General features: G+C 42.0%; 59 protein-coding genes and 1 pseudogene (2 of these 60 cut by a window edge). 37 read left to right on the top strand and 23 right to left on the bottom strand.

What is annotated here, in order from left to right; genetic code table 11:
- On the bottom strand, positions 1–839 hold the 5' portion of the coding sequence (locus tag FTV41_RS06560) for a methyltransferase (RefSeq protein ID WP_179996301.1). 199 nt of this gene lie to the left of the window's left edge; 839 of the gene's 1,038 nt are visible here — the first part of the coding sequence; it begins with the start codon at positions 837–839; its stop codon lies off the left edge, out of view.
- A 65-nt stretch (positions 840–904) separates the two neighbouring features.
- The gene (locus FTV41_RS06555) at positions 905–2,275 is read right to left on the bottom strand and encodes a uracil-xanthine permease family protein (protein ID WP_179996300.1); all 1,371 of its coding nucleotides are present in this window, start codon (positions 2,273–2,275) and stop codon (positions 905–907) included.
- Between the two features lie 171 nt (positions 2,276–2,446).
- Between FTV41_RS06555 and typA the strand changes: the two genes are divergently transcribed.
- Together typA and mscL are read left to right on the top strand one after the other, a co-directional pair.
- Complete coding sequence (gene typA, locus FTV41_RS06550; RefSeq protein ID WP_004972424.1) at positions 2,447–4,285, top strand: translational GTPase TypA; 1,839 nt, start codon at positions 2,447–2,449, stop codon at positions 4,283–4,285.
- A 200-nt stretch (positions 4,286–4,485) separates the two neighbouring features.
- The gene (gene mscL / locus FTV41_RS06545) at positions 4,486–4,920 is read left to right on the top strand and encodes a large conductance mechanosensitive channel protein MscL (RefSeq protein WP_004972423.1); all 435 of its coding nucleotides are present in this window, start codon (positions 4,486–4,488) and stop codon (positions 4,918–4,920) included.
- Positions 4,921–5,011: 91 nt separating this feature from the next.
- Here mscL and FTV41_RS06540 read toward each other — a convergent pair whose 3' ends face one another.
- Together FTV41_RS06540 and mutM are read right to left on the bottom strand one after the other, a co-directional pair.
- A complete protein-coding gene (locus FTV41_RS06540; RefSeq protein WP_004972420.1) occupies positions 5,012–5,290 on the bottom strand; it encodes a peptidylprolyl isomerase in 279 nt (92 codons plus the stop codon).
- On the bottom strand, positions 5,287–6,147 hold the full coding sequence (gene mutM / locus FTV41_RS06535) for a bifunctional DNA-formamidopyrimidine glycosylase/DNA-(apurinic or apyrimidinic site) lyase (RefSeq protein WP_004972419.1): 861 nt from the start codon (positions 6,145–6,147) through the stop codon (positions 5,287–5,289). The genes FTV41_RS06540 and mutM overlap by 4 nt, the downstream gene beginning before the upstream one ends.
- Positions 6,148–6,435: 288 nt before the next feature.
- Here mutM and FTV41_RS06530 point away from each other — a divergent pair, with 288 nt between their 5' ends.
- A complete protein-coding gene (locus FTV41_RS06530) occupies positions 6,436–7,572 on the top strand; it encodes an NADH:flavin oxidoreductase/NADH oxidase (RefSeq protein WP_167845804.1) in 1,137 nt (378 codons plus the stop codon).
- A gap of 124 nt (positions 7,573–7,696) precedes the next feature.
- Positions 7,697–8,629: an AEC family transporter gene (locus FTV41_RS06525; protein WP_167845805.1), complete on the top strand. Its 933-nt coding sequence runs from the start codon at positions 7,697–7,699 to the stop codon at positions 8,627–8,629.
- 55 nt (positions 8,630–8,684) lie between these two features.
- On the opposite strand, the gene FTV41_RS06520 is transcribed toward FTV41_RS06525, so the two are convergent.
- Positions 8,685–9,992 (bottom strand): RNA-guided endonuclease TnpB family protein, encoded by a 1,308-nt coding sequence (locus FTV41_RS06520; RefSeq protein ID WP_131260640.1) that lies wholly within the window; start codon positions 9,990–9,992, stop codon positions 8,685–8,687.
- Between the two features lie 58 nt (positions 9,993–10,050).
- On the opposite strand from FTV41_RS06520, the gene tnpA reads away from it, so the two are divergent.
- A complete protein-coding gene (tnpA, locus tag FTV41_RS06515; protein ID WP_004970281.1) occupies positions 10,051–10,449 on the top strand; it encodes an IS200/IS605 family transposase in 399 nt (132 codons plus the stop codon).
- Between the two features lie 162 nt (positions 10,450–10,611).
- Here the strand turns inward: tnpA and FTV41_RS06510 are convergent, their stop codons facing one another.
- Together FTV41_RS06510 and FTV41_RS06505 are read right to left on the bottom strand one after the other, a co-directional pair.
- A complete protein-coding gene (locus FTV41_RS06510) occupies positions 10,612–11,418 on the bottom strand; it encodes a tetratricopeptide repeat protein (RefSeq protein ID WP_179996313.1) in 807 nt (268 codons plus the stop codon).
- A 189-nt stretch (positions 11,419–11,607) separates the two neighbouring features.
- Positions 11,608–12,330: a folate-binding protein YgfZ gene (locus tag FTV41_RS06505; RefSeq protein ID WP_004972410.1), complete on the bottom strand. Its 723-nt coding sequence runs from the start codon at positions 12,328–12,330 to the stop codon at positions 11,608–11,610.
- A 256-nt stretch (positions 12,331–12,586) separates the two neighbouring features.
- Between FTV41_RS06505 and acnD the strand changes: the two genes are divergently transcribed.
- The 14 genes from acnD to FTV41_RS06435 all read left to right on the top strand — a co-directional run bounded on the left by acnD (position 12,587) and on the right by FTV41_RS06435 (position 24,087).
- Entirely contained in the window at positions 12,587–15,193 is a 2,607-nt protein-coding gene (gene acnD, locus FTV41_RS06500) for a Fe/S-dependent 2-methylisocitrate dehydratase AcnD (protein WP_096901558.1), read from the top strand.
- A gap of 297 nt (positions 15,194–15,490) precedes the next feature.
- On the top strand, positions 15,491–15,721 hold the full coding sequence (locus FTV41_RS06495) for an antitoxin (protein WP_004972406.1): 231 nt from the start codon (positions 15,491–15,493) through the stop codon (positions 15,719–15,721).
- Entirely contained in the window at positions 15,721–16,140 is a 420-nt protein-coding gene (locus FTV41_RS06490; protein ID WP_136144745.1) for a type II toxin-antitoxin system VapC family toxin, read from the top strand. The genes FTV41_RS06495 and FTV41_RS06490 overlap by 1 nt, the downstream gene beginning before the upstream one ends.
- Before the next feature lie 130 nt (positions 16,141–16,270).
- On the top strand, positions 16,271–16,414 hold the full coding sequence (locus tag FTV41_RS06485) for a zinc ribbon-containing protein (RefSeq protein ID WP_004972403.1): 144 nt from the start codon (positions 16,271–16,273) through the stop codon (positions 16,412–16,414).
- A 106-nt stretch (positions 16,415–16,520) separates the two neighbouring features.
- Positions 16,521–17,093, top strand: coding sequence for a DUF4126 domain-containing protein (locus FTV41_RS06480; RefSeq protein ID WP_179990541.1), 573 nt, complete (start codon positions 16,521–16,523; stop codon positions 17,091–17,093).
- A gap of 562 nt (positions 17,094–17,655) precedes the next feature.
- Positions 17,656–17,907: a DUF6868 family protein gene (locus FTV41_RS06475; protein ID WP_179990539.1), complete on the top strand. Its 252-nt coding sequence runs from the start codon at positions 17,656–17,658 to the stop codon at positions 17,905–17,907.
- Between the two features lie 119 nt (positions 17,908–18,026).
- Positions 18,027–18,740 (top strand): SIMPL domain-containing protein, encoded by a 714-nt coding sequence (locus FTV41_RS06470; protein ID WP_004972399.1) that lies wholly within the window; start codon positions 18,027–18,029, stop codon positions 18,738–18,740.
- A gap of 193 nt (positions 18,741–18,933) precedes the next feature.
- The gene (locus FTV41_RS06465; protein ID WP_179990538.1) at positions 18,934–19,599 is read left to right on the top strand and encodes an RluA family pseudouridine synthase; all 666 of its coding nucleotides are present in this window, start codon (positions 18,934–18,936) and stop codon (positions 19,597–19,599) included.
- A 250-nt stretch (positions 19,600–19,849) separates the two neighbouring features.
- Positions 19,850–20,812, top strand: coding sequence for a DUF5660 family protein (locus FTV41_RS06460; RefSeq protein WP_179996299.1), 963 nt, complete (start codon positions 19,850–19,852; stop codon positions 20,810–20,812).
- 185 nt (positions 20,813–20,997) lie between these two features.
- Positions 20,998–21,375 (top strand): ribonuclease E inhibitor RraB, encoded by a 378-nt coding sequence (locus FTV41_RS06455; RefSeq protein ID WP_004972392.1) that lies wholly within the window; start codon positions 20,998–21,000, stop codon positions 21,373–21,375.
- A 115-nt stretch (positions 21,376–21,490) separates the two neighbouring features.
- Positions 21,491–21,856 carry a DUF488 domain-containing protein gene (locus FTV41_RS06450; protein ID WP_004972391.1) on the top strand — a complete coding sequence of 122 codons (366 nt, stop codon included), beginning with the start codon at positions 21,491–21,493 and terminating at the stop codon, positions 21,854–21,856.
- A gap of 93 nt (positions 21,857–21,949) precedes the next feature.
- The gene (locus tag FTV41_RS06445) at positions 21,950–22,291 is read left to right on the top strand and encodes a zinc ribbon domain-containing protein YjdM (RefSeq protein ID WP_004972388.1); all 342 of its coding nucleotides are present in this window, start codon (positions 21,950–21,952) and stop codon (positions 22,289–22,291) included.
- A 240-nt stretch (positions 22,292–22,531) separates the two neighbouring features.
- Entirely contained in the window at positions 22,532–22,873 is a 342-nt protein-coding gene (locus FTV41_RS06440) for a YegP family protein (RefSeq protein ID WP_004972386.1), read from the top strand.
- A 146-nt stretch (positions 22,874–23,019) separates the two neighbouring features.
- Positions 23,020–24,087 carry a DUF1176 domain-containing protein gene (locus FTV41_RS06435; RefSeq protein ID WP_154321003.1) on the top strand — a complete coding sequence of 356 codons (1,068 nt, stop codon included), beginning with the start codon at positions 23,020–23,022 and terminating at the stop codon, positions 24,085–24,087.
- A gap of 331 nt (positions 24,088–24,418) precedes the next feature.
- On the opposite strand, the gene FTV41_RS06430 is transcribed toward FTV41_RS06435, so the two are convergent.
- Positions 24,419–25,354 carry a tRNA-dihydrouridine synthase gene (locus FTV41_RS06430; RefSeq protein WP_026438289.1) on the bottom strand — a complete coding sequence of 312 codons (936 nt, stop codon included), beginning with the start codon at positions 25,352–25,354 and terminating at the stop codon, positions 24,419–24,421.
- Positions 25,355–25,670: 316 nt separating this feature from the next.
- On the bottom strand, positions 25,671–26,480 hold the full coding sequence (locus FTV41_RS06425) for an inner membrane protein YpjD (RefSeq protein ID WP_004972376.1): 810 nt from the start codon (positions 26,478–26,480) through the stop codon (positions 25,671–25,673).
- 139 nt (positions 26,481–26,619) lie between these two features.
- Here FTV41_RS06425 and ffh point away from each other — a divergent pair, with 139 nt between their 5' ends.
- Complete coding sequence (gene ffh, locus FTV41_RS06420; protein WP_179996298.1) at positions 26,620–28,029, top strand: signal recognition particle protein; 1,410 nt, start codon at positions 26,620–26,622, stop codon at positions 28,027–28,029.
- Between the two features lie 136 nt (positions 28,030–28,165).
- On the opposite strand, the gene FTV41_RS06415 is transcribed toward ffh, so the two are convergent.
- Together FTV41_RS06415 and FTV41_RS06410 are read right to left on the bottom strand one after the other, a co-directional pair.
- Positions 28,166–28,906, bottom strand: a complete 741-nt coding sequence (locus FTV41_RS06415) for a type III pantothenate kinase (RefSeq protein WP_179996297.1) — start codon at positions 28,904–28,906, stop codon at positions 28,166–28,168.
- Positions 28,903–29,670, bottom strand: a complete 768-nt coding sequence (locus FTV41_RS06410) for a biotin--[acetyl-CoA-carboxylase] ligase (RefSeq protein ID WP_004972369.1) — start codon at positions 29,668–29,670, stop codon at positions 28,903–28,905. The genes FTV41_RS06415 and FTV41_RS06410 overlap by 4 nt, the downstream gene beginning before the upstream one ends.
- A gap of 28 nt (positions 29,671–29,698) precedes the next feature.
- Here FTV41_RS06410 and FTV41_RS06405 point away from each other — a divergent pair, with 28 nt between their 5' ends.
- From FTV41_RS06405 to ligA, 5 genes are all read left to right on the top strand, one after another.
- Entirely contained in the window at positions 29,699–30,508 is an 810-nt protein-coding gene (locus FTV41_RS06405; protein ID WP_004972366.1) for a sulfite exporter TauE/SafE family protein, read from the top strand.
- A gap of 219 nt (positions 30,509–30,727) precedes the next feature.
- Positions 30,728–31,423 (top strand): GntR family transcriptional regulator, encoded by a 696-nt coding sequence (locus FTV41_RS06400; RefSeq protein WP_004972365.1) that lies wholly within the window; start codon positions 30,728–30,730, stop codon positions 31,421–31,423.
- A gap of 10 nt (positions 31,424–31,433) precedes the next feature.
- Complete coding sequence (smc, locus tag FTV41_RS06395; protein WP_179996296.1) at positions 31,434–34,898, top strand: chromosome segregation protein SMC; 3,465 nt, start codon at positions 31,434–31,436, stop codon at positions 34,896–34,898.
- A gap of 1 nt (position 34,899) precedes the next feature.
- Entirely contained in the window at positions 34,900–35,949 is a 1,050-nt protein-coding gene (locus FTV41_RS06390; protein WP_178319270.1) for a cell division protein ZipA C-terminal FtsZ-binding domain-containing protein, read from the top strand.
- Positions 35,950–36,133: 184 nt separating this feature from the next.
- Positions 36,134–38,170 carry an NAD-dependent DNA ligase LigA gene (ligA, locus tag FTV41_RS06385; protein ID WP_004972359.1) on the top strand — a complete coding sequence of 679 codons (2,037 nt, stop codon included), beginning with the start codon at positions 36,134–36,136 and terminating at the stop codon, positions 38,168–38,170.
- 86 nt (positions 38,171–38,256) lie between these two features.
- Here the strand turns inward: ligA and FTV41_RS06380 are convergent, their stop codons facing one another.
- Positions 38,257–39,318, bottom strand: a complete 1,062-nt coding sequence (locus FTV41_RS06380) for an aldehyde reductase (protein ID WP_179991161.1) — start codon at positions 39,316–39,318, stop codon at positions 38,257–38,259.
- A 324-nt stretch (positions 39,319–39,642) separates the two neighbouring features.
- Here FTV41_RS06380 and bfr point away from each other — a divergent pair, with 324 nt between their 5' ends.
- The 6 genes from bfr to bioD all read left to right on the top strand — a co-directional run bounded on the left by bfr (position 39,643) and on the right by bioD (position 45,028).
- Positions 39,643–40,107: a bacterioferritin gene (gene bfr / locus FTV41_RS06375; protein WP_004972356.1), complete on the top strand. Its 465-nt coding sequence runs from the start codon at positions 39,643–39,645 to the stop codon at positions 40,105–40,107.
- Between the two features lie 188 nt (positions 40,108–40,295).
- Positions 40,296–41,027, top strand: coding sequence for a hydrolase (locus FTV41_RS06370; RefSeq protein ID WP_179996295.1), 732 nt, complete (start codon positions 40,296–40,298; stop codon positions 41,025–41,027).
- Between the two features lie 98 nt (positions 41,028–41,125).
- Positions 41,126–42,409 carry an adenosylmethionine--8-amino-7-oxononanoate transaminase gene (gene bioA, locus FTV41_RS06365; protein ID WP_179996312.1) on the top strand — a complete coding sequence of 428 codons (1,284 nt, stop codon included), beginning with the start codon at positions 41,126–41,128 and terminating at the stop codon, positions 42,407–42,409.
- Complete coding sequence (locus tag FTV41_RS06360) at positions 42,406–43,563, top strand: 8-amino-7-oxononanoate synthase (protein WP_179996294.1); 1,158 nt, start codon at positions 42,406–42,408, stop codon at positions 43,561–43,563. The genes bioA and FTV41_RS06360 overlap by 4 nt, the downstream gene beginning before the upstream one ends.
- A gap of 8 nt (positions 43,564–43,571) precedes the next feature.
- On the top strand, positions 43,572–44,381 hold the full coding sequence (bioC, locus tag FTV41_RS06355) for a malonyl-ACP O-methyltransferase BioC (RefSeq protein ID WP_136144801.1): 810 nt from the start codon (positions 43,572–43,574) through the stop codon (positions 44,379–44,381).
- Entirely contained in the window at positions 44,378–45,028 is a 651-nt protein-coding gene (gene bioD / locus FTV41_RS06350; protein ID WP_136144800.1) for a dethiobiotin synthase, read from the top strand. The genes bioC and bioD overlap by 4 nt, the downstream gene beginning before the upstream one ends.
- Positions 45,029–45,408: 380 nt before the next feature.
- Here the strand turns inward: bioD and rluB are convergent.
- From rluB to FTV41_RS06320, 6 genes and pseudogenes are all read right to left on the bottom strand, one after another.
- Positions 45,409–46,281: pseudogene (gene rluB / locus FTV41_RS06345) on the bottom strand (23S rRNA pseudouridine(2605) synthase RluB); the annotation flags it as partial.
- Positions 46,282–46,322: 41 nt separating this feature from the next.
- The gene (scpB, locus tag FTV41_RS06340) at positions 46,323–46,916 is read right to left on the bottom strand and encodes an SMC-Scp complex subunit ScpB (protein WP_004972340.1); all 594 of its coding nucleotides are present in this window, start codon (positions 46,914–46,916) and stop codon (positions 46,323–46,325) included.
- The gene (locus FTV41_RS06335; protein WP_179996292.1) at positions 46,913–47,707 is read right to left on the bottom strand and encodes a ScpA family protein; all 795 of its coding nucleotides are present in this window, start codon (positions 47,705–47,707) and stop codon (positions 46,913–46,915) included. Before FTV41_RS06335 ends, scpB begins: the two co-directional genes overlap by 4 nt.
- Before the next feature lie 219 nt (positions 47,708–47,926).
- Positions 47,927–48,208, bottom strand: a complete 282-nt coding sequence (locus FTV41_RS06330) for a hypothetical protein (protein WP_179996291.1) — start codon at positions 48,206–48,208, stop codon at positions 47,927–47,929.
- A gap of 68 nt (positions 48,209–48,276) precedes the next feature.
- Entirely contained in the window at positions 48,277–48,894 is a 618-nt protein-coding gene (locus FTV41_RS06325) for an L-threonylcarbamoyladenylate synthase (RefSeq protein WP_004972336.1), read from the bottom strand.
- 91 nt (positions 48,895–48,985) lie between these two features.
- Complete coding sequence (locus FTV41_RS06320; protein ID WP_004972334.1) at positions 48,986–49,648, bottom strand: elongation factor P hydroxylase; 663 nt, start codon at positions 49,646–49,648, stop codon at positions 48,986–48,988.
- 98 nt (positions 49,649–49,746) lie between these two features.
- Between FTV41_RS06320 and FTV41_RS06315 the strand changes: the two genes are divergently transcribed.
- The 6 genes from FTV41_RS06315 (at position 49,747) to lysM (ending at position 53,525) form a co-directional block, all read left to right on the top strand.
- On the top strand, positions 49,747–50,304 hold the full coding sequence (locus FTV41_RS06315; RefSeq protein WP_131260705.1) for a DUF177 domain-containing protein: 558 nt from the start codon (positions 49,747–49,749) through the stop codon (positions 50,302–50,304).
- Positions 50,305–50,380: 76 nt separating this feature from the next.
- Positions 50,381–50,563, top strand: a complete 183-nt coding sequence (gene rpmF, locus FTV41_RS06310; protein WP_004972331.1) for a 50S ribosomal protein L32 — start codon at positions 50,381–50,383, stop codon at positions 50,561–50,563.
- Positions 50,564–50,767: 204 nt separating this feature from the next.
- The gene (fabD, locus tag FTV41_RS06305; RefSeq protein WP_178319279.1) at positions 50,768–51,754 is read left to right on the top strand and encodes an ACP S-malonyltransferase; all 987 of its coding nucleotides are present in this window, start codon (positions 50,768–50,770) and stop codon (positions 51,752–51,754) included.
- Positions 51,751–52,485 (top strand): 3-oxoacyl-ACP reductase FabG, encoded by a 735-nt coding sequence (gene fabG, locus FTV41_RS06300; protein ID WP_019837736.1) that lies wholly within the window; start codon positions 51,751–51,753, stop codon positions 52,483–52,485. Before fabD ends, fabG begins: the two co-directional genes overlap by 4 nt.
- An 83-nt stretch (positions 52,486–52,568) precedes the next feature.
- Complete coding sequence (gene acpP, locus FTV41_RS06295; RefSeq protein WP_001279871.1) at positions 52,569–52,805, top strand: acyl carrier protein; 237 nt, start codon at positions 52,569–52,571, stop codon at positions 52,803–52,805.
- Between the two features lie 246 nt (positions 52,806–53,051).
- On the top strand, positions 53,052–53,525 hold the full coding sequence (gene lysM, locus FTV41_RS06290) for a peptidoglycan-binding protein LysM (RefSeq protein WP_168418821.1): 474 nt from the start codon (positions 53,052–53,054) through the stop codon (positions 53,523–53,525).
- 557 nt (positions 53,526–54,082) lie between these two features.
- Here the strand turns inward: lysM and FTV41_RS06285 are convergent.
- The 5 genes from FTV41_RS06285 to FTV41_RS06270 form a co-directional block, all read right to left on the bottom strand.
- Positions 54,083–54,574: a pyridoxamine 5'-phosphate oxidase family protein gene (locus FTV41_RS06285; protein ID WP_104853115.1), complete on the bottom strand. Its 492-nt coding sequence runs from the start codon at positions 54,572–54,574 to the stop codon at positions 54,083–54,085.
- Between the two features lie 286 nt (positions 54,575–54,860).
- Positions 54,861–56,144 carry a ribonucleotide-diphosphate reductase subunit beta gene (locus FTV41_RS06280; RefSeq protein WP_154320991.1) on the bottom strand — a complete coding sequence of 428 codons (1,284 nt, stop codon included), beginning with the start codon at positions 56,142–56,144 and terminating at the stop codon, positions 54,861–54,863.
- 139 nt (positions 56,145–56,283) lie between these two features.
- Positions 56,284–56,418, bottom strand: a complete 135-nt coding sequence (locus tag FTV41_RS15340; protein WP_004972322.1) for a hypothetical protein — start codon at positions 56,416–56,418, stop codon at positions 56,284–56,286.
- Positions 56,419–56,480: 62 nt separating this feature from the next.
- The gene (locus FTV41_RS06275) at positions 56,481–56,639 is read right to left on the bottom strand and encodes a hypothetical protein (protein WP_179989218.1); all 159 of its coding nucleotides are present in this window, start codon (positions 56,637–56,639) and stop codon (positions 56,481–56,483) included.
- A 124-nt stretch (positions 56,640–56,763) separates the two neighbouring features.
- Positions 56,764–57,671, bottom strand: the final stretch of a protein-coding gene (locus tag FTV41_RS06270) for a ribonucleoside-diphosphate reductase subunit alpha (RefSeq protein WP_179993619.1). Its footprint extends 1,915 nt past the window's final position; 908 of the gene's 2,823 nt are visible here — the last part of the coding sequence; the start codon falls outside the window, past its right edge — the gene reads right to left on this strand; the stop codon is at positions 56,764–56,766.

Genomic DNA, 57,671 nt, shown 5'->3' with positions numbered 1-57,671 from the left:
TAATGTGTGTGAATGCCTTGGTGGAACGGGGGGTTACTCACGATGGCATGCAAAAATAGCGGTGCATCTTCAATGCCTGTCACGGCTTTAATTTCAAGCTGTTGTGGATTGAGCTGATTTTTTTCAAACGTCATTTGCGTTGACGCTAAAGCAAAGGCATCGACATCTAAAGCAAAAATACGATTTTCAGGGTTAAGTTTGGCTAAGTAAGCACTGATCACACCCGCGCCACAGCCAAAATCTGCAATTTTTCCAGCAGTAACCTGATTCAAATAAGGCAATAATACAGCCGTGCCAACATCCAAGTGTTTTTGGCTAAATACACCCGGCAAGGCACAAATCTGTAAATCGCCTTTAGGTGTAGCAACTGTATAGTTTTGCGCCCAATCTGCTAAGGCTTTAGTTTGAACCTTGCAGTCTAAAATCAGCTGCCATAGTTGGCAGTGGCGGGCGCTATCTAGTTTGAGTGTTTTGCCATAAGGTTGTAATTGCTTTGCAGCCCGTTCAATTCCTGCTTTCTTTTCACCGACTAAAAATACGCTGCTGCCTTGTGGGAGTTGTGCGGCAATGGTGTGAATCAGGTAATTGAGCAGTTCCTTGGATTTCGGCACAAAAATAACAGCCTGATCAAATTCACCTGCAGGCGATTCTGCACCAAAATGCACTTGCGCCTGTTGATTTTGAAAGTATTGATAGTCGTTAAAATTCCATGTCCAAACAGAAGCTTGGATTGAGTCACCCAATTCTGCGAGGAGTTGATCGGTCGGGGCATTGATCAGTAGAACGCGACCAGACAAATAGTCATATTGTCTGAGTAAAACTTCGCTTTGGGGGTTCATGGTTCTCTCTCCAATAGAAAAACACTGCCCAAGTTCAGCTCAGACAGTGTTTTTTGGACATGCAATTACTTTTTAGTTTCAGGAAGCACAATATTTAAAATGAGTGCTGCAATACCGCCTGTTGCAACGCCTGAACTGAAAATATTACGGAATAATTCAGGTAAGTGTTCCAGAATTTGTGGCACTTGTGCAACACCTAAGCCTAAGCCCAATGAAATTGCAATAATCAGTAAGGCACGACGATCTAAAGCGACACCTGAAAGAATATTGATTCCCGAAGCGGCAACGGCACCAAACATCACCATCACAGCACCACCTAGTACGGCTTGAGGCACAGCCTGAATCACACCCGCGACTGTAGGAAGTAAACCTAAAATGATGAGCAGGGCAGCAATCCAGATACCGACATAACGGCTAGCAACACCTGTAAGTTGAATCACGCCATTGTTTTGGGCAAATACCGAACTTGGGAATGTGTTGAAAATCCCTGCCAAGAATGAGTTAGCGCCATTTACCAATACACCGCCTTTAATGCGTTGCATCCATTGTGGGCCATCGACAGGTTGATTGGAGAGTTTAGAGGTCGCGGTAATATCACCAATGGCTTCTAATGACGTCACCAAATAAATAAATGCCAATGGAATGAATAAGCTCCAAGAGAAATCCAGTCCAAAATGCATCGGAGTCGGCACTTGTACCAGAGGGGCATCTTTCAGACCTGAAAAGTCGAGATGACCCATCATGCCTGCCATTGCATAACCAATCACCAAGGCAATTAAAATGGCAGAGCTTTTAATCCACGTGATATTGATGCGGTTCAAAATAATAATAATTGCCAAGACGGTACACGACATAATCAGGTTGTCGGTATTGGCAAAGGTATTATTGCTCATGGCTTGGTAGCCACCGCCCATACTGATTAAACCTTCTTTAATTAAGGTCAAACCAATGAGAAGTACCACAATACCAGTGACCAATGGGGTAATCAGCTTTTTGACCCACGGTAAAATTTGCGATACGCCCATTTCAATAAACGAACCTGCAATGACCACGCCAAAAATTGCCGCCATGACCGATTCAACAGGTGTGCCTGCGGCGACCATAGCAGAGCCAATACCAATGATTGGGCCAATAAAGTTAAAACTGGTGCCTTGCACAATGAGCAAACCTGCACCAAAAGGGCCGACTTTTTTACATTGTAAAAAGGTTGCAATGCCTGAAATGACCAAAGACATTGACAAGATCATGTTGGTATCTTGTTTGGAAACACCTAAAGCCAAGCAAATTAAGAGACCTGGTGTGACAATTGGAACAATAATTGCCAGTAAATGCTGAAAAGCTGCTAAAAAAGCGATGAATGGTTTTGGACGGTCATTCAGACCATAGACCAAATCGAGCTGGTCTTTTGGGTGGGGAGAGTGGTTTAAATCAGACATGAGTCATAAAAAATTGCAAAAGTGGCGCTATTCTAATCGAGTTACACAGCTTTACAAAACCCAAAGCACGCCACTCATCAAAAAAATTGTGTGTGTCAATAAAGTGTCACTATAAAACTTTAGTATTTTTCTGTATAATTTGCCCTCAAATTTATAGCGTATTGAATTTAAATGTCTGATATTAAAACTCTCCGCAACATCGCAATTATTGCGCACGTTGACCACGGAAAAACAACTCTTGTGGATAAACTTTTACAACAATCGGGCGCACTCGGTGAACGAGCGGGCGAGATTGAGCGTGTCATGGATTCAGGCGCTATTGAAAGTGAACGTGGTATTACCATTCTTGCAAAAAACACTGCAATCAAATGGTTAGACAAACGTACTGATACTGAATACCGCATTAACATTGTGGACACCCCGGGACACGCCGACTTCGGTGGCGAAGTTGAACGTGTAATGTCGATGGTGGATTGCGTACTTCTTTTGGTTGACTCACAAGAAGGCCCAATGCCACAAACACGTTTCGTAACGCAAAAAGCGTTCGCACGTGGTTTGAAGCCAATCGTGATCATCAACAAAGTAGACAAGCCAAACGCGCGTCCAGACTGGGTTATTGATCAAGTATTTGACTTGTTTGATAACTTGGGTGCAACCGATGACCAATTAGACTTCCCAATCGTATATGCATCAGGCTTACGTGGTGTTGCTGGTCCTGCGCCAGACGAATTAGCGGAAGATATGACGCCGTTATTCCAAACAATTGTAGATATCGTCGAGCCACCAGCAGTTGATGTTGATGGTCCATTCCAAATGCAAGTCTCTTCACTTGACTATAATAGTTTCGTGGGTGTGATTGGTGTGGGTCGTATTCAACGTGGTTCTGTGAAATTGAATACACCTGTAACCGTGATTGACCAAGAAGGCAAAACACGTAACGGTCGTATCTTAAAAATCATGGGTTACCACGGTTTAGAGCGTATCGACATCGAATCTGCATCTGCAGGTGACATCGTTTGTGTAACAGGCATGGACGAATTACATATTTCTGACACGATTTGTGATCCGAAAAATGTAGAAGCTTTACCGCCGCTTTCTGTAGACGAACCAACCGTATCGATGACATTCCAAGTCAACAACTCACCTTTTGCGGGTAAAGAAGGTAAGTTCGTGACTTCACGTAACATTCGTGAACGTCTAGACCGCGAATTAATTCACAACGTTGCACTTCGTGTAGAAGATACTGACAGTCCAGACCGTTTCAAAGTATCTGGTCGTGGTGAGCTTCACCTTTCTGTATTGATTGAAAACATGCGCCGTGAAGGCTTCGAAATGGGTGTATCTCGTCCGCAAGTCATCTTGAAAGAGATTGATGGCGAAATGCAAGAACCATACGAAAACGTGACTTTTGACGTAGAAGAACAGCACCAAGGCGCTGTGATGGAACAAATGGGTAACCGTAAAGGTGAGATGACCAATATGGAAGTAGACGGTAAAGGTCGTATCCGTATTGAAGCCACTGTGCCTTCACGTGGTTTAATTGGTTTCCGTTCTGAATTCATGACCATGACTTCTGGTACGGGTATCATGACGTCAAGCTTCTCACACTATGGCCCAATGAAAGCAGGTCAAGTTGCGAAACGTCAAAACGGTGTGTTGATTTCTATGGTTCAAGGTACTTGCCTTGGCTATGCATTGTTCACATTGCAGGACCGTGGTCGTCTATTTGCTAAACCTCAGTTAGAAGTTTACGAAGGTATGATCGTAGGGATTAACTCTCGTTCAGACGACATGACAGTTAACCCAACTAAAGCGAAACAGTTAACTAACGTACGTGCTTCTGGTACTGATGATGCGTTGACATTGGTACCTGCAATTGAATTCACGCTTGAACAAGCGCTTGAATTTATTGAAGATGATGAATTAGTTGAAGTAACACCTAAGTCAATCCGTATCCGTAAACGCTGGTTGACTGAAAACGAACGTAAACGTAACCGTTCTGGTAAATAAGTTTTAAAAATGATGTTGTCCTCATGCGGGGCAGCAAAATTTAAAAATGCCATCAATTTATTGATGGCATTTTTTTGTTTAAATTAGCAAACCAATATATAAAAGCAGATGATTTCCAAGTAAATTACGTGGAAATGAAGCTATAAAGTTAATGTATACTTCGTCACATAAATTAAAGTCAAAAAAAACTGGAGATTTAAATGAGTATTATTCAAGAGTTCCGCGAATTTGCGGTAAAAGGCAATATGATCGACTTGGCTGTCGGTGTGATTATTGGTGGGGCATTTGGTAAAATTGTTGACTCATTAGTGAAAGATATCATCATGCCATTGATTACTGTGATCACTGGCGGTGGTGTGGATTTCACACAAAAGTTCTTTGTTTTGGGCGATAACCCAAACAATTTACAGTCTTTAGATGAGTTAACCAAAGCAGGTGTAAATGTCCTGACCTATGGTAACTTCCTTACGATTTTAATTAACTTCATCATTTTGGCATGGGTGGTGTTCTTAATGGTGAAAATGATTAATCGTATGCGCCGTAAACAAGAAGAAGCAGCGCCAGAACCAGCAGCAACGCCAGAAGATATCGCGTTGCTACGTGAAATTCGTGATGAATTGAAAAAACGTCAATAATTTTTAATACGCAATCAAAACAAACGGCGCTTTATGCGCCGTTTGTTTGCACCCTATTCTCTAGGATGGAGAGGCGCTGAAGGCATAAAAATTACATCCGAAACTTTACTTCTACCAAATGAAAACCAAACTGACTTTTTACAGGGCCGTGTAGTACGCGTTCTGCTGCGGTAAACACTAATTTATCAATCACGGGTACCAATTGTCCTTTTTTGACCTCACCCAATTCCCCACCTTTTTTTCCTGAAGGGCAGGTCGAAAATTGTTTGGCAATTTTGGCAAAATCAGCACCTGATTGAATCCGCTTTTTCAGTTGTTCACAGGTTTCTTTATCTTTCACTAAAATATGACGCACAATAGCGGTTCTCATACTTTTTTACCTCGTTTGCTTGTTGCAGCTTTAGTCGAAGTGAGTACTTTTTTCAAAGGCTGACATTCAGGACAAAATACCGAGGCACGTTGGCCCAGTTTTAAATTTTCTAGTGTGGTTTCACAGTTCACACACATTTCACCTGCACGTCCATACGCCAACAAGGTTTGTTGGAAATAGCCATTTTCGCCCATCGCATTGCTGTAATCACGTAAGGTCGAACCGCCTAAATCAATCGCTTGTTTTAAAATGCGTTTGATTTCGAGCACTAGTTTTTCAATCTGTTTCAAACTGAGTGATGATGCAGGTTGTGCAGGGTGAATACCTAAATTAAACAGACTTTCCGTGGCATAAATATTGCCCACACCCACCACGACATGGTTATCCATAATTGCAACTTTGATGCCAACATTTTTGTTTTTGAGCTTCTGTGCAAGATAGTCGGGGTTAAAGGCATCACTCAACGGCTCAGGGCCAAGTGGATCTATCAGTTTGCGTTGAGAGCTTTCATTTAGCCATAAAATACAGCCAAAGCGACGTGGGTCGTGGTAGCGCAATTGTATATCTTCAAACTGAATAATCAAATGGTCGTGTTTGCGTAAATCTTCCTGCGCATCGCAAAGACGAAAACTGCCCGACATGCCTAAATGCCACAACATGCTGTCCTGTTCAAATTGCGCCAGAATGTATTTGGATCTGCGGGTCAATTGCAGTAATTTTTGTCCTGTGAGTTTATGTAGGTTTTCTGGAATGGGCCAGCGTAAATTGGCTTGACGTACTTCTACATTCAGGACTTTTTGATCAAGTAGCGGCAATAGACTAGTTTTGGTAGTTTCAACTTCTGGTAATTCTGGCATGGTACAAATTCAATCCGCTTTTAGAAATTAAGCAGGCAAGGACATACAGTAATGCGCTTAATATTGGGCATTATCCATAGAATACAAGCCATAGTGTGCTGTCGCAAAATTATTCTGTGTAAAACAAAAGCAGGCTTTGCAAAAACCATACAACACGTTATAAATAAATCATTTTTAAACATCTATTATAGAAAAACCATCTAAAACAGATGGCAGATTCTGAGTGATTACTTCTTTTTTATTTAATGATTCGCTTTTGGTGAATCGCACTGTATGAGGGCTTGCAGCGTGACATTACTTTTTCAGCCGATTCAATTTGGATCACTGCAACTTGCCAACAAAATTGTTATCGCCCCGATGTGTCAATATTCTGCCAATGAACAAGGTGAATTGAGCTATTGGCATGAGCAGCAATGGGCCAATTATGCCTTGTCGGGCGCAGGGATGTGTATTGTAGAAGCCACGGCAGTGCAGGCAGCAGGACGTATTAGTTATGCAGATTTAGGCTTATGGAATGACATGCAGCGTGCGCAGATGAAAGCACTATTGCATAAAGTCAAAAGTATATCGCCTATGCCATTTGCTGTGCAGTTGGCACATGCGGGTCGTAAAGCTTCAACCGATAAACCGTGGCAGGGCATAGGACAGTTTGCACCGAATGAAGAACATGGTTGGCAGACGGTATCGGCCAGTGAGTTGCCATTTCAATCGCACGAACATCCACCGCATGCTTTAACGCAAGATGAAATTCAACAGGTCATTGCAGACTTTGCCAGCGCCGCAGTACGAGCGGTGGATGCAGGTTTTGACTTAATCGAAATTCATGCCGCACATGGCTATTTATTGCATCAATTTATGTCGCCATTGTCTAATCACCGCCAAGATGAATATGGCGGCAGTTTGGAAAATCGGATTCGCCTTACATTGGAAGTATTTCAAGCGATTCAAAATGCTGTTCCACAAGGCTATCCAATTGGGGTGCGAATTTCTGCAACAGACTGGATGGATGATGCAGAGGGTTGGAATGTGGAATCTTCAGTAGGTTTGGCAAAAGCACTGGAGCATTTAGGTGCGGCTTATATTCACGTGTCGAGCGGTGGTTTGCATGTCGATCAAAAAATTGATTTACATGCGGGTTATCAAACACCATTTGCACATGCCATTAAGCAAGCTGTAAAAATTCCTGTAATTGCGGTGGGTTTGATTACCGAAGCGATGCAGGCAGAAGGTATTTTGCAATATGAACAGGCCGATGCGATTGCGATCGCACGTGCGATTTTATATGACCCTCGTTGGCCATGGCATGCTGCGGCAGAATTGGGTGAAAAAATTGAGATTGCCCCGCAATATTTGCGCTGTCAGCCGCATGGGTTTCGTACTTTATTTGCGCCGTTTAAATCCACAGATACGGAAGTGGAATCCTAATATTTTATCTGCTTAAAATAAGTGAAACTTAAACTATTTTGCCGTGCTTTATAGGGAGATTCGGTGTAAGGTAAATCAGTAAAAACCATGTCGATCATGGGCAACACTGAAAAAGGATGTCAGGGTGTTACTGAGTATTTTATTTCCCATTTGTACCGTAGTACTGTTGGGATATTTTGCCGTCAGAAGCCAATTTATTGAGACCAGTGCGATTCAGTTTCTAGGTCAATTTGTCATGAAAGTGGCGTTGCCTGCATTTCTATTGCAGGCATTGGCCAGTAAAAGTTTGTCAGAAATCTGGCATCCCGCTTATTTTTTAGGTTACGGTGGCGGTTCTATTCTGCTGTTTATCTTTGCCTTTTTACTGTATCGGCATTATTTTAATTCAAACTTAACCCATGCCAGTGTCTTGGCAATGGGTGCATCAATGTCAAATACAGGGTTTATTGGCACTGCTATTTTGACTTTGTTGATTGGCAGTCAATCGGCAATTTATTTGTCTTTAACTTTAATTGTCGAAAATTTAATTATTGTGGCATTGATGCTGATTTTGGCAGAACGAGGGCTACAATCTTCAGCGAAATCAGGTTGGCAGGTGTATGCCGAAACTGTGCAGCGCTTACTGAAAAATCCAGTAATTTTATCTATTTTATTGGGTATGCTGTGCGTATTGTTGAATTTCAAACTGCCGCAAGCTATTGCACAAGTGCTGGAAATGTTGGGCAAAACTGCTTCACCTTTGGCTTTATTTGTGATTGGTGGAAGTTTGGTCGGCATGCAAATCAAGTCGGTGAATTTGCAAAGTATTGTTTTGGTTGCATTCAAAGTATTGCTGATGCCACTCACGATTTTTGGAATTTTATGGGCATTAGATGTGAACCGAGAAATGCTATTTGTCGGGACTTTGCTTGCGGCTTTACCAATGCCAATTGCCTTTGGTATTTTCGGGCAGCACTATGGTTTACATGAAAAAGCCTTAGCCCCCTTGGTGTTGAGTACAGTTTTTGGTTTTGTGATGGTGGCGATTTTATTGACACAATCGGGTAAGTATTTTTGACATACTCCCACCACTTTCGTTTTCACTCAAGTGGGGGATTCTAAAAGCAAAGCTCTTAGGCGACTTCCTCACGGATTTCGCTTGCTTTCTGCTTCTTAGGGCGACCTTTACCGCATCCACCCTCCACAGACAAAACGGCATGTCCTGCCGACAATATATTACGAGATGCGTTTAAATCCGCATTCGCAACATAACCGCATCCGACACACTCAAATTTAGCTTGAGTTTGTCGGTTTTCTTTTGCTACATGACCACATTCACAGCAGGTTTGACTTGTGTACTTCGGATCAACTTTTACAAGTAATCCACCTCGCCATTGTTGCTTATATTCCAACATACTAACGAGCATGCCCCAACCTTGATCTAGGATTGATTTGTTTAAGCCTGACTTAGCTTTTACATTCTTTCCTTGATTTTCGATTGTGCCACTTGCCGACTTCGACATATTTGCTACTTTTAAATCCTCAACAGCAATCATTGCGTGGTTTTTGCTGAGCGTTGTAGTGATTTTTTGCAAGTAGTCATGACGAATATTGGCAATGTGATGATGTAGTTTATTGATTTTAAAATTCAGTTTTTTCCAATTTTGACTAAATTTAACTTTCTTTCTCTGCTTCCGTTGAAGTCTAGCTAATTTAATCTGATTGGTTTTAAAGCTATTGATCGGGTCAAAGACCTGACCATTTGAGGTAGTGATTAATTTCTTAACACCAAGATCAACACCAATCGCTGATTTTGATGGGTGGATCGGCATTTCAGTAAGTTCTGTTTCAGTACAGAATGAAACGTACCAACGTCCTGACACCTTACTGATCGTCACATTTTTTATTGTGCCTAGAATCTCTTGCGACTTCCTGAATTTAATAACACCTACGCCATTAGGGAGTTTGAGTTTATTTCCTTTAACCCAACAGTATTTATCGAATTGTACAAGGCGAATGGAATCATAACCGTCTGATTTTTTCTTAAATCTAGGCATAAGTGGGCGCAACTGAACCTCAGTACCATCAGCCAATTTAAAAAATTTAGGTTTCTTAGGTTTGCGCTTTTTTTCTTTTAGTCGAGCATGTTCTTTAGGGTTGAAAAACTTCCCCCATGCTGATGCAAGATCACGAACTTTTTGTTGAAGTGACACAGCATTTGAATTTCCATCTAAAAAGCTAAACTGAGGATTCTTTTTCAGTGCTGTTATCTTTTTTACTAGATTCACCGCATTAATGTGTTTATTTTGAGCAAACATTTCAAATGAAATTGCTAATATTTGATTCCAAACAAAGCGTGCAGAGCCAACGAGATTATTTAAAATAACCTCTTGCTCGACATTAGGCTCAAGCCTAAATTTATACGCTTTGTTGATTTTAATTAATGAGTGTGTATCTGTTAATATGGTGCTGATTCTAACATTTTAGGTATATTTTTCAATGAGTGAGATATATAAAAACCGACATTCAGCCTTTAATCTTCATGTTCATTTAGTTTTTATAACGAAATATCGAAAAAAAATACTAGGTGAGTTGCATCATAAATATTTCAATGAGTGTGCAACTGAAATATGTAAAGATTTTGATGCTGAATTAAAGGAATGTAATGGTGAATCCGACCATGTTCACATGCTTATTCAGTATCCACCAACGGTACAGTTAAGCAAATTGGTTAATAATTTAAAGTCTGTAACAAGTAGAAGAATGCGAAATGAGTTTTTAGACTTGAGAGGGAATTATACAAAACCTGTTTTATGGTCAAGATCATATTTTGCAGGGTCTTGTGGTGGTGCGCCTTTGGAAATAATCAAACAATATATTCAGAATCAACAAGGTTGAAATTTGTGAAATTCACCTCCACCCTGACTGACGGGTGGAGTCCTCTTTCACTTGGAGATAGCAACGGTATCGAAGTGCTCAAATCATAAAAAAGTCTGTACCATGCTGATACAGACTTTTTTTAAAATTTCTCTGATTAATAGCCTTTATAAAGAAACTATCTTAACTTTTCTTAGCGGTTGCCTTGTTGGAAGCTTTGGCTTGATCTGCCATCATTTTTTCAACCACAGCCAATGATTCTTTGGCTTGCGCTACATTTTCCTGTGCCAGTGAGGCAAAAATCTTTTTCGCTTCAGGCAAGTTTTGCGGCACGATATTGCCATTCACAAACATATTGCCCACTGCCATGAGTGCAGGAATATAACCCTTTTGCGCCAAGTTTTGAATGCTTTGCAGCCCTTGCTTAATTGGTGCTTCATCTTTGTTTTTAAAGCCTGTGCTAATTTCGTACAAGGCTTTTGCATGTATGGCTTGATAATGATCTTTGGCAATTAAAGGTTGTAATAGTTTTAAACCTTTTTGGTCAGATGTTGCCGTATTTTCCGAGAAATATAAAACGGCTAAATCGACTGTGGCATCATTAAAACCCTGATTGGATGCCGTCTGTAAATATTGTTTGGCTTTAGCAGCATCCTGTTTTAAACCCAGTGCGCCAGTAAGATAGTTTTTGCCTAAAACATAACTCGCAACTGGGTAGCCTTTTTGGGCAGATTGCTCATACAACTGAATGGCTTTCTTTTCATTTTTTGCTGTGCCTTGTCCAGTTTGTGTCAAATAGCCTAAGTTATACATGGCTTGCGCATTGCCTGTTTTGGCAAGCTTTTCTAATTCCTGATAGGCATCTTTAACCTTGTTGGCTTGCATTAATTGTTCAATTTTGGCAAAAGCAGGATCGGTTGGAATGTTGCTATTTGCCATACTGATGCTGCTAGATAGGGCGATTGCACCCGCAATGAGTAGTTTTTTCATCATTTGAGTTGTACCTTGTTCTCTTTTACACATCATTCCGTTGATGTGCGTTTTGTTTTTACAGTGGTGCATTCATCATAAGTTGAAAAGTGTGAATGTAAATATAAAAAATGTGTACGAATGCTTTTTTTTCATTGTCATTTGAAGGGAATCTTGCGACTCCCTTAACCTGAGCGGGTGGAATCTATTTTATTGCGGACGTGCAACATCGCCATTCAAATGTTCAGGCAAAGCCAATACTTGTACAGCTAACTCTTCCAAAGCACTTGGTTTGGCAACCACCAACGCTTTAAAACCTTCTGCAGTCGCTATGCTATTCACCACTTCCACATCATTATTCAGTTTGGCGGCAGGTGCAGGGGCTTCGCCTGAACCCTGAATTAAATGCAACCAATGTTTTGGTTTGGCTTTAAACCATAAACGTGCCACGACTTCCTGACCCAAATAACAGCCTTTGTCATAATGCACGCCATCTCGTTGATGCAAACGCAATTCCTGCGGTTGAAACACTTCTGCTGTTGAGGCTTGAATCCATGCCTGACCTGTTTCAATCGCTTGTAGTTGCCATGCGTTTAAATCAGTCACTTCAGCTGAAAATTCAGTTTGATTGCCCTGAATGGTTGGGTAAACCGTACCGATGGTTTCAAGCTGCATTTTTGAAAATGCACCAAACTTTTTAATGTGTTTGGCTAAATCTTCGGCTTGGTCGGCTGTGCTGATGATTTCAAAACATTCGGACGAGATTTTTTTAAGCCAGAAGCCAAACTGAACGCGTCCTTTTAAACTGCAAATTGCGGTATAACAGGTTGTATTTTCAGCTAATGTTTCGACATTGACTGTTACCTGACCTTGCAGGAATTTTTGTGCATCGACACCGTTTAAACTTAAAGCACTGAAAGCTAAATCGCGCATGAATAACCTTTCACATTGAAATCTAAGACTAAAGAATGAGGTCAATTTTGCGCTATTTTTCAAAAAAAAGCATTTTTAGGGCAAGAATTTTACTCAAAATGTAATTAAATGTTTCAAAAACCCCTGTTTTTATATTTAAGTGTATGAAATATATAGGATTTGGGAAATGGGTTTTTGGCAGCGTACAATGCTTTCGACGGGTGGAAACAATCATCCCATAAGATGTTGAGAACAATAGAGTAAGGGCGAATACCAGATGAATAACAACTACCGCAAACCACTGCAAGGCACTCAGCTCGATTTTTATGACGTGCGACAAGCCGTTGAAGATATCCAGCCAGGCGCTTATGCCAAACTTCCTTATACCTCAAAAGTACTTGCAGAACAGTTAGTGCGCCGTTGTGATCCTGCAATTTTAGAACAATCTTTAAAACAATTGATTGAGCGTAAACAAGAGCATGATTTTCCGTGGTATCCAGCGCGTGTGGTATGTCACGACATCTTGGGGCAAACTGCGCTCGTTGACTTAGCAGGTTTACGTGATGCGATTGCCGATCAGGGCGGCGATCCTTCTAAAGTGAATCCTGTCGTACCTACCCAGTTAATTGTCGATCACTCTTTAGCTGTGGAATATGGCGGTTTTGACCCAGATGCTTTCCGTAAAAACCGTGAAGTGGAAGATCGTCGTAATGAAGACCGTTTCCACTTTATTGAATGGACGAAAACTGCATTTGAAAATGTTGATGTGATTCCTGCAGGCAACGGCATCATGCACCAGATTAATCTGGAAAAAATGTCACCAGTCATTCAAAACCGTGAAGGCATTGCATTCCCAGATACTTGTGTGGGTACAGACTCACACACACCACATACCGATGCTTTGGGTGTCATTTCTGTAGGTGTAGGCGGTCTTGAAGCTGAAAACGTGATGTTGGGTCGTGCTTCTTGGATGCGTCTGCCAGACATTATTGGTGTGGAGTTGGTCGGTCAGCGTCAGGCTGGTATTACGGCAACGGACATCGTATTGGCTTTAACCGAGTTTTTGCGTAAAGAACGTGTGGTCGGTGCATATTTAGAATTCTTTGGTGAAGGTGCAGATAGCATGTCGGTGGGGGATCGTGCCACGATTTCCAACATGACACCTGAATATGGTGCAACTGCCGCTATGTTCTACATCGATCAAAACACCATCGACTATTTAACCTTAACAGGTCGTGAAGCAGATCAGGTCAAACTGGTTGAAACTTATGCTAAAGAAATTGGTCTTTGGGCATCTGAAATGACACAGGCAGAGTATCCACGTGTATTACGTTTTGACCTTTCAACAGTAACTCGTAACATTGCAGGCCCATCGAATCCGCATGCGCGTGTTTCAACTGCAGACTTAAAAGAAAAAGGCATTGCAGGTGTGGTTGAAAACCGTACTGATGGTTTAATGCCAGATGGTGCCATCATCATTGCTGCGATTACCTCTTGTACTAATACCTCAAACCCGCGTAATACTGTAGCAGCAGGTTTGTTGGCACGTAAAGCCAATGAGTTAGGTTTAGTGCGTAAGCCTTGGGTGAAATCATCATTTGCACCAGGTTCTAAAGCGGCTGCATTGTATTTGGAAGAAGCAGGCGTACTGAAAGACTTAGAAAAACTTGGTTTTGGTATTGTCGCTTATGCATGTACTACTTGTAACGGTATGTCTGGTGCATTAGACCCAGCGATTCAACAAGAAATTATTGACCGTGACTTGTATGCGACTGCTGTGCTGTCGGGTAACCGTAACTTTGATGGTCGTATCCATCCGTATGCGAAACAAGCATTTTTGGCATCGCCACCGTTGGTTGTGGCTTATGCGATTGCAGGAACGATTCGTTTTGACATCGAAAAAGATGCTTTGGGCACAGATCAAAATGGTAACCCGATTTATCTGAAAGATATTTGGCCATCTGATGCTGAAATTGATGCTTTGGTGAAAGAATCGGTTAAACCTGAACAATTCCGCCAAGTGTACATTCCAATGTTCGATTTGGGAGAGTCGGAAAAATCTGAAAGTCCACTCTACGACTGGCGTCCACAAAGTACTTATATCCGCCGTCCACCATATTGGGAAGGTGCATTGGCTGCGCCACGTACTTTAGCCAATATGCGTCCGTTGGCAATTTTGGGCGATAACATCACCACAGACCATTTATCTCCATCGAATGCGATTATTTTAGACTCGGCAGCAGGGGAATATTTGGCAAAAATGGGCTTGCCAGAAGAAGATTTCAACTCTTATGCAACGCATCGCGGTGATCATTTGACTGCACAGCGTGCAACTTTGGCGAATCCGAAATTGTTTAATGAAATGGTGGTACGTTCAGACGGCACAATTAAGCAAGGTTCTAAAGCGCGTGTTGAGCCAGAAGGCGAAGTAATGCGTATGTGGGAAGCGATTGAAACTTATATGAACCGTAAGCAGCCGTTAATTATTATTGCGGGTGCAGATTATGGTCAGGGTTCAAGCCGTGACTGGGCTGCAAAAGGCGTGCGTCTTGCGGGTGTGGAAGCGATTGTGGCTGAAGGTTTTGAGCGTATTCACCGTACCAACTTGGTGGGTATGGGCGTATTGCCACTTGAGTTTAAAGCGGGTGTTAACCGTAAAACTTTAGGTTTGGATGGTACGGAACTTTATAGCGTGATTGGTAATATTGCGCCACGTTCGACTTTGACTTTGGTGATTGAGCGTTCAACGGATGATGGTAAAAACCAAACAATTGAAGTGCCAGTAACTTGTCGTTTAGATACCGAAGAAGAAGTATCTGTGTATGAGGCGGGCGGTGTATTGCAACGCTTTGCGCAGGATTTCTTGGAAGGGAATGTGGCTTGATGATGTTTTAAGAATCTTCTTTAATTTTTCTTCTTTAAAGAAATGTTAGAGAATGATTATTGTTGAGAAAAGACCTCATTGTTAAGTGAGGTCTTTTTTTTTTTGGAAGATGAATATATTGTGAATTAAACAGCAAACTCCTTGTAAACCTAACTTAATTTTCTAAAAAGTATCTTTCATTCAAAAAATCAGCAGTTATCAAAAACAATAAAATTTAAAAGTAGAAGTTTATTTGGTTGAAAAACACCCAATAAATACCTATCATAAGATATGTATCAAAAACGATGGAGTAGCCCAATGACTACCGCAAAAGTTTTTATGACAGGACGAAGTCAAGCCATTCGATTGCCTAAAGAATTTCGCTTTGAAGGCAAAGAAGTTGAAATCTTTCGTCGTGGTGATGAAGTGATTCTTCGTGAAAAACCAGTCACGGTAGATCGGTTATTTAAAGCGTTATCCCAAATGCCAAATGACTTTTATGCAGATGAAAGAGAAGATCTGCCGCCTCAAGAACGGGAAATGTTCTAATGCAAGTACAATATTTATTAGATACAAATATTTGTATTTACATTATTAAATACCAACCTGAAATTGTGCGTCAGTATTTTGAAAAACATCTTCCGCATCGAAATATATTAATTTCTGTCATTACGTTGGGTGAATTACGTTTTGGTGCAGAAAAAAGTCAACATAAAGAAAAGGCTTTAAAAGTCATAGATGAATTAACATCAATGATTCAAGTGGTTGAATTGGATGAAAATGTTGCACACCATTATGCAGAAATACGCCAGAACTTTGCATCTAAGGGGCAGATCATTGGCGCAAATGACTTATGGTTAGCAGCACATGCACGTGCAAATCATTGGGTCATGGTCACCAATAACGAAAAAGAATTTACTCGTGTCGATGGATTAAAAGTCGAAAACTGGGTATCTAATCCTTTGTAATTGAGTTAGATTTTTTATAAAAATCATCCTTCGCCCAACTGCCCTCATCACCCGTCAAAATGGACAATAGACAATCATCACAGAATAGATATACTGGATTGACCATTTCTAAACCACACGGAGAACAAAGATGGTAACTGCAGGTGATAAACCAGGAACAGGCTTCTATTTTTGTGTCCAATGCGGGCATCGCGTTTACTTAGAAATTGGTACAGACCGTCTACCACCGTGTACCAAATGCCATGGCACCCAATATAACAACAAGGTTGCCTAAGCTACACGACATAAAACAGCAGATCCTGTTTTAATCTAAAGCCCTATCACCCGATGGGGCTTTTTGCTATTTTAGCCATAGAAAACCCAAGGCAATGAGGTACAACATGGAAACAATACTCGGTTTATGTGTCGGCATTGGGCTAAGTGCTGCCAGTGGTTTTCGGGTTTTTGTGCCTTTGATGGTCATGAGTGTTGCGGCGCTCATGGGTTGGTTTGAACCCTTGAAAGGTTTTGAATGGTTGGCGATGCCTGCTGTTTGTCTAGCTTTGACCGTGGCAACAATCAGTGAAATTGCTGCGTATTATGTGCCGTGGGTCGATAATTTGCTCGACACTGTTGCAACGCCTGCCGCCATGATTGCAGGTACACTCACCACAATGGCTGTAAGCAGTGGCGAAATGTCGCAATTTGCCAGTTGGGCTTCGGCCATTATTGTCGGTGGCGGTACAGCGGGTGTGGTGCAAATGAGTACAGTTGCGGCACGTGGCGTATCAACCGCAACCACAGGCGGTGTTGCTAATCCTGTAATTTCAACAGGAGAGTGGATTGGGGCTGCCGTACTTTCAGTGTTGTCTTTCATTGTGCCTATATTGGTGGTTTTTGTAGTGCTACTGACCTTAATTTGGGCAATTCGCTGGATTCGAGGCAAAAAGAAAGTTGTTGAATCCTCCACATAGATTTTTGGTCAGTTTGAAAACATTTGAAAATAATCATGGTAATAAATTCAATATTTAAGCTTTATTTGATGATTTAAATGCATAAAAAATTTCTATTTGGGAAATTTTTTAAAATATGACTTAAAAAGTGATAAAAATTTTAAAAATTAATCAAAATAAAATCATTTCGGGGAAACAATCCCATCCTCAAATCACTACTATATATCTCAAGGGTGTGATGGGGATCGAAAAGAGTAGATTGCTACCAGTTGCGTACAACGTGCGTGTAGTACTTACCCAAAAGGTCTCGATTCGGCTTAGGACGCTATAAACCAGAAGTTTATAGGCTATAAGATCATGGCTTATCCAGCATGATAGTTGAAGTAAACCACAGTTGTTTTCCCTAACACCCTAAAGAATATTGTTAAAAATATAAAAAACAAAACAAGATCAAGAAATAAAATTATCAAAAAATAAAGACTTAAATGAATTTTAAACCATCTTTCCGCTACAAAACTCCCATCAAGTTTTTCGTTTAAATCTGTTAATTTGTAATGATCATCCACATCTAATTAGGTGGGATATGAGTGTTGATTACGATTTTTGGTGTCGTTTATTACTGACCTGCGCACTGATTAACTATACCATTTTAATGCTGTGGCTTGTGGTGGTGATTTTCGCGCATGACTGGCTTCGACAGTTACATGGCAGATGGTTTAAACTGTCAGATGCAAGTTTTGATGCCATTCATTATGGCGGCATGGCAGTCTATAAAATTGGGGTATTGCTATTGAATATCGCGCCACTTATCGCGCTGTACATGATGCGATCTTGATTTAGAACTCTATAAACAAGCATCGAAAAGCATGGAAACAACCGCTTTAAACAGTACATTAAAAACACACGGTCATCGAAATAGAGGCGAAAAGCCCGCAATTTAAGGAGTTGGTAAACATGAATCAATTTAAACCTGCACTGATTTTAGGCGGTCTAATTTGTTTGGGGATGGTGCTGGCGGGTTGGATTTTAGGCAATAGCGCACTTAAAATTAAACAATATGAGCGTGTAGTTTCAGTCAAAGGTTTGTCTGAACGTGAAGTAAAAGCCAATGTGGCGGTGTGGCCAATTCGTTTTAGTACTGCCAGTCAAGACTTGGCAGCATTATATGACACCATGCAAAGCCAAACCTCCCAAATTCAAAACTTTTTAAAAAATGAAGGTTTTAGTCCTGAAGAAATCACCATTGCTGCACCTGTAATTACCGATAAATACGCCCAACAATATGGTGGCGATGGCAATGTCGCTTTACGTTATACCGCACATCAAACCATTACGGTCTATACCAAAAATATTGATAAAGTGCGCAGCGCACAAAGTCGCTTGGTCGATTTAGGCAAAAATGGAATAGCCTTTGGTGGTGAAGATTATGGGCAACGCACTGAATATTTATATACCCAACTCAATGACATTAAACCTGCCATGATTGAGCAAGCCACACAAAATGCCCGCAGTGTTGCAGAAAAATTTGCTGCAGATTCTGACAGTCGTTTAGGCAAAATTAAATCGGCCAATCAGGGCGTATTTAGTATTGAAGACCGTGACAGCAACACGCCATATTTGAAAAAAGTACGTGTGGTGTCTACGGTGGAATACTATTTAGCAGACTAAGTTTGGCAGACTAAGTTTGGCAGACTAAGTTTGGCAGACTAAGTTTGGCAGATTTAGCTTGGCAGATTTAGCTTGGCAGACTCAGCCAATTCAAAATCTAAATCTTTACATTAAAAAGCACATCGCCCGACTGAATTGACAGTTCGGGCTGTGCTTGATATTTTGCCGGCACCGCTTTGTATGCTGTATGTTCATGGCTTTAAACGACAACTTTATTTATGCACCTCCACAAGAGCCTTTAAAAATTGTCTATGAAGATGACGATTTACTGGTGATTGATAAGCCCGCAGGTTTATTGTCTGTGCCTGGGCGTTTGCCTGAACATCAGGACAGTGCATATTTAAGAGTGCTCACAAATTATCCTCAGGCAAAAATTGCCCATCGTTTAGATATGGCGACATCGGGTATTCTCATGTTTGCCAAGCACCGTGATGCAGAAGTCGCGTTGAGCAAAATGTTTCAGGCGCGAACAGTTGAAAAAAACTATATTGCGTTAATTCAAGGCAAGCTTGAAGGTGAGGGCAGTGTCGATGTGCCTATAATTACTGACTGGGAAAACCGTCCACGCCAAATTGTGCATTTCGATTTAGGCAAGCCTGCGCAAACGCTGTATCAGGCTTTGGAATATTGTGCGGTTGAAGATGTTACCCGTGTGTTGCTCACCCCGATCACAGGGCGCTCGCATCAGTTACGAGTACACATGCAATATATTGGACATCCCATTACAGGTGATAAGTTATATCATCCTGAACCTCAAAAAAGCACGTTAGGTCGGATGGCGCTGCATGCCAGTTATTTGGCTTTCACGCAACCGTTAAGCCAAGTTCCTGTTGCAATTCGAGCACAGCTTCCTTTTTAGAGATTTTGGGATTTAATTTTTCTAACAGGCGCACATTTTTCAATTTTTTTGTGAAAATACTCAAAAATTGGGATAATCTTCGTGCCGCTAACTCGCTAACGTATCCTTAGAGCTGTCGTTATTCATTTGCCTTGGCATAAATGAAGGAAATGAATAACTCGCTGTTTTAAAATTTTGTGTTTTTGAGTGTGGTGGGCTGTCAAAGCGGGTTAGAAAGCGTCTTTAAAAACTGAAGATGGTTTTTCAAAATATGGCAGACCAATGCGGGTGGGAGAAGTTATATGCTGTATATTTGGGTGCAATCATTATTGTTTTGGTGGTGATTATTTTTTGGCAATCTCAGCGCCGCCGTGAGTTGTCTGCCAGCATTCAATCTTTACAAAGCAATTTAGACCGCACTCGCTCCAATTTGGCGTCCGATGAGTTAGAAAGTAATGAATTAGAGCATCAGCTCACCATGCTACGCATCGAAATAGGCAGTTTAAAAGGTCGTTTAGAAACCTTGCAGCACTATCAACATATTTTAGACGTTGAGCAATATGTATTAGAACGTCGTCAACAAGTAGAAATGTTTGTAGAAATGATTAAATCCGAAGCGGAAAATACGCGGGAGCAGTGCAAGCAACAAGTTGAAAAAGTCCGAGATTTTTTAGCCGAGCATGAGCAAAAAACCAAAGCCAAAACGCTTAAAACAGCACAAGATCAATTGGGTGCTTTTTATAACTTGGTTGAAGAACGTCAGCAACTCGAACAGATTATGACCGCGCTGTATCATAAAATTGAACATCATACGCCTGCTTTTCAGTTGCCTGCACAGCAGCTATTGGATGATCTGATTGAAGGTTATGGCTATAGTGATGTAGCACAACACCTGCAGCAAGTACGACACAAGATTCAAGATGCGGTCAAAAATCAAGAAGTTGCGCATTGTGCTTTTGTCGATGAGCAACGCCGTCTAGCGGCAGTGACTTTGCTGGCTCAAGCATTTAATAGTAAAGCAGATTTATATTTGGCGCAGCTGACTGAACATAATCTGGCTGAATCGCTTCAAGCTTTGCAGGATGATTTTACTTTGCTGAATCATTATGCGGCTGCATTTGGACACGCAAAAATTCTAGACTCTTACTTAACACTTCGACAAGAAGAATTAAAGTTTGCTGCTTTACTGTTGGCATTTAAACAGGAAAGCATCTTGTCAGATGCCACAAATTAAACTGGCTGCAAATGCTTAAAGCAATTGTAGTGTCATGTAAAAGCAAGCTTCTGGGTAATTCAGACTAAAGTCAGTGTAAAACGAGATGAAAATTGAGTCCTTCGGGCAAATTTGTGCTATGTTGAATTCACTATTTTGTCACTTGCCAGATATATATTGGCTAAAAAGATAACAAGGATATTCGCATGACACGTGACTATGAACAATTCCCTGATGATGATAATGGCAATGTACTTTGGCAAATGCATGAAGATGGGGATGACCTGACAGAGCCACATGAGATTGAGTACTCCATCGCTTTTACCACACAAGAACAAGCTGAAAAATGTGCTTTGTATTTGTTGGCCGAAGAACAAAAAATTTCATTATTCCAAGATGAAGAATCTGACGCAGTTGAATGGATCATTACCATTTATGTTTACATGGAACCAGAGTATTCAGACATTGTCGATTTAGAGCAATGGTTCAGCAAAATTGCTGAAGAACATGGCGGTGAATACGATGGCTGGGGCTGTATGGCTTACGTCTACGATGATGAAGACGAAGACGATTACGAAGATTAAATCGGGTATCTGAAAAGCATGTGTTGATCACATGCTTTTTTATTTGTGATACATAATCTGCTGCCTAAAACTTTGGCGCTGATGACGTCATCATAAAAGATGCATAGGTGCAAATATGGATATTGCAATGAAACGCGCTTATCTTGAAGCGACTCAGGCAGATGGAACACGGGTGTTGGTTGATCGTTTATGGCCGCGTGGTGTGAGTAAAGAACGCGCTCGTATTGACTTATGGCCCAAAGAAATTACGCCTTCGACTGGGCTGCGTAAATGGTATCATCAAAACCCTGAACAACATTGGGATGAGTTTCAGCAGCGTTATATAGCTGAATTAGCAGAGCAAGAAGAGGCTTTACAGGCGTTGTGTGAACTGGCACAGCAGCAAAAAATCACTCTGGTCACAGCAGCTAAAGATGAGCAGCACAATCATGTAGTGGTATTAAAACGCGTGATGCTGCAACGCTTAGCACAGTCCAATTAAAGAGTTTTATTTGATTATCCTTGTGCTTTATAAGGATTTTAAGTTTATGAAAATTCAGTAAAAAATGCTATAATATAGTTTTTGAGGTTTTTTATGTCTTTGCCAAATTGCCCAAAATGCCAATCAGAATACACTTACCAAGATGGCGACCTACTGATTTGTCCTGAATGCTCACATGAGTGGAAAGAAGGGGAACAGCTAGAAGAAACTGCTGCTGTGATTAAAGATGCAAACGGCAACGTGTTGGCAGATGGCGACACGGTGACTGTGATTAAAGACCTGAAGATTAAAGGTTCTTCGGCTGCTGTAAAAGTGGGAACGAAAGTGAAAAATATTCGCTTAATTCCAGATGCAGCAGATGGTCATGACATTGATTGTAAGATTGATGGCATGGGGGCTATGAAATTAAAATCTGAATATGTGAAAAAAGCTTAAGTTTAAGCAGATTTCAACAGCGCAGGCGACTTGAGTTGCCTGCGCTTTTTTATGGAGTTTATAAAAGTATTTTAGTATTCAAATTGAGCAACAATAACTTTAAGAGTGTACAAAATTAATACTGTTTTCTTGTGCCTAAGTCCTTTATATTTTAAGTGAAAAGAATAATTTTTAGGCAGTTTAAAGCCTAGCATCATTCAACAACACACTTCACCACTCACAAGAAAACTGGGGGCAAGTATGTCAGGATGGTTTGAGATTTCACAAGCAAGCAATGGTCAGTACCGCTTTGTACTTAAAGCTGGGAATGGCGAAATTATCTTAACCAGTGAACAGTATAAGGCGAAAGCATCGGCAAAAAATGGCATCGCTTCGGTACAAAAGAACAGTCAGGATGATGGGCGTTATGATCGACTGACATCTAAGAATGATAAGCCGTATTTTAATTTAAAAGCTGCCAACCATCAGATTATTGGTACGAGTCAGCTCTATACTTCTGAACAATCACGTGACAAAGGAATTGAGTCAGTGAAAACCAATGGCGCAAGCACCACGGTCAAGGATTTAACACAGGAATCGTAATTTTTTACATTAAATCTTGATGTTCAATTGCATTAGAAAAGCATGCTCTGGCGTGCTTTTTTATTGAGCTGAGTAGGCAAGGTGCTAAATTTAGCTTTGATTGAGCCGTTGAATCACAGATGACAATTTCAGGAGTTGCGAAGATTATGAATTTCAAATGCAATCTAAAAATATTACTGGCGATCAGTGGTTTATTCGGTAGTGTTGGTATTTTTGCAGCACCGATCACTGCTGAAAAAACGATTGCTTCAAGCCAGCCGACTGCTTTGCAAGGACTGTATTTTCAGCATCAAGATTGGGAGTTGGCCTGTGATAATACAGGAACCTGCCGTGCCGCAGGCTACCAAAGCGATGATGATTTTGAACAACCGATCAGTATGTTATTGACCCGTCAAGCAGGTGCAAAGAGTGCTGTACAAGGGCAATTGCAAATTCAAGAAGATATTGCTCAAGCGACTTTATTTTTAAATGGACGCACTTTGCAACAATTAAACTTTCATGAAAGTATCGCCAATTTATCTGCTGCCAGTGTGCAAAAGCTGTTGGCGCAGGCGCGTCAGCATGTCGTGATCGAGTTAAAACATGGTCAACAACGCTGGAAATTGTCTGATGCAGGCATGAGTGCAGTGTTGCTAAAAATGGATGAATTTCAAAAACGTGTGGGTACAGACTCCGCAATATTGGCAAAAGGCAATCAAGCATCCACGCAGGTCTTAAAAGCGCAAGCGATGCCTAAAATTAACATTCTCATGCAGCCTCAACACCGAACCGCCAAAGCACAGGTGCTTACCGCGGCCAGTGCAGAAAAGTTATATCCAATTTTACAAAAAACCGTAGATCGTGAAGATTGTTATATGCTGTTTGAACCTGAACAAGCAGAACAGCAGATTCATACTTATCCCTTAAATCAAGATAGCGTGTTGGTTGAGGCAAGTTGTTGGCGAGGGGCTTATAATTGGGGTGTGGCTTATTGGGTTATGGATAAAAAACTGCAAAAGATACAGCAATTTGTAACTGATTCTGCTTCAGAATTTAGCAATGGACAGATTTTTGCCTATCAAAAAGGGCGTGGAATTGGCGATTGTTTCAGTCAAATTGAGTGGGCGTGGAATGGTCAGCAGTTTGTCAAAAGCTATCAATTCGATGCAGGACAATGCAAAGGTTTTGCAGGCAGTGCATGGGAAATGCCAAGCTTTGTCAGCAAGGTTGAATAGCCGATATTCACTAGGGGCTTTTGACATTTCATAAATGGCTTGCGCTGTAGGCTAAAACTGAGCAGATCAGGCATGAAACGCAAGTAATAGCGAGACTATTGCTAAGTTTCATAACACAATCTGAGAAAGTTTTAGCCACAGCCTTTCAGGGCGAGCATATTTTTTGCTGCTATTGCGTTATGTGCCAGTCATTTAGAATGACTAAATTTCCTGTCCCATGCCTTATATCAGCTAAAAAATATGCATCGCCGCAAACATAGACGAATTGTCAGCAGACCCTAATAAAAGCTGAAATTTTTTAGATGAAGCTTGAGTTTGATGGATTCAATGTTTAAGTCGTGTGCGCGACTAATTTTTCAATGATTTCATCCAGCTTTTTCAGACGCTTGATTTCATCCCACAAAGCTTTGGCTTCGGGATAATGTTTCGACATCATGCCGAGCCATTGTTTATAACGTCCCAGCATCCCAATTTCTGTTTTGGCAGGGCCGTGAATAAAGCGAATTTGTAGTTGCAGCAAATCTTGCCAACTCAGCAAAGGCAGGTCTGAATTTTGACGAATACATTGGGTCAAATCTGGGGTGGTGACCGCACCACGACCAATCATCAAATCTTCACAGCCCGATTCTAACTGGCATTGTTTGGCATCGGCATTGTTCCAAATTTCACCATTGGCGATGACGTTAATCTTCAAGGCTTCACGAATAGGACGTAGCTGATCCCAAAATGCGGGAGGCGTATAGCCATCGGCTTTGGTACGTGCATGTACTGTAACCCATGCTGCGCCTGCATCTTCAATGGCGTGCGCATTTTCTAGCATGAAGTTCCGATCCATATAGCCTAGACGCATTTTGGCGGAAACTGGAATATGAGCAGGAACGGCATCGCGAACCGCTTTAACCAGTTCATATACTACTTCGGGTTCATCGAGTAAAACTGAACCGCCACGATGCCGATTGACTGTTTTGGCAGGGCAGCCAAAGTTCATATCAATTGCAGGTGCACCCATAGCCGCAACTTTGGCTGCATTGGCGGCTAACATTTCAGGATTATTCCCCAAAAACTGAACATGCACAGGCGTACCTGCCGCAGTTTTGCCATTGGTGAGTAGTTCTGGGCAATAGGTGTGGTAGATATGGTCTGGCAAAATGCTGTCTGTGACCCGAATAAACTCTGTTACACACCAGTCAAAACTGCCTACAGACGTGATTACATCACGCATGATGGGGTCGGTTAAGCCTTCCATGGGTGCAAGAATCAGTTTCACAAGATGCTGCCAGTTCAAACAAAAGTGGAGTTATACGTTTTTTTCTGTGGGTTGTCTAGGAAAAGGGTTTTGAATTGAAGTGGTTGTAGCTAAGGTTCTGGTATTTAAGCTGTTTTATTTGACACAGTGATCTGTATCTCAAGTTTTATCTAGTCCATGCAGTTGATGTGCATCCTAGACTAGATCTTTTAATTGAGTTCTTACATCGTTAGAAATCATTTAAATGATTGGCTTAATTTAAACAGCCCATTCCCCCTCGACTATGCAATTAAATAATTGATCATCCTACACTTTGAATGAGCAAAATAAAAACACCTTACTTACTCAAAATCATTTCCAACACAAATTTAGAACCAATAAAACCGAGCGCCAATAAAAAGAAGCCAATAATGGTAAAGCGAATCGCTTTTTGTCCACGCCAGCCAAACTTATAACGCCCAAGTAACAACGACCCATAGACAAACCAAGAAATAATACTAAAGGCAGTTTTATGTGCTAAATGCTGTGCAAAGAAATGTTCTACCGTAAAGAAACCAAAACCTAGTGCGACTGTGAGTAAGGCAAAACCTGCAATCAACATATCAAACAGCAAAGATTCCATATCTTGCAAAGACGGCAGCAAATTTACCCAAACCCGACGTTTTTGTTTGTTTTTCAGTTCGCGGTTTTGAAACCACATGAGCACGGCATGAATGGTCGCCATCAACAATACGGCATAAGCAGACAGCGATAAAATAATATGAATATCTAAACCAATCGAGTTTTGGTTAATAAATAAATTATGTTGGCTGAATGAAAAACCTGCAATTAAACCCACTGCTGCTACAGGAATACCAATCAAATTTAGCGCAATTACAGGTCGGTAACTGCTGAACAGCAAGCTCAATAACAACATTAAACCCGCAGTAAATGACATTAGGTTAAACACGTTGTAGTTGACACCCATCGGCGTCCACATATCGTTATACAACACGGCAGCATGCAGCAATAAGCCCAAACTGAGCAGAGAACGAATAAACCAGTGATTTGGCGCACGTTTAGACATTAAATGTGAAAATAAATACCAAAAAGAACTGGTATAAGCGATTAATGCTAAAATCGTATAAACCAAGGGGAGACTGATCATGTCAAACCTTTTTCAGGATGATGAATATTCATTTATATAAATTCGATGCGAACTACAGTATCCTATAGCATCTTGTGCATAAATTTTCTATTTTAAAGAAACATTTTTTTGCTAATGGCTATTTTAAGCGGAATTTGCAATGTTTGATACCTTAACAGAACGACTCACGCAGAGTTTAAGAAATGTTACTGGCTCAGGGCAGCTAACCGAAGACAATATTAAAGATACGTTACGTGAAGTACGTATGGCACTTCTTGAAGCCGATGTGGCGTTACCTGTAACTCGTGAATTCATCGCGAAAGTTAAGGAAGAGGCATTGGGTCAGGAAGTGATGACTCAGTTATCCCCTGGTCAGGCGTTCGTCAAAATTGTCTATGACGAACTCACAAAAATGATGGGCGAGGCCAATGAAAGCCTTGACATTGCTGCCAAGCCACCGGTTGTGGTGTTATTGGCAGGTTTGCAGGGTGCGGGTAAAACCACCACTGCAGCAAAATTGGCACGTTTCTTACAAGAACGTCAAAAGAAAAAAGTGGCGATGGTGTCTGCCGACGTTTACCGTCCTGCGGCAATTAAACAGCTACAAACGGTTGCAGGCGAAGTTGGCGCAATTTTCTTTGACTCAAATGCCAATGAAAACCCTGTCGATATTGCCAACCGTGCCATCGAACAGGCAAAAATTCAGTTTGCTGATGTGTTAATTGTCGATACTGCAGGTCGTTTGCACGTCGATGATGACATGATGGATGAAATCAAGGCATTACATTCAGCGATTAAACCGACTGAAACCTTGTTCGTGGTCGATGCCATGACGGGTCAGGATGCGGCAAATACAGCCAAAGCCTTTAATGATGCCTTGCCATTAACAGGTGTAATCCTTACTAAAACTGATGGTGATGCGCGCGGTGGTGCAGCACTTTCAGTTCGTGCGATTACGGGTAAACCAATTAAATTCTTGGGGATGGGTGAAAAACTCGATGCCCTAGAGCCATTCCACCCAGAACGTGTTGCACAACGTATTTTGGGCATGGGTGACGTGCTGTCTTTGGTCGAAGAAGTTGAACGTAAAATCGACAAAGAAAAAGCCGAAAAAATGGCGAAAAAACTGCAAAAAGGCGGCAGCTTCAACTTTGAAGATATGCTGATGCAGTTTGAACAAATGAATAAAATGGGCGGCATGATGGGCTTCTTAGACAAGTTGCCTGGCATGAGCAACTCAGGTATTCAAGATGCAATTGCGCAAGCCAATCCTGAAAAGCAAGTGAAAAAGATGGAAGCGATTATCCAGTCGATGACCATCAAAGAGCGTCGTAACCCAGACCTGATGAATCCAAGCCGTAAAAAACGTATTGCTGCGGGTTGTGGTATGGATGTGTCAGAAGTGAATAAGTTGATCAAGCAACATGCACAAATGGCAAAAATGATGAAAAAATTTGCCAATCCATCGGGCATGGCAAAAATGATGCGTTCACTGGGCGGTTTACAAAAGCAATTCAGTGGCGGCGGTATGGGCCCATTGTTTGGTGGCAACGACCCAACCAAGAAATAATTGTTAAAAACATCTTAGAATCAAAGTGTTAAAAAAGAAGGCGCATAAAAATGCGCCTGCTTTTTTGTTGTTCTTTATTCGTAGATGACAGCTACACCGAAAGATTTATCAGCGTAGATGGAGCAATGTTTGGTTTTTAGTGCACTTCATGGGTTGCATATTGAATATAACGCTGCAAACCTTTGAGCAATAAATCTTGCTCGACTTGCGGTTGATATTGCTGCAAGAATTTGGCAAACAGCGGTGCATCGCCACCCGTTAAAATCAGTTTACGTGGTGACTGTCGAATTACATGCTCAATGGTGCTGAGCAAGCCGAGTAAAATACCATGATGAACAGCATCAATGGTGCTGCGTCCTGGGGTGAGTTCATCAAATGCAGCATCGGGAATTTTAATGCCTTTGGTGTTTTGAATCAGTGCATCACGTTGCAAATATAAGTTCGGTAAAATATAGCCGCCTAAATGCGTCAGTCCATCCGCCAAATCAATAGTCAGCGCCGTACCACAACTAATGACACAATAATTTTCTTGTGGGTCATTTGCCACGGCAAGCACTTGCAACCAGCGGTCTATCCCCAATTGTTGAATATCATATTCACAATGCAAACCTGCATAATCTGCATGCACTTTGGCATAAATCACAGGCACATTCAGGGTTTTTAAAACCAAGTGAATGCGTTGATTATTCTTCTGATCTTGTACCGATGACACGCCTACTTTATGCACATTCAGACTTTTAAAGTGTTGAATCAAACCCAGCAACAAATCGGCAGGAGATTGCAAATGCAATTCTGCTTCATGTTCGATGATGCGGTCTTGTTCTGTGACCCAATATTTCAGGCGGGTGTTACCAATATCTAGCCATAAATTTTTCATGAAGATGACTCGGCATGATCGATAGGGCGTAAACGTCCCTGATAAAAAACTTCAAGCCCTTGTGCCGTTTCAATTTGCACTGCGCCATCATCCTGAATGCCTAAAAAAGTACCCTGACAAGTACCTTTAAAATGTTCAAATTCAACTTGTTGTTGCATAAATGCGGCATGATGATTGAAGCGAGATGCCAAATTATAGCAATCGTGATTAAACCAGTCGCAGGCTTGTTGAATGGCAAGATAAAGCTCTGCGATCAGGCGCACACGATCAATAGATACCAAACCCAGTTCGGTTAAAGATGTGGTTTTTTGATCAATAACTGCTGAGCTGACAGGTGCAAGATTAAGCCCAACCCCAACAATGACTTGCTGTGCAGAAATTGGCTCAATTAAGATGCCGCCCCATTTGCCTTGCGGGCTGTATAAGTCATTTGGCCATTTTACTTGTAGATTCAGCGCCTGTAGACTCGGCATTTGCAAGATATTTAACGCAATTTCTAAAGCCAAACGCCCATTTACAGGTGTTCGTAAATTTAGCAATGTGCTTAAATAGATGTTCCCTTCGGGTGATACCCATTGCCGTTGACGTTGTCCTCGACCATGCGTTTGTCTGGTACTGCATACCAAGACACTCTGCACACCTTTTTGTGCAATTTCCCGTACATCATCATTGGTGGAAGTGGTAATCGGCTTCAGGATGAGTACTTCTGGAAGCTGTCCTGCTTCTGTGAGTTGTTGTTGCAGTTGTCGGGTTTCTACATCCATACGAATTTACAAATAGTGGAATATATTTATGGAGTTAATCATATATTTATTGATTGGTGCAATTGCTGGATTTGCAGCAGGGCTGTTTGGCGTGGGCGGCGGCTTAATTATTGTGCCAATTTTATATATTGTGTTCACTCAACTCAATTATGACCCATCGGTGTTAATGCACATGGCGGTGGGGACATCATTGGCAACCATTATTGTAACTTCGATCAGCTCAGTTACGGCACACCATAAAAAAGGTGCGGTGATGTGGCCTGTATTTCGTAATCTTGCGCCTGGTTTAATTGTGGGTGCATTTGTTGGTGCAGGTATTGCCGATTTCCTTTCGGGGCAAGGCTTACAATTATTAATTGGCGGTTTTGCACTGTGGGTGGCTTTTAAGATGTTTAGAGGCGCAAATATTGCGGTTGATCCTTCACATCATTTGCCTTCAACTGCAAAGCAAGTCATGGCGGGCGGTGGGATTGGCATTGCCTCTGCAATTTTTGGGATTGGCGGTGGCAGTTTAACAGTGCCGTACTTAAACCGTTACGGCGTGGTCATGCAAAAAGCGGTAGCAACCTCAGCCGCTTGTGGTTTGCCAATTGCGGTGGCGGGCGCATTAGGCTTTATGTGGTTTGGTAAGCAAGCCGAAGTTGCAGTACCCAATACCATTGGTTATATCCACATTTATGCATTTATAGGCATTAGTGTGATGAGCTTTATTACTGCCAAAGTTGGTGCGAAAGTGGCACATTTGTTATCGCCAGCGATGTTGAAAAAATGTTTTGCCTGCTTGTTGACCACCGTTGGCTGTTATTTTGTATATCAGGGTATGCGAGTATTTTTCTAAGTTGAGTCGCTATTTTCTTTGTTTTAAGCCATGTAAAATTGGCTCTAGCGCCATGAAATTGTCGGACAATGTCATGGCGTTGTGATCTGTTTCGCAGTAAAAAGAAAGATGCTTGTATCGGAGCTATGCTTGCAGTCGAAGGATGATCCTGAGATGTCTTAAATGAGAGTAGCTCCGAATTTTCATCACTGCATCTTATAAAAACAAGATAGGAACAGTATGCAACAACAAGAATCAGAAAGTTTATCGGAACAAATTGCCCGACACATCGCAGAACAGATTATTAGCGGTGATTTGGTTGAAGGTGAGCGTATTCAGGAATTGCGCATCGCCAAAGAACTGGACGTGAGTCGTGGTTCGGTACGTGAAGCGCTGTTGTTATTGCAACGTACTCATCTGATTGAAATTTTTCCACGTCGTGGTGCAATTGTGTCGGAAATGTCGGCACAGCAAGTCCGAGCTTTGTTTGACAGCAGCAGTTTGTTATTGGGTTATATTGTGCAGCGTATTGCGGACACGTGGCGAATGCATGAAGCCGAAGCCTTACAACAACTTTTGCTGCAACTGGCAGAGCAATGTCGCTTGGGCAATACTGAAAAGTTTTATGATTTAATTTTTCAATATCTGGCACGGCAGCCTGATATGGTGGGAAATTTATATTTAATGAAGTTCTATCAAGAGTTATTGCCATCGTTAAGACGCAGTTACTTTTTGACCTTAAATACTTCGCGTCGGGAGTTACAAGAATCTTTTGAATTATTTAAACTGGTGAGTGATGCAATTTTAAGCAGAAAATCACAACAAGCCACTTTATTTATGGAAGATTTTTGCCGACACTTGCGCAACTTGGTGTTGGAATCTCTGACCCGTATGAAACAGATCGAGCTTGCATGGGCAAGACGTTCACGCCGTTAATTGGGACATTATGCGTTTAAGCAGTTTAAAACTTTCTGGCTTCAAATCTTTTGCCGACAGTACGACCTTACATTTTAAAGCCAACCGTACCGCTGTGGTGGGGCCGAATGGTTGTGGTAAATCCAATGTGATTGACGCCATTCGTTGGGTGATGGGCGAATCTAGTGCGCGCCAGTTGCGTGGCGGCAGTATGCAGGATGTAATTTTCACAGGAACTGCCAAACGCAAACCTGTAGGTGTAGCCAGTGTGGAACTGCGTTTTGACAATACCTATGGCAAATTGGGCGGTGCTTATAACGCCTATAATGAACTGTCGGTACGTCGGCAGGTCAACCGTGATGGTAAGTCTGAATATTTTTTAAATGGAACCAAGTGTCGTCGTCGTGACATCACCGATATTTTTCTGGGTACAGGTTTAGGCCCGCGTTCTTATGCAATTATTGAACAGGGCATGATTAATCGTTTGGTTGATGCTAAACCTGAAGAAATGCGGGTGTTTATTGAAGAAGCGGCAGGCGTGTCACGTTATCAGGCGCGTCGTCGTGAAACCATGCTGCATTTGGATCACACCACGCAGAACTTGGCGCGTTTGGAAGATATTGCTTCAGAACTAAAATCGCAATTAAAAACCTTAAAACGTCAGTCAGAAACAGCAATTCAATACAAAGCGCTTGAGAGCGAAATTCGCACCATTAAAGTCGAAGTGTTGTCTTTTCAGTGTGAACAAAGTGCACGTTTACAGCAAGAATATACCCTGAGTATGAATGAGTTAGGGGAAAGTTTTAAATTGGTGCGCTCTGAGCTGACCACTTTGGAACATGACTTAACTGCGACCAGTGAGTTGTTTCAGCGTTTGATTCAGCAATCGACACCGCTACAGCAAGAATGGCAACAGGCAGAAAAGAAACTGGCTGAACTGAAAATGACTTTGGAACAAAAACAAAGTTTGTTTCAGCAAAATACCGCGACTTTATCGCAGCTTGAACAACAAAAAGCACAAACCAAAGAGCGTTTGCAGTTGATTGAATTGCAGCTAGAGAGTTTGGTCGATCAGCAAGAAAACCAACAGGCAAATCTACAGCAGCAAGATCATTTGGCGCAGCAGCAGAGCCAGCAATTTCAGGATTTAAAAGCACAGCAACAAACCCAAGCTGCACAATATGCCCAAGTCAAAGCGCAAGTAGAACAGCAACAACAAAAGCATGTGCACATGCAGGCGCAAAGTGAGCAGTTAGCCAAAAATATCAGCCGTATTGAACAGCAAAAACAAACCCTGACACAGCAGTTTGCACAAATTCAGCCGCAAGATCAGCAAGAGGGAATGCAACAACTGCAAGACGAAAAGACCCGCTTGCAGGCTGAAATGCTAACACTAGAACAGAATATTCAAGACAGCACTCAGCAACTCGCCACGTTGCAGACCAACTATAATGAGCACAAAGCACAGTGTGCGACCTTAAAATCTGAGATTCAGATTTTGCAGTCAGAACAGAAAAACCTCAATCAATTGCTCATTAAGCAAAGTCCAAAAGCCCAAACCGATGTGGTGCAGTTGATGCAAGTATTACAACTTGCAGATGTGGCGAAACCACATGCCAATTTAATTGAAAAGTTCTTGGCTAAATGGTTATCTGCGCAGGTGGTAGAAGCAGATATTGAATTTCAGGACAGCCGCGCACGTCAGCTAAAAATTCATTTGGCTGTAGATTCAAAAACATCAAAAATACAGCTTTCGGGGTGTGAGTCGCTCAGTGACTGGATTGCTTCACCGCAAAGTAGCTTGTGGCAAAGTGTCGCAATTACAGAAAGTTTATCGCAGGCTTTGGCATTGCAAGTGCAATTACAAGCAGGGCAGTCTATCCTTAGTTTAGATGGTTATCATGTGGGAGCAGACTGGGTAATCGGGCTGTTTTATGATGAAGCGGCACAGGCAGGGCAAGGGGCATTAAGCCATCGGATTCGCTTGGATGAAATTGAACAGGCGTTGGCGTTGCAACTGCCACAATATGAGCAAGCAGAACAGCAACTGCCTGAATTGCAGCAACAGGTAAAACAGTTGCAGCAGCAATTGCAGCAACAACAGCAACAGCTCAAACAGCAACAGCAAGCCTTGCAAACGCTAGATGTGCAAATGGCGAAAGCCGAAAGTGCGGCACAGGCTTTTGCAGTACAGCAACAGCAATTACAGCATCAATTGGCACAATTAGATGAGCAGCTTGAAGAAGATGCCATGCAAAAAGATGATCTGGAAATTGATTTGCATGCTTTGGCTTTTAAACTTGAGCAAGCCTTACCGCAGTATAAAATCTTGCAATTTCAGGTCGAGCAGCTGAATGAGCAGCTGGATAGTTCACAGCAACAGTTTCAGCAGCAGCAACAAGAAGTGGATCTGTTACGTCGTCAAGCGGTACAAACTCAGCAGCAAATTGAACTGTTAGAAAAAGATGCCACTTTCTTAAAAGCACAATATCAACAAATTGTGGCGCAAATGGAACAAGCCAAAAAGTTTGTCGATCCTGTTCAGTTGGAATTGCCTGACTTGGAAACTCAGTTTTCAGAGCAGCAGCAGCAGACTGAAAAGCTGCAAAAAACTTGGCAGGAATGGCAAGTGGAATTGAACAGTGTGCAGTCCAAACAGCAGCAACTGACCGAGCAACGGCAGCAGCAACAGCAGCAAGATGAACAATTACGTGCCAAACTCGAAGAAAAGCGCTTGGCATGGCAATCGGCAAAGTCGGACTATCAGCATTATTCTGAACAGTTAAAAGATTTAAACAGCGAGATCATCACAGGTTTGCAGATTGATGTCGCTGCGCATCAACAAAAACTGGCGAAAGCGCAGCAACAGTTTGATAAATTGGGTGCGGTCAATTTGGCGGCTTCGGAAGAATATGAAGAAGTATCTGCCCGTTTTGCAGAATTAAGCCATCAAATTGAAGACTTGGAAAATACCGTTTCGCAGTTACAGGCGGCAATGAAAAGTATTGATCAGGAAACTCGTAAACTGTTTATGAATACTTTTGATCAGGTGAATACCGAATTGCAGGAGTTGTTTCCTAAAGTCTTTAATGGCGGTGAAGCGAGTCTGAGCTTGGAAGATGACTGGCAATCTGGGGTGAAATTGATGGCGCGTCCACCAGGTAAGCGCAACAGTTCTTTGGCCTTACTTTCAGGGGGTGAAAAAGCACTGACAGCTTTGGCTTTGGTTTTTGCAATCTTCCGTTTAAACCCAGCGCCATTTTGCGTACTCGATGAAGTTGATGCACCGTTAGATGATGCTAACGTGGGGCGCTTTTGTAATTTAGTAAAAGAACTTTCTGAACAAGTGCAATTCATTTACATTACACATAATAAACTTGCTATGACGATGGCAACCGACCTCTTAGGTGTTACCATGCCTGAACCGGGAACCTCAAAATTAGTAACCGTAAATTTAGAAGAAGCCGCAGAATACGGCCTAGTCGCGGAGGCATAATATGGAAATCACCACAATCGTTGGAATTGTCATCGCTATTGTGATCATGGCGTTTGGTTTGAAAATGATTCTAAAAAAACCTGTAGATTCAGCGCCATCCTTAGATTCGGAACTGCAATTTAATGCAGAAAGCCAAAAACCGATTATTCCACGCCATGTACGTGACCAATTGCAAAGCGACGCTACGCCACCGCGTGTGGAGCCGACTTTAACGGTAGATGAAGTTACGCAAGATGCGCCTGCCAAGTCTGAACCACAGGCTTTAACGGATGATGTCGTGGCTTCTTCAAGCACAGAAACTGACAAAGTTGAACCGAGTTTGCAGGCAAATACAGAAAATTCTGAGCTTGATCCATCCACAACGATATCGAAGTCTGAAGTTGCACAAGACACGCCAAGCCCGACAGCGACAACTTCAGAATATTCATTATCGGATGAAATTCAGCAAGTGATTGTAGAAACTGAACCGAATGCGCAGACTGTCGAGCAAAACAAAGCTTCGACTGAATACAGCCTGAATCAACACATTGAAACTGCTGAAATTTCAGAATTTAATGAAGAAAGCAGCATTTTAGATTCGCATTTGCATGAACAAAAAATCATGGATGAAGAAAGTGCCTTGGCAACCGCTGAATCTTTTATCGCGCTGAATGTCTTCCCTGAACGTCGCATACTTTCGGGCGATAAAGCCTTAAAAGTCTTGATGAAATATGGTTTACGTTTCGGTGAAATGTCATGTTTCCATCGCTATAACGAAGATGGCACTAAATTATTATTTTCAGTTTTACAAATTAATGATGAAGGCGCAGATGGTTTTGATTTAGAAACTTTATCGAGCGAACAAGTTAAAGGTTTAGCGTTCTTCCTCGCTTTGCCGCACAGCGATGTGCAAAATGCCTTTGATACCATGGTCAGCATTTCAGGACTGATTGCACGTGAAATTGATGGAACGGTCTATGACCAAAACCATTTAGAGTTTACTCCACAATTACGTGAACACTGGCGTCATCAGGCGATAGATTATCGTGCTGGTCAGGCAAGTCATGCCTAGAATTGCGATCTCGTACTGGGTATAAGCTACGTCAAGTGTTTGGCAATTGAACTGAGTGCAGTAGGATAAATTGCAACTTTGCAGCCGCATTTTTATAATGTGCGCAGCAATACAAGCTGTAGCATGCGCTACATAGAAAAAATTGAAGGGCGGAACAAGACCGCCCTTTTTTATGGTGGAAAATATGTCTGTAGATTTAACCGTCGTGGCGCAAATGCGTCAATTGATTCAACTGCTTGCCAAGCACAATCATGCCTATTATGTGATGGATCAACCGACAATTGCAGACAGTGAATATGATCAGCTTTTCCATCAACTAAAAGCGTTGGAACAACAGTATCCAGATTTAGTTCAACCCGATACACCGACCAATAAAGTCGGTGGCACACCTTTGGCAAAGTTCACCACGGTTACACATGCTGTGCCAATGTTGTCTTTAGGCAATGTGTTTAATCAGGAAGAATTATTTGCCTTTGCAAGACGTGTCGAAGAGCGTTTGCCCAACCAAAATATTGAATACGATGTCGAACTCAAATTTGATGGTTTGGCGATTTCACTTTGGTATGAACATGGTGTTTTAGTGCGTGGTGTGACCCGTGGTGATGGGGAAACAGGGGAAGACATTACCCACAACGTCAAAACTATCCGCAATTTACCGAAAGTTTTGAGTGCGACAGAAACGGCTATTCCTGAATTTTTGGAAGTGCGTGGTGAAGTGTTGATGCCAAAACTTGGTTTTGAAAAACTCAATGCGGCCAATACAGCCAAAGGTGAAAAAACCTTTGCCAATCCACGCAATGCAGCAGCAGGCAGTTTGCGTCAGTTAGACCCGAATATTGCGGCTTCACGTCCTTTAGCATTCTATGCTTATGGCATTGCGCAATGTGTGCCGCCTCATGGACAAAGCACCATGTCCGACAGTTTGGCATGGTTGGGGCAGTTTGGTTTTGAAATTGGCGAACGTCATTTTGTCTGCAAGAGCATTCAAGATGTTCAGGCGGCCTATGAGCAAATTAACCTTGAGCGTCCGAATTTAAGCGTTGAAATTGATGGCATGGTGGTCAAGGTCAATGACTTGAAACAGCAACAGCAATTGGGCTTTTTAAGTCGTGAGCCGCGCTGGGCGACTGCCTATAAATTCCCTGCAGTTGCCGCTTTAACCACCATTGAAAATATTGATTGGCAAGTGGGGCGCACAGGTACGTTGACGCCTGTGGCACGTTTAAACCCCGTTGCGGTAGGTGGTGTGACGGTATCCAATGTTACTTTGCATAATATTGGTGAAATTCACCGTTTGGATGTGCGTTTAGGCGATACGGTCAGTGTTTACCGTAGTGGTGATGTGATTCCCAAAGTTGAAAAAGTCTGGCCTGAATTTCGCCTTGCCGATGCGCAAGAAGTGCATTTACCTGAACAATGCCCTGTGTGTGATTCGCCTGTGGTGATGCCTGAAGGTGAGGCTTTGGCGCGTTGTTCAGGCGGTTTGTATTGTGCGGCACAGCGTATTGAAGCGATTCGTCATTTTGTGTCACGTAAAGCCATGGATATTGAAGGTTTGGGTGATCGTTGGGTGGAGTCATTACTGCATCTGAACTTGCTACAAAATGTGGCTGATATTTATCATTTACACGAACACCGCGACACTTTGCTCGGCATTGAAAAAATGGGTGAGAAGTCGGTTCAAAACTTGATTGACTCGATTGAAAACAGCAAAAAAACTACTTTGGCTGCGTTTATTTATGCCTTGGGAATTCGTGGTGTGGGCGAAACCACCGCGCGGATGCTTGCCAATACTTTTCAGACTTTAGAGGCTTTGCGTGAAGCTGATTTAGAAGCGTTAAAGAAAACTCCAGATGTGGGAGATATTACGGCAGAATGGATTTTGGACTTTTTCCAAGCGCCGCATAATTTAGAAGTGTTGGATCGTTTATTAGCTGCAGGCATTCATTGGGATGCTCCGATTGCACCGACACGTCAGCCTTTGAATGGTGAAAGTTGGGTGATTACAGGGACGTTGAGCCAAATGGGACGCGATGAAGCGACTCAGTTGTTGCAGGCTTTGGGTGCACGGGTGAGTGGCAGCGTTTCGGGGAAAACCAAATGTGTCGTGGCGGGTGAGAAAGCAGGCTCGAAGCTGGAAAAAGCTGAGAAGTTGGGTGTGCAAGTCATGAATGAAGCTGAGTTTATTCAGCTGATGCAGGAATATGGTGTGCTTGAATAAGCATCATCCTACATTTTATCCACTAATAGGTACAAAGGCACTTCAGCGATGAAGTGCCTTGGTTTTTACTGAGAGAAGTCGAAGGTTTAACGTTTCTTCACAATGCCATCATCAATGAGTTGCTGAAAATGTTCGACTAGACTGGTTTCAATATTGCGGTAGTGCATACCCAATTCACGCTGACTTTTTTCCGCATTAAAATAAATTGGGTAGCCCATATTCAGTTCCACAAATTTACGGGAAAAACCAAGTAGAGGGCCAAAGGCTTTAAAGGCAAATTTAGGTAACTGATTGCGTGGGAAAGGGTATTTACGTCCAAAGTACTGCGCTAAAATTTTGCCCATTTCCAATAAGCTGAGTGTGCCACCGCTAATAATATAGCGACCTTCAGCAGCAGGGTTGAATGCGGCCTGAATGTGAGCATCGGCAACATCACGCACATCGACAATGCCATTCCACATAGCAGGGACACCTGCCAAGGTCATACCGTTGGCAAACTGCAATAACACTTCCACGCTGCCCGATTGGGTGTTTTTGGTCAACGATGGGCCAAGCACCAAAGCAGGGTTGATACAGACCAAATCCCAGCGGTTTTGTGCCTTTGCCATTTCCCAAGCTTTGCGTTCGGCTGCCACTTTTGAATAAGGATAAGGCTGATGCTCAGGGCTGCTGCTAGTATTCCAGTGACTTTCATCAAAGCGATTATTGGCCGTATTTAAAATATCAATCGCATCGCCATAGGTTGCAGCAATACTTGAAGTCACCACTACACGCTTTACCGATGCAGTACGATTAACGCTGTTTAATACATTTTCGGTGCCTATGACGGCAGGTTCAATAATGTCTTTAACTGCATCTTTATAATTGGTGACCACAAAAGGCGAGGCCATGTGCAGCACGATTTCACAACCTTGCATGGCGGCATCAAAAGCACCTTCTTCAAGTAAGTTGGCTTGGAATAATTGTAAGTTGCCTGTGCTTTTTGCCGCGATATCAGTCAGATGTTGAAAACTGTGGGTTTTATTCAGATCACGCACCGTCGCGTGTACGGTATGTCCTTGTTCAAGCAGGTTTTTAATGACCCAACTGGCAATATAGCCTGTTGCGCCTGTGACTAAAATGGGTGCAGATGTATTTAGATTTGTCATTATTTTAAGAAAGTGATGGAACTCGTGACTATCATAAAGCAGCTGGGTTTTAAAATCCGCTTTTTAGGCGTTTTTTACGATACTTGAGCGTCAAAGTATGGTTTCTTTCAATATTTACAAAATGATGCAAAATCATTGTATTGTCATTTTTAAAGCTAAGTTTTGCCAAGCAGTTGTTTTATATATGGGAATTTTTAAGTTATATTGCAAATGCGTATGTTTCTCATTTTAATTTTATAAAAATCATGGGTTTACAATAATTAACTTTTGCAATTTTGCCTGAATGTGTCCATAATGACTGGATTAAGAAAGGGAGTACAGCAAATGCGTGGCAATCCAGAAGTCGTAGACTATTTAAATATGTTGATTGGTGGCGAACTGGCTGCTCGCGATCAATACCTGATTCATTCGCGTATGTATGAAGATTGGGGTTTAAGCAAAATTTTTGAGCGCATTGACCATGAAATGCAGGAAGAAGCGCAGCATGCCGATGCTTTAATTCGTCGTGTATTGTTCCTTGAAGGCACTCCAAATATGCAGCGCGATGACATCGACGTGGGTGAAGATGTGGTGTCTTGCTTAAAAGCCGATTTAAAACTGGAATACGAAGTACGTGAAAAATTGGCGCAAGGCGTAAAATTGTGTGAAGAAAAAGGCGATTATGTCAGCCGTGATATGTTGCGTCAGCAAATGACCGACACAGAAGAAGATCATACGTACTGGTTGGAAAAACAATTACGTTTAATTGAATTGATTGGTTTACAAAACTACATTCAATCGCAAATGTAATCTGATCAAAGCAAAATAGACCAAAACCCGATTTATGATAAGTCGGGTTTTTTTATAGATCGGTTTTTATAGATTGGCTTTTTTATATCAATTGGTTTTTTTAAGGATGTATCTTGGTGCTTTGCAGATGTCGATTGAGCCGATTCAGTATTATACTGAGGTGATTTTCTAACTTGAGAGCAAGCCACGTGCAACAACAGATTTTATTGATTACAGGCTGGGGCGGTGGTACTGCACTCTTAAATCCGTTACAGCAAGCCTTAACTGCACAAGGTTTTCGGGTTGAGCTCATCAATATTTTTAACGCTACTGATGCTCAAGTCATGCAGCAACAGGTTGAATTTGCACGTCAGTTTGATGTAATTATGGGCTGGTCACTGGGTGGGCAATTGGCAACGCTACTGGTCGATGCGATTGCCAGCCAATATGCAGGATATAAAACCTTAATTACCATTGCATCCAATCCGTGTTTTGTTGCACAAGCCGATTGGGATACCGCTATGCCACAAGCCACGTTTGCCCAGTTTAAACAATCTTTTGCACAAGACCCAATTCTGACCCTAAAGCGTTTTGGTTTTATGGTGTGTCAGGGTGTCACTAGTAGTAAAACCGACCTATTACAATTACAAAGTTTGGTTCAGCCACAGCCGCAATCTTTGCTTCAACACGGTTTGGATTTATTGGAAAACTTAAACTTGGTGACTAAGCTTAAAAATTATACAGGTCTGCAGTATCATCTTTTTGCCGAGCAGGATGTTTTAGTTGATTGCAAAGTTGCAGCTAAACTGCAAAATTTAGCTGCAAAGTTTTTAAGTGTAGATGTTTTATCAGGCTCGCATGGGCTGCCATTGTTCCATGCGGATGAGCTGACTAGCAAAATCTGCCAATATTTACAGAAAAATCCGTCAACTCAGGGATAACTGACAAATCTCGCAATTTATTTTGCAGGCAGACAGGTTTAAGATTTACGACAGCTTAGTTTTGTAATTTCAAGGATGAGGACAGGATGACAGAACAGATGGATTTGGCTTTTGATCGTGAACATCTTTGGCATCCTTATACCTCTATGACTCAGCCGCTGCCGACTTTCAAAGTAAAGCGGGCATTTGGCAGCATCATTGAACTTGAAGATGGTCGTCAATTGATTGATGGTATGTCATCGTGGTGGTGCGCGATTCATGGTTATAATCATCCTGAACTGAATCGTGCTGTCACAGAACAACTCGACAACATGGCACATATCATGTTTGGTGGTTTAACTCACAGCCCAGCCATTGAACTTGGGCGTTTGTTACTGCAAATCACGCCACCAAGTTTAGATAAAATTTTTTATGCAGATTCAGGTTCAGTTGCGGTAGAAGTCGCCTTGAAAATGGCCGTGCAATATTGGACTGCACAAGGCAAGCCTGAAAAAACCAACTTTATTACCACTCGTTCTGGCTATCATGGCGATACATGGAATGCCATGTCAGTCTGTGACCCTGTCACAGGGATGCATCAGGTTTTTGGCTCAAGTCTGGCACAGCGTTATTTTGTTTCCGCACCGCAAGTCGCATTTGATCAAAAGTGGAATCCTGACGATATTGCAGAGCTGGCGCAAAGTTTGGCAGAGCATCATCAGCAGGTTGCTGCCATGATTATTGAGCCGATTGTGCAAGGTGCAGGCGGCATGCGCTTTTATCATCCTGAATATTTGCGTCAAGCCAAATTGCTCTGTGAACAATATGATGTGTTGTTAATTTTTGATGAAATTGCCACAGGTTTTGGGCGTACAGGCAAGTTGTTTGCATGGGAACATGCTCAGGTCGAACCCGATATTATGTGTATCGGCAAAGGGCTGACAGGCGGTTATATGACTTTGTCTGCCACATTGACCACGAAGCATGTTGCAGAAATGATTTCGCAGGGTGAGGCAGGTGTGTTTATGCATGGCCCGACCTTTATGGCAAATCCACTGGCCTGCGCGGTTGCAGTAAAAAGTACCCAATTATTATTAGAACAAGACTGGCAAGCCAATATTCAACGCATTCAGCAGCAACTTGAACAGCATTTAACGCCATTGGCTAATTTGGCATGGGTGCAGGATGTGCGGGTTTTAGGTGCAATTGGTGTGGTGGAGCTAAAACATGCTGTCGATATGCAAAGCCTGCAACAAGAATTTGTGCAACGCGGTATTTGGGTGCGTCCATTTGGTAAATTGGTTTATGTGATGCCGCCGTATGTGATTACAGCAGCAGAACTAAATACTTTATTGCAGCAATTGGCTGAGGTGGTGACAGGTATGCAAGGAGCGAGCGCATGAGTTTACTCGATCACTATGCAGAACAGCTTGATCAGCTTCGCCAACAGGGCAATTTTCGTCAATTTCGCAGCAATCAGCAGCAAGGTAAAACAATTGAAATTCAGCAACAGCAGATGCTGAATTTATCTTCCAATGATTATTTGGGTTTAGCCTCTGATTTGCGCTTACGTGAACAGTTTTTTGATGAAACACCGAATGCACAGCGTTTAATGAGTGCATCTTCATCACGTTTACTGACTGGAAATTTCCCTGCCTATGAACAGCTTGAAGCCACATTAACGCAATTATTTCATGGGCGAGCTGCCTTGCTGTTTAATAGCGGCTATCACATGAATATTGGTATTTTACCTGCATTGGCAGATGCGAAAACCCTAATTTTGGCCGATAAACTGGTACATGCCAGCATGATTGACGGCATTCGTTTGTCATCTGCCAAATATTTGCGTTATCGGCATAATGATTTGGCACATTTGCAGCAATTGCTGATGCAATATCATGCTGATGACAATTATGAACGCATTATTGTGGTGACTGAATCCATTTTTAGTATGGATGGTGATGAAACTGATTTAGCCGCATTGGTCGCGCTGAAACAGCAGTTTGCCAAAGTTATGTTATATGTCGATGAAGCACATGCCATTGGCGTACGTGGGCAGCAAGGCTTGGGCTGTGCCGAACAGTATGGCGTGATTGATGCCATTGATTTTCTGGTTGGGACGTTTGGCAAAGCCATTGCTTCAGTTGGGGGATATTTGATCTGTGATCCGATTATCCGCGATTATCTGATTAATCGGATGCGCCCGCTAATTTTTAGTACCGCACAGCCACCTATTTGTATGGCGTGGACGCAGTTTATGCTGAATCAGATTGTGCACATGCAGGCACAGCGTCAGCATTTGGCGGCCTTGAGCCAATCTATACAGCAGGGGATTCAGGCCAAAGGTTTTGCTTGCCCATCAACTTCGCAAATTGTACCTGTGATTATTGGCGACTCTACTGCAACTGTAAGCAAAGCCCGACAGTTACAGGCTGCAGGTTTTTATGTGATGCCTGTACGTCCACCGACTGTGCCGCAAGGCAGTTCAAGACTGCGGATTTGTTTAAATACGCAATTTGAAACGGCAGATTTAACACAGTTACTGGATTTGCTTTGAGTGTGCGTATGCGTATAGATAAGGCACAAGTGGCACAGCGTTTTGCCCGCGCTCATCAGAGTTATAAAACGCATGCCGTGGTACAGCAGCAAATTTGTCAGCAGTTAATGGCAAAAATGCAGCAATATATTGTGCAGCAAAAGTTGTCAGATCAACCTCAGCCTTGCTTTGAAAACGTCTTGGAAATCGGCTGTGGTTCAGGGAATTTAACCGACTTGCTACTGCGTGAATTTCAAATTCAACAGCTGACTTTAAATGATTTATATGCCGAAGTGTTGCATGCGTATCTGCATCATCCTCAAACAACTAGTACGCAAATTCATGGCTTAATTGGCGATATAGAACAGCTCGATTTTCCGCAGTCTTTGGATTTAATTTGTTCGAGTTCGGCTTTGCAATGGGTGGAAGATTTTGGAGCATTATTGTGCAAGGCGAATCAAGCGTTAAAGCCGCAAGGGTATTTGTGCTTTTCGACGTTTGGCCCTCAAAACTTGACTGAAATTAAGCAATTAACAGGTCAAGGCTTACATTATTTGAGTATGGATGCGTTACAACAACAGCTTAAACAGCAGGGCTTTGAAGTATTACACTGTTCAGAGCAGCTTGAATCATTAAGTTTTGAACATCCCAAACAGATTTTGCAGCATTTAAAAGCCACGGGTGTCACGGGTACAGCGCAAGGGCAGCGTTGGAACAAAACGACTTTAACCGAATTTTATCGGGGCTATGAACAGTTTAGTCAGCAGCATAGCTCACAGCAAAAAAGTTATACGCTCACGTATCATCCTATTTATTGTCTTGCACGGAGAATGCCATGACAGCTCAAGTTTATTTTGTGAGTGGTATTGATACAGGGATTGGTAAAACCTATGCCACAGGTTATTTGGCCAAGACCATGAATGGACAGGGTATTCAGACTATTACCCAAAAATTGATTCAAACAGGCAATCAAGACGTTTCAGAAGATATTGAGCAGCATCGTAAAATTATGGGCAGTGAATGGTTGCCTGAAGATGATGACAAGCTCACCATGCCTGAAATTTTTAGTTATCCTGCTTCACCGCATTTGGCTACACAAATTGATGGTCGTGAGATTGACTTTGCTAAAATTGAGGCTGCGACTGCGCAACTGGCAGCAAAGTATGATGCAGTATTATTAGAAGGTGCGGGTGGACTCATGGTGCCGCTGACCACAGACCTACTCACCATCGACTATATTGAGCAAAAACAATATCCTGTTATTTTGGTGAGTTCTGGGCGTTTGGGCAGTATTAACCACACTTTGCTCAGTTTGGAAGCTTTAAAAACACGTGGTTTGAATTTACATGCATTGGCATATAATTTGAACGATGAATCACAAGACCCTTTAATTTCGCAGGATACTGCCAAATATTTAAAAAATTATTTGTCAAAAAGCTTTCCAAAAGCACAGTGGATTGAAATTCCTGTATTGCCAAATATTTAATTTTTATTATTTTTTGTCCAACCAATTTGCCCAATAAAAAAGCCACACATGAACGTGTGGCTTTTTATCAATTTGGCGTATTTCAGCTTTTAGAATTTTTTAAAGCTTTTATTGCCAAACGGTTTGCGTGGTGCATTTTCGTCACGACGTTCACGGTTGCCGTAGCTGTTGCCATCCTGACGTGGTTCACGGTTGCTGTAGCTGTTACCATCCTGACGTGGTTCGCGGTTGCCATAGCTGTTACCGTCTTGGCGACGCTCACGGTTGCCATAGCTATTGCCGTCTTGGCGACGTTCACGATTGCCATAGCTGTTACCGTCTTGGCGACGCTCACGGTTGCCGTAACTGTTACCTTCTTGGCGTGATTCACGTGGTGCAAAACCTGTGTTTTGTGCAGCTTCTTCGGTGTCACGACGTTGCTGACGCAAGAAACCACCACGACGAGCCGCCAATGGTTTTTCCTGCATACGCTCATTGCGACGTTTTGCCATGCCGTACAAACCTGTGCCTTGACGTGGTTTTAACTCAACCGCTTTGGCAAGGTTATCGATGTCATTTTTATCCAATTCCATCCAGCGACCTGTACGTAATTCACGCGGTAAAATTACCGTGCCGTAACGGGTACGCAATAGACGGCTGACTTTCAGACCTTGTGATTCAAAAATACGACGAACTTCGCGGTTACGACCTTCTTTTACCACCACTTGATACCAGCGGTTAATACCATCACCGCCAATTTCAGAGAAAGATTCAAACTTGGCAGGGCCATCATCTAGCACTACGCCGCGCAGCATGTTGTTTTTCAGTTGTGGTGTCACTTCACCCATCACACGAACTGCATATTCACGTTCAATTTCGTTCGATGGGTGCATTAAACGGTTGGCTAATTCACCATCGTTGGTGAATAGCAATAAACCTGTCGAGTTAATGTCCAGACGACCAACCATTACCCAACGATCATTGGCAATTGCAGGCAGGTTATCAAATACAGTTGGGCGCTGTTCTGGGTCGTTGCGTGAGCAAATTTCGCCTTCTGGTTTGTAGTAAATCAGAACACGACGACGAATTTCATCTTCAATTTGGAACTGAACTTTACGACCATCGATGCGAAGCTCATCACCTGGTTCGATACGTTCACCCACTTGGGCAACTTGGCCGTTGACACTCACACGACCAGCGGCAATGACTTCTTCCATATAACGGCGAGAACCCAAGCCTACTCGTGCGAGTACCTTTTGCAACTTTTCACTCATGACAGCATAACCTTAGAAATGATCATCAACAGTTTACCTATTCAAGACACAGACGCAGATGCATCGAGTGCCATGAAAGCTTCCTTGGCATCCTGTAGGGGAGGCAATTGACTTAAGGAATTCAAGCCAAACGCATTTAAAAATTGAGGCGTTGTAACCAACAACGCAGGTCTTCCTGGGAGTTCTCGGAAACCTGATTCTTTAATCCAGTTCCAATCAAACAATGTACGTAAAATTTGACTATTGTTTGATACTCCGCGAATTTGTTCAATATCTGCACGGGTCACAGGTTGGTGGTAGGCAATCACAGCCAGTATTTCTAGCAGTGAGGGTGAAAGTCGGGTCGGACGTTCAGGCCATACCTGTGTAATAATTGTACGATACTTTGCCCGCACCTGAAAACGGAAACCTTGTGCGGTTTCGATCAGTTCAATCGAGCGACCATGTTGTAACATGGCCAATTGTTGTAAAAACTGGCGCAATTGCGCTTTGCTGTACTTATCTTGAAACGCTTCTTTCAGACGTGCTAAAGACACAGCACTGTCACTGGCAAAAATAATTGCTTCGAGTTGCATCAGCACTTCATGCTGTTGTTCGCCTTCAGACAAGCTTGAAATTATTGGTTCTGGATTCATGTCTGCGCCCCTTGAATGCTCAATGGTGCTTCAATACCGCTGCTGATAATGCACACTTTTTGCTGGCGGGTCAGTTCTAAAATCGCCATAAAGGTCACCACCATGCCCATGCGTCCCTGACTTGGTTTAAGCAACGCGTCAAAACTTAGTACTTCACCCGATGCGAGTTTGGCTTCAATAAATGCAATCCGTTCTTCAAGTAAAACAGGTTCTTGCAAAACTTGATGGGTGACAGGTTCAGGACGATTAAAAATACAGAACAAGGCATCACGTAATTGATCGGCTGCATAGCCAACATTATTGACTGCGGTATGCCCTAAGCTAACATTGGTAGCAAAGGTATCGCGTTCCAAAACAGACATTTGCCCCAAGCGTTCAGCTGCTTGCTTGATTCTTAAATAGGTTTCTAAACGGTCAATCAGCTCTTGTTTTGGGTCTTTTTCAATGCTGCTGATACTTGCAGGTTTAGGCAACAACAGGCGGGATTTTAAATCGGCCAGTAATGCCGCCATCACCATATAATCGGCAGTCAGTTCAATATTTAGCGATTTCATGGCATCCATATACGACAAATATTGCGATGCAATCGGGGCAATATCTAACTGAAGTAAATCGAAGCCATTTTTTTGAATCAGGTAAATTAAAAAGTCGAGTGGTCCTTCGAAATGCTCTAACAGAATTTCAAATGCTGCAGGAGGAATATACAAATCCTCAGGAATCGACTCTTGCCACTCATCTAACACACGAATGTGTTGGGCAGGTTCCATCGCATTGTGGAGGGATTGATTCATTACAGTGTTGGGCCACGCGAATTTTCAAAAGCATGCAAATGCTATTTCCGCTTCAGATAAGAAGGAGATGGAGAAATAGCTCAGAATTAATAGCGGCTAGTCTAAAGGATATCGTGATTGAAATAAATCTGTTCTACGACCAAATATCAAAAAAAGCCTAAAATAAATCGGGATTGAGGGAGATTTAAGGCAAGTTGTAAAAATTAACTCATTCAATCTTTAAGTATTTATTTCTGTTTTATTCTGTAATGCGTATTCAATCATTGCCATGCAGCTGTCTTGTAAACACAGATTACGAGTTTGCGATTGCGCTAAAAGTGCTTTACATAGTGCTGCATCTAAAAAGTAAGTATAAGAATCGGGAGGTTCAGGTATTGTTGCTGTGAATGCAGTTTGGGAACACACGATTGCATCGGAATCTAGCGTCCACGAATGTTGCACATAAATGTGCATCTCATCCGAAAACTGCTGCAAATTTAACAATACCTGAAATAAAGTCATGGGTTTAATTCGTGCAAGTAAGGCTTTTAAACCGTAGTGCTGTCAATCACTTTGCAGGTAGTGAATGCTTATTCAAAAGCACTCACATCTCCCACACCACGACGCACAATTTGCGGGTTGTCGCCCGATAAATCAATAATACTGGTGGTGCTAAGTGTGCCTAAGCCACCATCAATCAGTACATCAATACGTTTGTTGAGTTGTAGATCAATCTCGTATGGATCATCTAAAGGGTCTTCTTGCCCCGGTAAAATCAGGGTACTGGTCAGTAACGGTTCGCCTAATTCTTTAAGCAGCATGCGACAAATAGGGTTGCTTGGAATACGCAAACCAATGGTTTTTTTATTGGGATGCATCAAGCGACGTGGAACTTCACTGGTCGCAGGTAAAATAAATGTGGTGACCGCAGGCGTATTGTTTTTCAGCAGACGATACATGGCATTGTCCACTTTGGCGTAGGTGGCAATATCCGATAAATCGGCACAAATAATGGCGTATTGGTGTTTTGCGCCTAAACCACGAATTTGTGAAATGCGCTCCATCGCGTTTTTATTACCAATTTGGCAACCAATCGCATAAGCAGCATCGGTTGGATAGACCACCACATCGCCTGCGCGTATGCGTTCAACCGCTTGGCTGATTAGACGCGGCTGTGGATTTTCAGGATGTACTCTTAAATGCAACATATGAATTCCTCAGTAGCGTAAATGTGACGTTAGGCTCATTATGAAAGGGGATTGATGTCAGTTGCAATCATTGCCTTGTGCTTTATTGCATTTAATCCAAATTTTTTCGTTCAAACTCTGCAATTTGTAATGTTTTGCCACCTCGGGTGCAGTAACAAATACATTCAATAAAGCGTTTTGCATCGCGTGGTAATTTGGCTTCTCCGTTAAAATAACGCTGTACTTGGGCAAAGACATTGTCTTTAAATGTGCGGCCATCTCCACCTTCACCGGTCAGGTTATCTAAAGATACACGGAATTTACGTCCAAACGCTTGAGCAAATAGCCATTCAATGGCTTGAGGCTTAATTTCAACCTGTTCAAATAAGGCTTGTTGTTCCTGAGTGCGACCATCGGGAGCATACCAATAGCCTAAGTCTGGCAATAAACGTCGTTGTTCGCCTGCAATGCACCAATGGCTAATTTCATGCAAGGCACTATTAAAGAAACCATGTGCAAATTGAATTCGTGCAGGCTGTGTTACCGTGGCAGGAAAGTACTCAGGTTCAAAATCACCTTTGACCAAGTTCACATTTAGGTGGGAAAACCAGTGATTAAAGTGTAAGATGAGCCAGTCCACCTGTTCCGTTTCTGTATTGAGTTTTGCCCAGTCCGAGAGTTGCACTTGGGGGTGCGAAGTGTCAGAATTGGTGGTTGGAAGTGTGCTCACAAGTGATGAAAAATTCACTTCTGTTTGCGGCTGCAACAGATGCATGACTGTGTTACCCAAAATTGGTCTGTCTAAATAAGTACAAAATTGTATCTTAATCTTTGACAGAGTACTGATGAATTTGTAGAATTGCCGCCTTAATTATGTCAGCAAATACCTTTCCGGCACAGATTGAGCCGTTTAAATGGGCTGAACAGGGCTTTACATGGTCAGGTAACCTGCCATTGTCTCGCTTTGCTCGTATCGCCCGTGAAGCTGTTGGATCAATTGATGATCAATTGGTTAACATAGACTGTAAGCTATCAATGGATGCGTATCATCGCATTGTATGGCTAGATGGTCATATTGAAACGAGAGTTCCAATGGAATGCCAACGCTGCTTGGGTTCTGTAGAAATAGACCTCGTTTCAGATTTTCATCTAGCTCTTGTGGATGATGAGTCACTGATAGAGCGCTTGGATGAGGATGCTGATTTCATTGTATTAGGTGAAAGTGAAGCCACCACCAAAGGCGATTATGATTCGCCTGCGACGGCTAATTTACTGTCACTTATAGAAGATGAATTGTTATTGTTGTTGCCTTTATCTCCTAAGCATGACGCTTGCGAGCATAAGCATCAACCTGCCATTCAGAACATTGCCGAAGAAAAACGTGATAATCCGTTTGATGTTTTGGCAAGTTTGAAAGGTAAACTTAACTGAAAATTATGTTATAATTTTTAGTTAAGACAACTCAATTTGTTCTGATCCATTTTTTCGATCTTTGTAAGGAGCCATCATGGCCGTTCAGCAAAACCGTAAAAGTCGCTCTCGCCGTGACATGCGCCGTTCACATGACGCTTTAACCGAGAATGCATTAACTGTAGACCAAGCTACTGGTGAAACTCATCGTCGTCACCACGTAACTAAAGATGGTTTCTACCGTGGTCGTCAATTATTCGCTAAAGCAGATGCTGAATAATTGGTGATGTATTAAGCGTCAAGCTTAGTAGAAAAAATGGGAGCGTAAGCTCCCTTTTTTTGTGCCCGATTTTTGTTGTATTTGGCAATTACTAAAAACAAAATTAAGTGTTAAATTTCCGCTCCATAACTGAGCTTACATGAGAAGGTGTGGGTTGTAGCTGCAAAAAACTACAATTTGCGCATCTTAATTAAAGGATTTTTTATGTCTGCTAAACGACTCGAGCAAGCAGCTCAAGCCACTAAAACTGCATTTGTCTTTCCTGGTCAAGGCTCACAAAAAGCCGGTATGTTGGCTGAGCTTGCAGAACAGTTTAGCGGTGTGCGCGAAACATTTGCAGAAGCCTCTGAAGCGATTGGCTTTGACTTATGGCACATTGCACAAAGTGGTGAAGGTTTAGACCAAACAGAATTTACTCAGCCTGTATTACTCACTGCAAGTATCGCTTTATGGCGTGTGTGGTTAGAGTTGGGTGGTGTTGCACCAAAATATTTGGCAGGACACTCATTGGGCGAATACAGCGCATTAGTAGCTGCAGGCAGCTTGAGCTTGGGCGATGCCGTTAAACTGGTAAACTTGCGCGGCAAATTAATGCAAAACGCTGTGCCACAAGGTCAGGGCGCAATGGCTGCCATTTTAGGCCTTGAAGATGCCAAAGTGCTTGAGCTATGTGAACAAGTGAATGTGCAAGGTCGTGGCTCGGTAGAAGCAGCCAACTACAATGCACAAGGGCAAGTGGTTATTGCAGGCGATACAACTTTAGTCGAAGCAGTAATGGCATTGGCCAAAGAAAATGGCGGTAAAGCCATTGCCCTGCCTGTATCTGTACCTTCACACTGTTCATTGATGAAACCTGCTGCCGAACAGTTTGCACAAGCTTTGGAACAAACTGCCATTGAGCTACCGCGTATTCCTGTAATACAAAATGTCAACGCTGGAATCGCGGCAGATGTTGCGCAATTAGGTCAGGCACTCACTGCGCAATTGTACCAATCGGTGCAGTGGACACAAACCATGCAATACCTACAAGATCAGGGTATTGAATATATCGTGGAATGTGGCCCAGGCAACGTATTGGCGAATCTTGCGAAGCGTTTACCGAATATCGAAAAAGCATTCCCACTCGACACACAAAGTCGTATGGAAGATGCACTAAATGCCATTTTAGTGGCAGAAGGGAAAATTGCATGACACAAGAACGTAAAGTTGCATTAGTCACAGGTGCAAGCCGAGGGATTGGGGCCGCCATCGCTCAGCAACTCATTCAAGACGGTTTTTTTGTGGTAGGTACTGCCACTTCTGAAGCGGGCGCAGAAAAATTATCGGCAAGTTTTGCAGAAAACGGTGCAGGTAAAGTTTTAGATGTTCGTGATGGTGCTGCCATTGATGCCTTAGTTTCTGACATTGAACAAAGCTATGGTTCAGTTTTGGTATTGGTCAACAATGCGGGTATCACCAAAGATAATTTGTTACTGCGTATGTCAGAAGATGATTGGGATGACATTCTCAACATTCACTTAAAGGCAGTTTACCGTTTATCTAAACGTGTCTTGAAAGGCATGACCAAAGCACGTTTTGGACGCATTATTAATATTAGTTCTGTGGTGGCACATTTTGCGAACCCAGGACAAGCCAACTATTCTGCGGCAAAAGCCGGTATTGAAGCATTCAGCCGAAGCCTTGCCAAAGAAATGGGCAGTCGTCAAATTACAGTAAACTCGGTTGCGCCGGGCTTTATTGCAACTGAAATGACAGATCAGTTAAGTGAAGAAATTCGCAAAAAAATGAGTGAGCAAGTGGCATTAAACCGTTTAGGTGATCCACAAGATATCGCAAATGCAGTGAGTTTCTTGGCTTCTGACAAAGCTGGTTACATCACTGGTACAGTGTTACACGTAAATGGTGGTTTATACATGAGCTAAGCTCAAGTATAAACTTTCAAAATTTTATAGATTCAATTAAACTAACGGCATTAAAAACGCCACAAGCAATGAGGAGAATTCCTGTGAGCGATATCGAACAACGCGTTAAACAAGCGGTTGCAGAACAACTTGGTCTTAAAGCTGAAGAAATCAAAAACGAAGCATCTTTTATGGATGACTTAGGTGCTGACTCTTTAGACTTAGTAGAGCTTGTAATGTCTTTCGAAAACGATTTTGACATCACAATCCCAGACGAAGATTCTAACGAAATCACAACAGTTCAATCAGCAATTGACTACGTAACTAAAAAACTTGGTTAATTGTTGATTTCAGCACTGCTGAAATGAAAGCCACCGCAAGGTGGCTTTTTTATGTGCTGGAGTTTTAAAATGAAACATGAAAAACGGCTTGTTTTTGAATATGTGATGCAGTTTACATTTTGTTACCAAGCTAATGTCTAATCACAACCGAAGTGGCTTATTTTTTAGTTATAAATAAATGAGAACATCGTGCTCATGCAAATGAGTGACGCTTTATAACAGCAGAAAAGAAAATAGGAGCACCTCATGGGTCTTTTTGATTTTGTAAAAGGGATTGGTAAGAAAAACACAGCACCTGCAGAGCCACAAGCTGCACCAAGCACACCGGCAGAACCTTCTGCACAAGAAATTGCCAACAAACTTTTGGGGCATGTAAAAAGCTTAGGTTTGCCAATTACAGGTTTATCGGTCAGCTATAACGCAACGACAGACTTAGCTACGGTGCGTGGACAGGTAAATAGTCAGGCAGACCGTGAAAAAATTGTTCTTGCGGTAGGTAATATTGACCACGTTGCACAAGTAGATGATCAACTCACTGTTGCAACACCAGAGCCAGAAAGCAAGTTCTACACAGTAAAATCAGGCGATACCTTATCTAAAATTTCTAAAGAGTTTTATGGGGATGCCAACCAATACAACAAAATCTTTGAAGCTAACCGTCCATTATTGAAAAATGCCGATGACATTTTCCCTGGTCAAGTGTTGCGTATTCCAGCTTAAATGTGAGCAGCCTGAATAAAAAAGGCGCGTGATGCGCCTTTCTTTATTTTGTTTATAGCATTGTTCTGTCTGTAGTTGTTCTGCTGCGGGATATTCAGGCGCAGTGGTTTGGTACTCCAATCCGTCTTCAGGCTGCATATATGACAACATGGCTTTATAAATTTGACGTCCAAACTGTAAGGCGGTGACTTGTATGGTGCTAAAACTTGGGCTGTCACGTAAAATTCTGTGTGATACAGAATAGGTGCGGTGGTATCGCCAGTATAGAGAAATAAGCATGCAGGCTATACAGAGACTTAGCTGTCAAGTTTGCTGCAGCCATAATACTTTGCGCCAGTAATTGCCCGCCATATACACGCGTGCCAAAGTGCGTTTGGCTTTGTCCAATAAAGTAATGTTCACTTTTTTTGTTCTAACTGTAATAAGGCCAGTAAATTTTGGGTGAGGGTCGTCATATTGAGTGGTGCTTTTTATAGATTAAAATTGGGTTTTAGGGCGTTGCGTGGCTTTTTAAGTTGCTGTTTTTATGCCAATATGTGGCTATATTGTGACCACTATTATGTTAAATGATCCATCATATTAGGGTAGCTAATCCATCTGTAGCTCTTAATTTTAAACTCTCTGACATTTGTAAAATCAGACCAAATTAATTTACTGCCCTTAGTCCATTTTAGAGATTGGATACGTCGATTAACTTTTAATTTTTCTTCTTGTGTTGCAGGTCTCAAGTCCCCAAGTTCCCCATAGAGCCTTACACCAGGATAAGAACTAAATTGACCTTGAATAAATGAAGATAACCAAAATAGCTTGCTTGAATTTACAGCACTGATGCAAATATTGTTATTTGTTTGGAGATTTTCTGCGAGTTGTTTAGAGAATGAATCGAATAGAAAGCCTGTTCCATCATCATTTAAGAAAACTGTTCCTATTGGGGTGATGTTAGGTATGCCCTCTATAGAAACACTCGCAATATTTACATGCATATTTGCTTTTTGTGCTTTAGAAAAAACATTTTTAACTAGACTCCATTTACTTAAGTCAAGATTCATTTTTATAACCCCTTATTCTATTTATTTTTAACTTACATATAATTTTAGTTCATTGATCAATAGAACTAATTTTATATTTTATAGAGTTTTTAAATTTAACATAATACAGATTTAACTCCAAAAGCTGTTGGATATTATCCTTTTTGATTTTTTAAAGTAAATAAAAAATAGAGCCATTAGGCTCTATTTTTTTATTTAACATCATCTGTCATTCAAGTTTTGCTTTCGAGTGACACGGATGTGTCGCAAATGACATAAGTTGTGTCGTTATACGCCGCGGTAATTATTACCAGCTCAATGCACCGCCAGTCTGATAATCAGTCACACGCGTTTCAAAGAAGTTCTTCTCTTTACGCAAGTCCATCATTTCAGACATCCATTGGAATGGGTTGTTTACGCCAACAAACTGTTCAGGTAAACCGAGCTGACTTAAACGACGGTTACAGATGAATTTCAAATATTCTTCCATCATGCCTGCGTTCATACCCAATACGCCACGTGGCATAGTGTCACGCGCATATTCAATTTCAAGCATCGTGCCTTCAAGAATCATTTGAATCACTTCTTGCTGGAATTCTGCAGTCCACAAGTGCGGGTTCTCAATCTTGATTTGGTTAATCATGTCGATACCAAAGTTCAAGTGCATAGATTCATCACGTAAAATGTACTGGAATTGCTCTGCAACACCATTCATTTTGTTACGACGACCCATCGACAAGATTTGGCTAAAACCACAGTAGAAGAAAATACCTTCGAGTACACAATAGAATGCAATCAAGTTGCGTAGCAAAATTTGGTCGTTTTCAGGTGTACCAGTTTTGAAAGTTGGATCACTTAAAGATTGCGTATACTTCAAGCCCCATGCTGCTTTACGCGCAACCGATGGTACTTCGCGGTACATATTGAAGACTTCGCCTTCATCCATACCTAACGATTCAATACAGTACTGGTAAGCGTGAGTGTGAATCGCTTCTTCAAAGGCTTGACGCAAAATGTACTGGCGGCATTCTGGGTTGGTAATGTGGCGATAAATAGCCAATACCAAGTTATTAGCAACCAATGAGTCTGCAGTAGAGAAGAAACCAAGTGAACGCATAACAATGGTGCGCTCATCTTCAGTTAAACCATTTTCAGACTTCCACAACGCGATGTCGTGGTTCATGTTCACTTCTTGCGGCATCCAGTGGTTTGCACAACCATCTAGATATTTTTGCCATGCCCATTCGTATTTGAACGGTACAAGCTGGTTTAAGTCTGCACGACAGTTGATCATGGCTTTATCATCAACCTGTACGCGAGATGCACCCATTTCTAGTTCTTCAAGACCAGGTGCAACGTCCAATTGATCTAGAGCGTTAGATGCTCTTGCCAACGGATCGGTTGAATCTGTTGCTCTACTTCTAGGGGCTGCAGCGGGTTGTGCAGCTGCCACAGGCGTCTGTGGTTGCTCTGCATGAGATACCATCTGCGTATCATGCGCTTTTTGCGGCTCGACGGGCGCAGACTTGTGTTCAGGAGCAGCCGGTTTTTGCGAATCATCTTCGAAATCGTCCCAACTTAGGATAGACATATCAATTCTCTCTTCGTTGCTTTATATCTTTTATGGACATCCAGCTACGCTGAGATGTCTTAATATACGCTTAATTTGTGAAAGCAAAATTAAGTTTTGCTCATCTTGGTCTGAAAAATGTACATTCCGACCAGTTTGCTCACGACTTATTTTGCTTTCGCTGTTGTTTTGCCGCTTGTACCCAAAAGTAAGCTATTGGTGCGTAAAACAATACTACAAAGGAAACCAGCAAGACCGCGAGTCCTAACATATAGTTGTGGGTCATGTGTGGCATGGTGATTTCCTTGGTTATTCAACTGGATTGGTTGCCCTAAGTTTTAAGACAACCAAAAAATCTTATAAATTAAAAGTTGAACTCAATAATTTTGTTACTAACTCATTCTCTAACAGAATATTAATCGCTAGCAAAAGGCTTGATGTTGCTTCTACTAAATTTGCACAACTGTTTAAAATATCAGCTAAAGCTAGTAAAAATGTAATGATTAATAAGCTCATGATAGCTCCATTTATATTGTAAGAAGCTACTTTCATGGCGATGTGCTAGTAAAAACATCTACTAGAGTCACATTATTTGCCACGTAGGTAGCTAATAATGTTTTCTGACTTCTAGTTATTTATTTTACTGACAAGCCTCACAATCAGGATTATCAATACTACATGCCATTGGCACTGGCGCTGCTTGAGCAAAATCTTCATCAACAGCTGCAGTCGCTTCTGGTGCAGGAGTTGCTACAGGCGCTGCTGTCACTGTTGCAGGTTTTACTGCGTTCAATGCGCCCGTGTTAATAGTCGATTTCTCTGCAGACGTTGCACCCAATGCACGTAGGTAATAAGTCGTTTTCAGACCACGTAACCATGCCATTTTATAAGTCAGGTCAAGTTTCTTACCGTTTGCACCTGCAATATACAAGTTCAACGATTGCGCCTGATCAATCCATTTTTGACGACGTGATGCTGCATCTACAATCCAGCGTGGCTCAACTTCAAACGCTGTCGCGAAAATTGCTTTCAATTCTTCAGGAATACGTGAAATTTTTTGTACTGAACCTTCAAAGTGTTTCAGGTCATTCACCATTACAGAATCCCACAAATCACGCGCTTTCAATGCACGAACGAGGTAAGGGTTGATTACTGTAAATTCACCAGACAAGTTCGATTTCACATATAGGTTTTGGAATGTCGGCTCGATAGACTGAGAAACGCCACAAATATTTGAAATGGTTGCAGTCGGTGCAATCGCCATCACATTTGAGTTACGCATACCGTCTTTTTGAACTTTGGCACGTAAGCTGTCCCAATCTAAACGCTGTGTACGGTCTACTTCAAACATACGTTGTGGACGTGATTTCGCCACAATGTCTAAAGAGTCAATTGGTAAGATGCCTTGATCCCACAATGAACCTTTAAATGTTTCGTAAGTACCACGCTCAACCGCCAAATCGCTAGACGTTTGAATCGCGTAGTAGCTGATCACTTCCATAGATTCATCGGCAAATTCAACTGCAGCGTCTGAACCATAAGCCAAGT

The sequence above is a fragment of the Acinetobacter sp. YH16051 genome, from assembly GCF_013417135.1.
In the GTDB taxonomy this organism is placed as follows: Bacteria; Pseudomonadota; Gammaproteobacteria; order Pseudomonadales; family Moraxellaceae; genus Acinetobacter; species Acinetobacter towneri.
This window is presented reverse-complemented; position numbering and strand designations above follow the sequence as displayed.

Excerpts from the sequence above, each read along its gene's own strand:
- FTV41_RS06555 (WP_179996300.1), bottom strand. The coding sequence starts at position 2,275 with ATGTCTGATTTAAACCACTCTCCCCACCCAAAAGACCAGCTCGATTTG.
- typA (WP_004972424.1), top strand. The coding sequence starts at position 2,447 with ATGTCTGATATTAAAACTCTCCGCAACATCGCAATTATTGCGCACGTT.
- mscL (WP_004972423.1), top strand. The coding sequence starts at position 4,486 with ATGAGTATTATTCAAGAGTTCCGCGAATTTGCGGTAAAAGGCAATATG.
- FTV41_RS06540 (WP_004972420.1), bottom strand. The coding sequence starts at position 5,290 with ATGAGAACCGCTATTGTGCGTCATATTTTAGTGAAAGATAAAGAAACC.
- mutM (WP_004972419.1), bottom strand. The coding sequence starts at position 6,147 with ATGCCAGAATTACCAGAAGTTGAAACTACCAAAACTAGTCTATTGCCG.
- tnpA (WP_004970281.1), top strand. The coding sequence starts at position 10,051 with ATGAGTGAGATATATAAAAACCGACATTCAGCCTTTAATCTTCATGTT.
- FTV41_RS06510 (WP_179996313.1), bottom strand. The coding sequence starts at position 11,418 with ATGAAAAAACTACTCATTGCGGGTGCAATCGCCCTATCTAGCAGCATC.
- FTV41_RS06505 (WP_004972410.1), bottom strand. The coding sequence starts at position 12,330 with ATGCGCGATTTAGCTTTCAGTGCTTTAAGTTTAAACGGTGTCGATGCA.
- acnD (WP_096901558.1), top strand. The coding sequence starts at position 12,587 with ATGAATAACAACTACCGCAAACCACTGCAAGGCACTCAGCTCGATTTT.
- FTV41_RS06495 (WP_004972406.1), top strand. The coding sequence starts at position 15,491 with ATGACTACCGCAAAAGTTTTTATGACAGGACGAAGTCAAGCCATTCGA.
- FTV41_RS06490 (WP_136144745.1), top strand. The coding sequence starts at position 15,721 with ATGCAAGTACAATATTTATTAGATACAAATATTTGTATTTACATTATT.
- FTV41_RS06485 (WP_004972403.1), top strand. The coding sequence starts at position 16,271 with ATGGTAACTGCAGGTGATAAACCAGGAACAGGCTTCTATTTTTGTGTC.
- FTV41_RS06480 (WP_179990541.1), top strand. The coding sequence starts at position 16,521 with ATGGAAACAATACTCGGTTTATGTGTCGGCATTGGGCTAAGTGCTGCC.
- FTV41_RS06475 (WP_179990539.1), top strand. The coding sequence starts at position 17,656 with ATGAGTGTTGATTACGATTTTTGGTGTCGTTTATTACTGACCTGCGCA.
- FTV41_RS06470 (WP_004972399.1), top strand. The coding sequence starts at position 18,027 with ATGAATCAATTTAAACCTGCACTGATTTTAGGCGGTCTAATTTGTTTG.
- FTV41_RS06465 (WP_179990538.1), top strand. The coding sequence starts at position 18,934 with ATGGCTTTAAACGACAACTTTATTTATGCACCTCCACAAGAGCCTTTA.
- FTV41_RS06460 (WP_179996299.1), top strand. The coding sequence starts at position 19,850 with ATGGCAGACCAATGCGGGTGGGAGAAGTTATATGCTGTATATTTGGGT.
- FTV41_RS06455 (WP_004972392.1), top strand. The coding sequence starts at position 20,998 with ATGACACGTGACTATGAACAATTCCCTGATGATGATAATGGCAATGTA.
- FTV41_RS06450 (WP_004972391.1), top strand. The coding sequence starts at position 21,491 with ATGGATATTGCAATGAAACGCGCTTATCTTGAAGCGACTCAGGCAGAT.
- FTV41_RS06445 (WP_004972388.1), top strand. The coding sequence starts at position 21,950 with ATGTCTTTGCCAAATTGCCCAAAATGCCAATCAGAATACACTTACCAA.
- FTV41_RS06440 (WP_004972386.1), top strand. The coding sequence starts at position 22,532 with ATGTCAGGATGGTTTGAGATTTCACAAGCAAGCAATGGTCAGTACCGC.
- FTV41_RS06435 (WP_154321003.1), top strand. The coding sequence starts at position 23,020 with ATGAATTTCAAATGCAATCTAAAAATATTACTGGCGATCAGTGGTTTA.
- FTV41_RS06425 (WP_004972376.1), bottom strand. The coding sequence starts at position 26,480 with ATGATCAGTCTCCCCTTGGTTTATACGATTTTAGCATTAATCGCTTAT.
- ffh (WP_179996298.1), top strand. The coding sequence starts at position 26,620 with ATGTTTGATACCTTAACAGAACGACTCACGCAGAGTTTAAGAAATGTT.
- FTV41_RS06415 (WP_179996297.1), bottom strand. The coding sequence starts at position 28,906 with ATGAAAAATTTATGGCTAGATATTGGTAACACCCGCCTGAAATATTGG.
- FTV41_RS06410 (WP_004972369.1), bottom strand. The coding sequence starts at position 29,670 with ATGGATGTAGAAACCCGACAACTGCAACAACAACTCACAGAAGCAGGA.
- FTV41_RS06405 (WP_004972366.1), top strand. The coding sequence starts at position 29,699 with ATGGAGTTAATCATATATTTATTGATTGGTGCAATTGCTGGATTTGCA.
- FTV41_RS06400 (WP_004972365.1), top strand. The coding sequence starts at position 30,728 with ATGCAACAACAAGAATCAGAAAGTTTATCGGAACAAATTGCCCGACAC.
- smc (WP_179996296.1), top strand. The coding sequence starts at position 31,434 with ATGCGTTTAAGCAGTTTAAAACTTTCTGGCTTCAAATCTTTTGCCGAC.
- FTV41_RS06390 (WP_178319270.1), top strand. The coding sequence starts at position 34,900 with ATGGAAATCACCACAATCGTTGGAATTGTCATCGCTATTGTGATCATG.
- ligA (WP_004972359.1), top strand. The coding sequence starts at position 36,134 with ATGTCTGTAGATTTAACCGTCGTGGCGCAAATGCGTCAATTGATTCAA.
- FTV41_RS06380 (WP_179991161.1), bottom strand. The coding sequence starts at position 39,318 with ATGACAAATCTAAATACATCTGCACCCATTTTAGTCACAGGCGCAACA.
- bfr (WP_004972356.1), top strand. The coding sequence starts at position 39,643 with ATGCGTGGCAATCCAGAAGTCGTAGACTATTTAAATATGTTGATTGGT.
- bioA (WP_179996312.1), top strand. The coding sequence starts at position 41,126 with ATGGATTTGGCTTTTGATCGTGAACATCTTTGGCATCCTTATACCTCT.
- FTV41_RS06360 (WP_179996294.1), top strand. The coding sequence starts at position 42,406 with ATGAGTTTACTCGATCACTATGCAGAACAGCTTGATCAGCTTCGCCAA.
- bioC (WP_136144801.1), top strand. The coding sequence starts at position 43,572 with ATGCGTATAGATAAGGCACAAGTGGCACAGCGTTTTGCCCGCGCTCAT.
- bioD (WP_136144800.1), top strand. The coding sequence starts at position 44,378 with ATGACAGCTCAAGTTTATTTTGTGAGTGGTATTGATACAGGGATTGGT.
- scpB (WP_004972340.1), bottom strand. The coding sequence starts at position 46,916 with ATGAATCCAGAACCAATAATTTCAAGCTTGTCTGAAGGCGAACAACAG.
- FTV41_RS06335 (WP_179996292.1), bottom strand. The coding sequence starts at position 47,707 with ATGAATCAATCCCTCCACAATGCGATGGAACCTGCCCAACACATTCGT.
- FTV41_RS06330 (WP_179996291.1), bottom strand. The coding sequence starts at position 48,208 with ATGACTTTATTTCAGGTATTGTTAAATTTGCAGCAGTTTTCGGATGAG.
- FTV41_RS06325 (WP_004972336.1), bottom strand. The coding sequence starts at position 48,894 with ATGTTGCATTTAAGAGTACATCCTGAAAATCCACAGCCGCGTCTAATC.
- FTV41_RS06320 (WP_004972334.1), bottom strand. The coding sequence starts at position 49,648 with ATGCATCTGTTGCAGCCGCAAACAGAAGTGAATTTTTCATCACTTGTG.
- FTV41_RS06315 (WP_131260705.1), top strand. The coding sequence starts at position 49,747 with ATGTCAGCAAATACCTTTCCGGCACAGATTGAGCCGTTTAAATGGGCT.
- rpmF (WP_004972331.1), top strand. The coding sequence starts at position 50,381 with ATGGCCGTTCAGCAAAACCGTAAAAGTCGCTCTCGCCGTGACATGCGC.
- fabD (WP_178319279.1), top strand. The coding sequence starts at position 50,768 with ATGTCTGCTAAACGACTCGAGCAAGCAGCTCAAGCCACTAAAACTGCA.
- fabG (WP_019837736.1), top strand. The coding sequence starts at position 51,751 with ATGACACAAGAACGTAAAGTTGCATTAGTCACAGGTGCAAGCCGAGGG.
- lysM (WP_168418821.1), top strand. The coding sequence starts at position 53,052 with ATGGGTCTTTTTGATTTTGTAAAAGGGATTGGTAAGAAAAACACAGCA.
- FTV41_RS06285 (WP_104853115.1), bottom strand. The coding sequence starts at position 54,574 with ATGAATCTTGACTTAAGTAAATGGAGTCTAGTTAAAAATGTTTTTTCT.
- FTV41_RS06280 (WP_154320991.1), bottom strand. The coding sequence starts at position 56,144 with ATGTCTATCCTAAGTTGGGACGATTTCGAAGATGATTCGCAAAAACCG.
- FTV41_RS15340 (WP_004972322.1), bottom strand. The coding sequence starts at position 56,418 with ATGCCACACATGACCCACAACTATATGTTAGGACTCGCGGTCTTGCTG.
- FTV41_RS06275 (WP_179989218.1), bottom strand. The coding sequence starts at position 56,639 with ATGAGCTTATTAATCATTACATTTTTACTAGCTTTAGCTGATATTTTA.